We start from the raw sequence: 56,929 nt of genomic DNA, 5'->3' as shown, positions 1-56,929 counted from the left end.
ACAGGGGCTTGCGAACGCCTGGCAGCCCATCGTTGGGCAGTATCTCAATCTGATGAAGCTGTCATCGCTTGCCAGCGGGATTGGGTTTGCCGAACTCACCTACCAGGTGCGACAAATCGAAAGCTATAACGCTCATGCGCTGGAGGCGTTTAGCGTGGGAACCGTGCTCTATCTGGTGACCGGGGTCGCCATTGGGTTGATCCTCGCGCGAACAGGTCCGTCGATAAAAAAACGCACCCGCCGCCCACGGGCCGCTATCGCCAACACAGGGAGTGAGAACGTATGATTGCCGGGCTGAATGTTATTACTGATAACCTGGATTATTTACTCTGGGGCCGTCTGGCGTCCGGTGAACCCGGCGGCGTGCTTCTGACGCTGCTGATGGCGCTGGGTGCCGCCGCGCTGGCGCTACCGGGCGGTATCGGGCTGGCGTGTCTCGCCTGGCGTTTTCCGGGGGTGGTACGCAACACGCTCTTTTTGTGGGCAGAGCTTATCCGTGGTATCCCGCTTATCTTTGTTATTTTCTGGATGTGGTATCTCTTGCCACTGATCACCGGAGGGGATTTACCCGGCGCGATGACCGTCACGCTGGCGCTGGCATGGTTTAGTGCGGCAGCGGTGATGCATTCGGTGTTGTCGGGGCTGAGCGCGTTGCCCGCCGGGCAGTATGAAGCGGCACTGACCCAGGGATTTAGCACGGGACAGACGCTGTGGCGGATTTTATTGCCGCAGGTTTTACGCAATATTCTGCCGTCACTGCTGGGTATTTTTATCAGCCTGCTGAAAGACACGTCTCTGGCTTTTATTGTAAACGTGCCTGAACTGACCACGGTGACGGGGCAAGTGAACAACCGGGTGCAGATTTACCCGGCCGCCATTTTTATCTTTACCGGTGTGGTTTATTACCTGCTGTGCTGCTCTCTTGAGCAGCTCGCGAAACGCTGGCGCATTACCCGGCCAGCGCTTTAACCACGGTTTCCATGGCCTGAGTGGTCAACTCGCTACGCTTGACGCGCTGGTTCGCCAGCGCGGTACGCAGCACGCCGGCAATGACAATATGTTTTGGCTCTTGTCCTAAATCACGCATTTCAAGCACGACCTTCCCTACCACCCGGCACATCTCCTGGTACAGCGCGTCATCTTTGGTCACATTGCCCATTGCTCTCACTCCATTGCTCTAAAGACTCAGCTTAAATGATTCGTCGGCTGGATACAAAAAAGAAGCCCGGCGAGAAACTCGCCGGGCTTCATCTGTGAAATCAAATGATTAGTTGTTTACCGGAATCACAGCGCCTTTGTATTTGGTGCGGATCCAGTCCTGAATTTCTTTAGAATGCAGCACGTTCACCAGCGCCACGATATCTTTCTTCTTCTCGTCACCACGGTGCACCGTAATGATGTTGGCATATGGGTTGTTTTCACCGCTCTCTACCGCGATAGGATCGTGAACCGGATCCAGACCGGCATCAATCGCGTAGTTCGCATTGATAACCACCGCAGCGCCTTCGTCGTTGTTGTACATCTGCGGCAGCAGAGACGCTTCTACGTTAGGTGTGAATTGCAGTTTTTTCGGGTTTTCAACGATATCGCTGATGCGCGCCGTCACTTTATCGATGCCCGGCTTGAGCTTAATCACGCCCTCTTTTTCGAAGATGGAGAGAATACGGCCTTCTTCAGACACCGCATCACGCATGATGATTTTGCCGCCTTCCGGCAGATCTTTCAGGGATTTGTATTTTTTGGAGTAAATCCCGATTGGCTCGATATGGATAGCGCCCGCGCTGACAAAATCGTAATCCTTGTCGCCCGCATGATCTTTCAGCACGCTGTTCAGATAAGGAATGTGCTGGAAGTAGTTCGCATCAATGTCGTGCCCTGCCAGCGCGGTGTTTGGCAGAATGTAGTCCTGGAACGGTTTAATCTCCAGATCGATACCTTGTTTTGCCAGAATCGGTTTCGCCTGCTCCAGAATTTCGGCGTGCGGGGTGTTGGACGCGCCCACGGTCAGGGTATCCGCCCAGGAGGCGAAGCTCAGGGCACTCAGGGTTGCTGCGGCAATCAGTGTCAGTGTCTTTTTCATGATGATGGTTCCTGTGTGTTGTTGTTACCCTAAATAGTTCGAGTCACAGGAAGGCGGCAAGTGAGCGAATCCCCAGGAGCTTACCAGTGTAAGTGACTGGGGTGAACGAATGCAGCCAACGCGCCTGAGGCTCGAAATATGACGGGTATTAGCGTTTATCTAACAGTGATGTAAGGATGTCGCCGCAGAACTGGATAATGAAAACGATGATCAAAATGGTCACCGTTGCCACCAGCGTGACGTCACCGTGGTTGCGCTGGAATCCTTCCAGATAAGCCAGATTTCCCAAACCACCGGCGCCAATCACCCCCGCCATTGCGCTGTAACTCACCAGCGCGATCAGCGTCACCGTAATACCTGATACCAGTGCAGGTGATGATTCCGGCAGTAAAACCCGAAAAACTAACGTGCTCAGCCGTGCGCCCATCGAGCGCGTGGCTTCAATGACCCCTTTGTCCACTTCACGCAGGGCAATCTCTACCAGACGGGCGTAAAACGGGGCTGCCCCCACAATCAGGGCGGGCAGCGCCGCATTCGCGCCAAGAATGGTGCCGACGATGGTCTTGGTGAACGGGATCAACAAAACAATCAGGATGATGAACGGGATTGAGCGGAACACGTTCACCACAATCGAAATGACGCTGTAGACCGTCCGGTTCTGGAACAACCCGCCGCGTGCGGTCAGGAACAACGCCAGGCCCAGTACAATGCCCAGCACAAAGGTCGCAACGCCCGAAAGCGCGGTCATGTACAACGTTTCCTGGGTTGCCGCCCAGAGCTGGTCCCATTTCAGATGGGGGAACAGATTTTCAGCCATGTTTAATTACCTCGCCTTCAATATCGCTGTGCTTCAGGTCGGCGAGGATATTGTTCAGTTGTTCGTCAGATGCCACTACATGTACCCATAACTGGCCAAACACACCGTGGGCAGTTTGCGTCATTTTCCCGTGCAGAATGTTAAACGGCAGGCCGTAGCGTAACGTCAGCTCACCCACGACCGGTTTGTGCGTGCTGTGTCCGGTGAACGTCAGTCGGATCACCGTCCCTTCCAGTTCACTTGCAAGCTCGGTATTAAATGTCTCTTCTTCCGCATACTGGCTCACCTGGCGCACAAACTGTTGGGTGATCGGCTGTTGTGGATGGGTGAAGACGCTCAGCACGTCCCCTTCTTCCACCACTTTGCCGTTTTCCATCACCGCCACACGGTCACAAATTTTGCGCACCACGTGCATTTCGTGGGTGATCAACACGATGGTCAGTTTGAATCGACGGTTAATGTCCAGCAGCAGATCGAGGATCTGATCGGTAGTCTGCGGGTCGAGCGCAGACGTTGCCTCATCGCACAGCAGTACGTCAGGATTGTTCGCCAGTGCGCGCGCAATACCCACGCGCTGCTTCTGCCCACCGCTCAGCTGTGACGGATAGGCATTTTCGCGGCCTTTCAGCCCAACCAGCTCCACCAGTTCGGCCACACGCGCTTTAATGCGGGCTTTCGGCACGCCTGCGATTTGCATTGAGAAGGCGATATTCTCGTTTACCGTGCGCGACCACAGCAGGTTGAAGTGCTGGAAAACCATGCTGATTTTCAGGCGAGCCTGGCGCAGCGCCTCACCTTTGGCGGCAGAGATATCCTGCCCGTTAATGGTCACGCTGCCAGTGCTGGGTTTTTCCAGGCCGTTCAGCAGGCGGATCAGGGTGCTTTTACCTGCGCCGCTGTAGCCAATGATTCCGTAAATCTGTCCCTGTTCAACCGTCAAATTGACGTTATCAACGGCAGTGAGCGCCACCTTCCCGTTGTCAAAAATCTTCGAAATATTCCTGAGAACTATCATTCTTCTTCGTTATCCGTTACGCATATAGCGGTTTAGCAGTATGGATGTCCAAACGATAGTAATCAGCGATTATCCGCTTTTAAATGACCAAAAAGGAATTTGTTATAACCAAAAGAAATAAAAGGCGAATTTACTGGGCGGGAAGCAAATAGCTCAATTTCAGTAATGATTATCTGCCAGACGCATATATCGCGGCCCTGAGGGGGGCAATTCGCTCATTTTTACAGCATTTTATACCGATATAGCCATCCCCACTTCCAGACCACTTTACGTCTTGCTGCCTGGGCTTCTGAAATAGTCATTAATATTACTTTCCGTTCTAAAAAGCAGTTAAACGTTCTTTATCGATAAATTTTCGCCGCACTATCATCCTGTCATGACCTTCATACAGGAAAAAACCATGACGATTTATCACTCCGTCACCGAACTGATTGGCCGTACTCCGCTTATTCAGCTGCATAAGCTCAATACCGGTTCTTGCGCCTTGTTTCTGAAGCTGGAAAACCAGAACCCGGGCGGCTCTATCAAAGATCGTGTTGCGTTGTCGATGATTAACGAAGCCGAGCGCAACGGCCAGCTACGGCCCGGCGGGACGATTATTGAGGCCACCGCAGGCAATACCGGGCTTGGCCTGGCGTTAATCGCCGCGCAAAAAGGCTACTCACTGATCCTGGTCGTCCCCGACAAAATGAGCCGTGAGAAAATTTTCCACCTGCGCGCGTTGGGCGCGCAGGTGGTGCTGACGCGTTCAGACGTTAATAAAGGCCATCCGGCCTATTATCAGGATTACGCGCAGCGCCTGGCGAATGAGCTACCCGGCGCGTTTTATATCGATCAGTTTAATAATGACGCCAACCCGCTGGCCCACCGCACAACCACGGCACCGGAGTTGTATGAACAACTTGATGGCGATATCGACGCTATTGTGGTTGGCGTGGGCTCCGGCGGTACGCTTGGCGGCCTTCAGGCGTGGTTTGCTGAACATTCTCCCCACACGGAGTTTGTGCTCGCCGATCCCGCGGGTTCCGTTCTGGCCGATCAGGTCGAAACCGGGCATTACCATCATGCGGGCTCATGGCTGGTCGAGGGAATTGGCGAAGACTTTATTCCCCCGCTGGCGCATATCGAAGGCGTCAACCGCGCCTGGCGTATCACTGACCGCGAAGCGTTCACTACCGCCCGCGAGCTGCTGAAAACAGAAGGCATTCTGGCAGGCTCTTCCAGCGGCACGCTGCTGGCGGCGGCACTGAAATATTGCCAGGCGCAGACAACCCCCAAACGCGTGGTGACGTTCGCCTGTGACAGCGGGAATAAGTATCTGTCGAAAATGTTCAACGACGACTGGATGCGTCAGCAGGGGCTTATCTCTCGCCCGCAGGCAGGCGATCTCTCTGACTACATCGCCCTGCGTCATGATGAAGGCGCCACGGTAACCGCCGCCCCGGATGACACGCTCTCCACCGTGCTGGCACGGATGCGTCTGTACGACATCTCGCAACTTCCGGTTCTGGATGATGGCAAGGTCGTCGGCATCATCGATGAGTGGGATCTGCTGCGTCACATCGGCGGTGACGGTGACCGTTTCGCCCTTCCCGTCACCAGTGCCATGACGCGCCAGGTGGAGTTTCTGGATAAACGCGCCCCGGAAAGTGCGCTGAACGCGATTTTCGACCGCGGCCTGGTAGCCGTCATTAATGACAACGATCGTTTTCTGGGTCTGATTACGCGCAGCGACGTTCTTACCGCCTGGCGCAACCGCCTGCAACCATAAAGGAAGAGACAATGAAAAATTTAGCGACCCTCAGCGTACACAGCGGTGAATTTAACGACCAACACGGCGCGGTGATGCCCCCCATTTACGCCACATCGACGTTTGCGCAACCGTCACCGGGTGAACATACGGGCTACGAATATTCCCGCAGCGGGAATCCAACCCGCCACGCCCTTGAAACCGCCATTGCCGAACTGGAAAGCGGCACCCGCGGTTATGCCTTTGCCTCCGGGCTGGCAGCGATTGCCACGGTGCTGGAGCTGCTGGATAAAGACAGCCACATCGTTGCCATTGATGATGTCTACGGCGGGACGTACCGCCTGTTTGAAAATGTGCGCAAGCGCAGCACCGGATTGCAGGTCAGTTGGGTTAAGCCGGGCGACGTGGAAGCACTGGAAGCCGCTATCCGCCCCGACACGCGAATGGTGTGGGTCGAAACGCCGACGAATCCCCTGCTCAAGCTTGCCGACCTGGCTGCGATTGCGGATATTGCCCGCCGCCATCGCCTCATCAGCGTCGCCGACAACACGTTTGCTTCGCCGGTTATTCACCGCCCGCTGGAGTCGGGGTTTGATATCGTGGTGCACTCCGCAACCAAATACCTGAACGGTCATTCCGATGTGGTTGCCGGGGTGGCAGTTGTGGGCGAAAACCCGGAACTGGCCGATAAACTGGGTTACCTGCAAAATGCGGTGGGCGGTGTGCTCGATCCGTTCAGCAGTTTCCTCACGCTGCGAGGAATACGCACCCTTTCATTGCGCGTGGAGAAGCACAGTGCCAACGCCCTGGCGATTGCGCAATGGCTGGAGCAGCACCCGCAGGTAGAAAAAGTCTGGTTCCCCTGGCTTGAGTCCCATCCGCAGTATCAACTCGCGCGCAGGCAGATGGCGCTGCCCGGCGGCATGATTTCAGTGGTGGTAAAAGGCGATGCGCAACGGGCGACGGCGATTATCCGTAAGCTGAAACTGTTTACCCTGGCGGAAAGCCTGGGCGGCGTTGAAAGCCTGGTCAGCCAGCCTTACAGCATGACCCATGCCTCGATTCCGCCCGAGCAACGGCGGGCAAACGGTATTGTGCCGCAGCTGATCCGTCTTTCGGTGGGTATTGAAGATGTGCAGGATTTAATTGCCGACCTGGATCAGGCGCTAAAAATTTGAGCTAAATGCGGCAGGTGACGAGCCTGCCGCCATAAGTTGTCATTATGCCTTAACGCGTTGATAACAATCTTATGTGAATCTGCACAGATTATTTTTGAAACGCTGTTTTCATTTTCCTTTTGTCTGAAAATCAGCGTATAATGCGCGCCTAATCCCTGGTGAATGGTTTCAGCGCTTGGAATACAAAAAACAACGTACAACTTTTCCTCTCCTCCGTTGGGCTGACACTCAGGCACACTTTCTTCTGCACGCTCATTTGATGTCTCCTATCCTTAGTGCGTGTCATATACTCTTTTGCAACACAGGTTTGACTCCGCGGCGGTGCGCCCCCGGAGCGAGATTTCCATATCCTTCCCAACTTAAAGACTAAGACTGTCATGAAAAAGACGAAAATTGTTTGCACCATCGGCCCGAAAACCGAATCTGAAGAGATGCTGACCAAAATGCTGGACGCCGGCATGAACGTTATGCGTCTGAACTTCTCCCACGGTGACTATGCTGAACATGGTCAGCGTATCCAGAACTTGCGCAACGTGATGAGCAAGACCGGTAAAAAAGCAGCAATCCTGCTCGATACCAAAGGTCCTGAAATCCGTACCATCAAACTGGAAGGCGGTAACGACGTTTCTCTGAAAGCTGGCCAGACCTTCACCTTCACCACTGACAAGTCTGTTGTCGGCAACAACGAAATCGTTGCTGTGACCTATGAAGGCTTCACCAGCGATCTGTCCGTCGGTAACACCGTTCTGGTGGACGATGGTCTGATCGGTATGGAAGTTACCGCTATCGAAGGTAACAACGTTATCTGTAAAGTGCTGAACAACGGCGACCTGGGTGAAAACAAAGGCGTTAACCTGCCGGGCGTTTCCATCGCACTGCCAGCACTGGCTGAAAAAGACAAGCAAGACCTGATCTTCGGTTGCGAGCAAGGCGTTGATTTCGTTGCAGCGTCCTTTATCCGTAAACGTTCCGACGTGGTTGAAATCCGTGAGCACCTGAAAGCGCACGGCGGCGAGAAGATCCAGATCATCTCCAAAATCGAAAACCAGGAAGGCCTGAACAACTTCGACGAAATCCTCGAAGCGTCTGACGGTATCATGGTTGCTCGTGGTGACCTGGGTGTTGAAATCCCGGTTGAAGAAGTTATCTTCGCGCAGAAGATGATGATCGAGAAGTGTGTTCGCGCGCGTAAAGTGGTTATCACCGCAACGCAGATGCTGGACTCCATGATCAAAAACCCACGCCCAACCCGCGCAGAAGCAGGTGACGTGGCGAACGCCATCCTGGACGGTACTGACGCAGTCATGCTGTCTGGCGAATCCGCTAAAGGTAAATACCCGCTGGAAGCCGTAAGCATCATGGCAACCATCTGTGAACGTACCGACCGCGTGATGACCAGCCGTCTGGACTACAACAACGACAGCCGTAAACTGCGCATCACTGAAGCTGTGTGCCGCGGTGCAGTAGAAACTGCTGAGAAACTGGAAGCACCACTGATCGTAGTTGCGACCCAGGGCGGTAAATCTGCACGTGCTATCCGTAAATACTTCCCGGATGCCACCATTCTGGCGCTGACCACCAACGAAACCACTGCCCGTCAGCTGGTTCTGAGCAAAGGTGTTGTTCCTCACCTGGTGAAAGAGATCGCGTCTACAGACGATTTCTACCGTCTGGGTAAAGAAGTCGCTCTGCAACTCGTTGAACGCGGCCTGGCACAGAAAGGCGACGTTGTGGTGATGGTTTCTGGTGCTCTGGTACCAGCAGGTACAACCAACACTGCATCTGTTCACGTGCTGTAATAATTCTCGAACGAATTAATTTTTTGATAAAAGCGCCCTTCGGGGCGCTTTTTTTATTCCTGGCATTAGCCAGATTTATTCAAAAAGCAAATCGGGTTTTTCTATTTAATAGCGATTTATCTAAGATGAATCCGATGAAAAATGCCTTTTTTAACATAGCTTTTTCGACAAAAATGCCGAATTCGTTGCTTCTTTGAGCGAACGATCAAAAATAGGCGTATTCCCATCAAAAAAATATTCTCAACCTAAAAAACTTTGTGTAATACTTGTAACGCTACATGGAGATTAACTCAATCTAGAGGGTATTAATAATGAATCGTACTAAACTGGTACTGGGCGCGGTAATCCTGGGTTCTACTCTGCTGGCTGGTTGCTCCAGCAACGCTAAAATCGATCAGCTGTCTTCTGACGTTCAGACTCTGAACGCTAAAGTTGACCAGCTGAGCAACGACGTGAACGCAATGCGTTCCGACGTTCAGGCTGCTAAAGACGACGCAGCTCGCGCTAACCAGCGTCTGGACAACCAGGCTACTAAATACCGTAAGTAATAGTACCTGTTAATAAAATGGCGCACATTGTGCGCCATTTTTTTTGCCTTCACTTCTACTGTGTAACCTTCTCACCCTCGCCTTCTGACACCGCCGCAGACGCCCGACTGTTCTGCACCGATAACACCGTATTATTCGCTGACGGGCCATTGCCTGCTGACACCACGACCGGGATCCCCGCACGGCGCGCTAACGCCTTGCTGACGAGCGCTTTATCACTCCCGGGCTGAGTCACAAAAGTAGCAAAGTCGGTTGAGTGGTTAATTGGCGTTGTTTGCGGATTTTCCCCTTCTTGCTGTGCCAGAGGACGGTGGACCTCAACGTAGCGTCTGCCATCGGGCTCAACGGCGTATTTCACCGGCTCGTTGATGATTTGCACCCGCGTGCCGACGCGCGCCTGCTCAAACAGCGCCTTAATGTCCGGCGCGTTCATGCGCATACACCCGGAGCTCACCCGCAACCCTACACTGTCAGGCGCACTTGTTCCGTGAATGAGATATTCCCCATTACCCACACCTAAACGCAGTGCGAAGCGGCCTAAAGGGTTATTAGGCCCGGCGGGGACTACCGGGGGCAGTTTAATGCCCTGCGCCAGTGAGCGCGCTCTGATGCCCGGTGTCGGCGTCCAGGTTGGATTAGGGATTTTCTGACTCACACGCGTGGTCGTGACCGGGGTTTCCAGACCCAGTTGCCCAATACCCAGCGGGAAAACCTGAACGATGTTTTCGCCAGGCGGGAAGTAGTACAGCCGCAGCTCAGCCAGATTCACGACAATGCCTTCACGTGGCGTATCCGGCAGGAGCATCTGGGATGGGATTGTAATTACGGTTCCCGGCGCGGGGTTAACCGGGGCTATCGTATTATTCGTTTCAAGGATCAACTGTGCAGCAGTATTAAATCGTCGGGCAATGGCCTGAAGTTTATTGTCACCTTCCTGAATGGTGTAGGTTTGATTTTGACCAATAAGTCGGCTGCCGACAGGCGGCAACGGATAATCAACCGCCCAGGCCGAATTAAGCGCACCGAGCGAACCGAGGAGTAATAGAGTAATAATAGACGCGCGCTTCATGCTGAGATTCCTTATTCACTGGCAGAAAGCCAGAAAGCTGAAAAACCAGCGAGGCGGGAACCACCTCGCGAAACAGAATGAATGCTGTCTATTAAGTCTAGCTAATGATTGACGCTTTGGAGCGAATTGCGCGAATCATCGCTTCGAGTCCCTGAGAGCGGGATGGGGTGAGGTGTTGGGCCAGCGCCATTTTTTCAAACCAAGGGCGCACGTCAAAGGCGACAATATCCTGCGCGGACATCTGGTGATAAAGAATAAACACCACCGCGATAAGCCCCTTCACAATGGCCGCATCGCTGTCGCCCTGTAATTCAATGACGCCATCGTCGTTCTGGCGCATGACAATCCACACCTGGCTCTGGCAGCCCTGAATCGTGTTCTGCGGGTTATGCTCTTCTTCACCGAGCGGCGGCAAGCGCTGCCCCAGCTCGATAATATAGAGATATTTCTCTTCCCAGTTTGCGCAACGCCCAAAGTTACGCAGCAGTTTATCTCTGTCCGGCAAATCGGCCATCTCTTGCCTCTCCGTTATCCAAGCAGCTGGTGGATGCGTTTAAGTCCCGCCACCAGTCTGTCGACCTCTTCCATTGTGTTATACATCATCAGCGATGCCCGACACATCGCCGGCACCTGGTAAAATGCCATCAGCGGCATGGCGCAATGATGCCCGGTACGCACGGCCACGCCGTAATTATCCAGGAAGCTGCCCACGTCATAGGCATGGTGTTTACCCAGATTAAAGGCAATCACCCCTTTTCTGTTGGCCGGGCCGTATAAGACCAGATCCGGCACACTGGCCAGCTCCTGCAACGCGTAGTGCATCAGCACCTGCTCGTACTCCTGAATGGCATCAAGACCAATCGAAGAGATATATGCAATTGCCGCCCCCAGGCCGATGATCCCGCCCGTATTCGGTGTACCCGCTTCAAAGCGCCACGGCGCTCGTGCGTAGGTGGTGCCTTCCGTCAGGCTGACGGTGGCAATCATTGACCCGCCCCCTTCCCAGGGTGGCATGGCCTGCAAAATCGCGTCTTTGACATACAGCACGCCGATGCCGGTTGGCCCGTAGAGCTTATGCCCGGAAAACACGTAGAAATCGCAATCCAGTGCCTGCACGTCAATAGCGTGGTGCATCACGGCCTGCGCGCCATCAACCAGCACTTTCGCGCCGACCTGATGCGCTTTTTCGATGATCTCCGCCACCGGGTTTTCGGTACCCAGGACGTTAGAGACCTGCGTGACCGCCACCAGCCGGGTGCGTTCGTCGAGCAATACGTCGAGCTGCGCCAGCTGTAAGGTACCGTCCTCGTTCAGTGGGATCACGCGCAGCTGTGCGCCGGTGCGTTCGCAAAGCATCTGCCAGGGAACGATATTCGCGTGATGCTCCATCTGGGTGATGATGATGTTATCCCCGGCGTGAACCTGCGCGCTGCCCCAGCTATTCGCTACCAGGTTTATCCCTTCAGTGGTGCCGCGGACAAATACCAGCTCTTCCGGCGAGCGCGCATTGAGGAAAGCGGCCACCTGAGTGCGCACGTTTTCCATGCTCTGCGTCGCCTCAGCGCTGAGGGTATGAATACCGCGATGCACGGCGGCATAGCCGTGGCGGTAGAACTCCGCTTCAGCGTCAATCACCTGATTCGGTTTCTGAGCGCTGGCAGCACTGTCGAGATAAGCCAGCGGCAGACCGTTCACTTCACGGGTCAGAACCGGAAAATCTGCCCGTACTTTCTCTACGGGAAAACTCATGCTTCGCCTCCAGGCAGACGCTGACCAATACGTTCCAGCACCTGCTGTTTTAACGCGTTATCACGCAGCGCTTCCGTCAGTTCTGCCGCAAACGCGTAAATAATCATCTTCTGGGCCGCCTGTTTGTCGATCCCACGTGAGCGCAGATAGAACATCTGTTCATCGTCGATGCGGCCAACCGTGGCGCCGTGGCTGCACTTCACGTCGTCGGCGTAGATTTCAAGCTGCGGCTTGGTATCCACTTCCGCCAGGCGCCCCAGCAGCAGGTTATTGTTGGTCATCTGCCCGTCAGTTTTAATGGCGTGTTGCGCCACGTTAATCAGGCCGTTAAACACCGCGCGACCTTTATCGCTGACGATGGTTTTATGCAACTGGCGGCTGTTGCAGTAGCCTTTGTTGTGCTCAAGCCAGGTTCGGGTATCGCACACTTCCGATTTAACCGGCATTGCCAGGCTGTTAATGCGAAGCGTGATGTTTTCGCCATTCAGTTGCGTGCTGGTGTTGTGACGCAGCACCGCCCCCCCCAACAGGAAGCTGTGGCTATATGCCGCGGCATCGGCTCCCAGCAGAATATCGTTATGGGCAAAGTGGTGGCTGACCGGGTTTTCAAACGCCAGCTTGATATGGTGAAGTTGCGCATTGGCTGCCACGTTCATGGTCAGGCGCGCGCCGGTAAAGTGCGGTGCATCATTCAGGCTGACGTAGTGTTCAATGATCGTCGCTTCCGCCCCTTCGGCCAGCTCAAGATGGTGGCGGTAATGCGCGGTGTTGATCTCTTCGCCTGCCAGCCCCTGAGTGATATGCATCAGCAGCAACGGCTGCGCCGGACGCTGGTTACGCTTCACGCGGATCTGTGTGACGCTCTGCGCCAGACTTTCGGTGAGATGCAGGAACACTTCAGGCTGTACCGGTGCCGTGAGCGGCTGGCGGTCATCATTCACGGTGACCTCAAAGCCGCTGTCCTGAGTATTGTCACTCAGTTCCGGGTGGAAACGCCCGTCGACAAACACCAGACGCACCGCCTTCACGCTCAACGCCAGCAGATCGCACTGGGCCTTGCTGACATCCGCCAGCCGGGTCACAAACTGGCCGTTCAGCAATCCGTCGAGCGGAGTGTATTTCCAGTTTTCATGCTTACGCGTCGGCAATCCCAGACGCAGCATCTGTTGCAGGTGCTGTTGGGCATGTTCAGAGCGCAAGTCGCCCTGCGCTTCAAACAGGCGATGCCACTGCTGGAGTGCGTTACTGCTGTTCGGTAAGCCAGCCATAGCCCTGCTCCTCCAGTTGTTTGACCAGCGTAAAGTCGCCGGATTTCACAATGCGCCCTTGCCAGAGCACATGGACGTAATCCGGTTTAATGTAATCCAGAATGCGCTGGTAGTGAGTGACGATAATGAACGAGCGGTTGCCGTCGCGCAGGGAGTTTACGCCGTCCGCCACAATCTTAAGGGCATCGATATCCAGACCGGAGTCAGTCTCATCGAGAATGCACAGCTCCGGCTCCAGTACAGCCATTTGCAGAATGTCGTTACGCTTTTTCTCACCACCGGAGAAACCGACATTCACGGAGCGGGTCAGGAGGTCTTCCGGCATTTTTAGCAGTTTGATTTTCTCTTCCATCAGATCCTGGAAGTCAAAACGGTCGAGCGCCTCCAGCCCACGGTATTTACGCACCGCATTGAGCGCCGTTTGCAGGAAGAACTGGTTGCTGACGCCGGGGATTTCTACCGGATACTGGAAGGCCATAAAGATGCCCTCTCCCGCGCGGTCTTCCGGTGACATCTCTAGCAGATCTTTGCCGTTAAACTCGACGGTGCCGTTGGTCACTTCGTAATCTTCGCGTCCTGCCAGCGTCGCTGAAAGCGTACTTTTCCCGGAGCCGTTTGGCCCCATGATGGCGTGTACTTCTCCTGGTTTGACGTCAAAATTGAGGCCACGCAGGATCTCTTTGTCTTCCACGCTTACCTGTAAATCTTTAATACTTAACATGTGCTTTCCTTAACCGACGCTGTGTTCAAGACTAATGGCGAGGAGTTTTTGGGCTTCAACGGCAAATTCCAGCGGCAGTTCAGAGAACACATCCTTACAGAAGCCGTTAACAATCATTGAAATCGCATCTTCTTCACTGATCCCGCGTTGCAGGCAGTAGAAGAGCTGGTCTTCACCAATACGCGATGTGGTCGCTTCATGCTCCAGCTGGGCGCTGTTGTTACGGCATTCCACGTACGGGAAGGTATGCGCGCCGCTATCAGGGCCAATCAGCATTGAGTCACACTGGGTAAAGTTACGGGCGTTGGTGGCCGTAGGCATGATTTTCACCAGCCCGCGATAGCTGTTCTGGCTGTGCCCGGCGGAGATCCCTTTCGAGATGATGGTCGATTTGGTGTTTTTACCAATGTGGATCATCTTGGTGCCGGTATCCGCCTGCTGGCGTCCGCTGGTGAGCGCCACGGAATAAAACTCACCGATGGAGTTATCCCCACGCAGAATGCAGCTTGGATATTTCCAGGTGATCGCAGATCCGGTTTCCGACTGGGTCCAGGACATTTTGCTGTTTTCACCTTCGCACAGCGCGCGTTTAGTGACGAAGTTCAGGATGCCGCCGGTGTTGCCATCACCCGGGAACCAGTTTTGCACGGTGGAGTATTTCACTTCGGCGTCTTTGTGGATGATGACTTCCACCACCGCCGCGTGCAGCTGATAGCTGTCACGTACTGGGGCAGAACAGCCTTCGATGTAGCTGACGTAGCTTCCCTCATCGGCAATCAGGATCGTGCGTTCGAACTGGCCGGTTTTTTCTGCGTTTATACGGAAATACGTCGACAGCTCCATAGGGCAGCGCACCCCTTTTGGCACGTAGATAAAGGTGCCATCGGACGCCACCGCAGCGTTCAGCGCGGCAAAGAAGTTATCGTTACCCGGCACAACGGTCCCCAGGTACTTTTTCACCAGCTCCGGGTGTTCGTGAATGGCTTCGCCAAACGAGCAGAAGATGATGCCCTGCCCGGCGAGTTTTTCACGGTAGGTGGTGGCAACGGAAACGGAGTCAAAAATGGCGTCAACCGCCACTTCTTTACCTTCCCGCACCGGCACGCCCAGCTGATTAAACGCCTCTTCGACTTCTTTGCTCAGGAAGCTGTTCTCGGCACCGGTTTGCTGTACAGCCCCCGGCTGCGAGGCGCAGGTATCATCACAGCTGCCGCAGGATGGCGCAGAGTAGTAGCTGTAATCCTGATAGTTCAGCTTGTCGTAGTGCGCTTTCAGCCAGTGTGGCTCTTCCATTTCAAGCCAGGCACGGAAAGCATTCAGACGGAACTCAAGCATCCACTCCGGCTCATTACGCTTGGCCGAAATCGCGCGGATCACATCTTCATTGATGCCTTTTGCCAGTTCATCTGTTTGCAGGTGCGTGAAGAACCCCTCTTTATAGTTGAGGTGCCCGCCGCTCCAGGTGTTGACATCATCAGTTGCTTCAGTATTACGAGACATAGTACCGCCTATACCCCAAAGCTTTCGCCGCAGCCGCATTCGTTCTGGGCTTTCGGGTTATGAAATTTAAAGAGCTGGTTTAAACCTTCGCGAACGTAGTCGACTTCGGTTCCGTCGATAAAAGGCATGGCCTGTAGCGCGACGTACAGTTTCGCGCCATCGGTTTCAAAGACCAGGTCGTCTTTTGCGGGTTCCGTGACGGTATCCAGCACGTAGCCGAAGCCCGCACAGCCGGTCTGCTTGACCCCTAAGCGCACGCCGAGGAGCTCAGGCTTTTTCGCCACCAGCTCGTGAATATGTGCCGCAGCCGCTGGCGTGAGCGTTAAACCGCGCCAGGCAAAGTCGGCAGGATTGAAGGTTTCTGAATGCAATTCCATAGGTCCACCTCATGTATTGAGCCACCAGGGCATAACACCATGTTAGTGATAACGATTATCACTTCAACCCCCTGACAGCAGGGGCTTTCGGCTAAATCGCCCTTTTTGGCTACTTTTATTAAGCATAGACCCTGTGGGAGGATGCAGGCAGGATGGATTTAATTGTTCAATGCATTGATAAATAATGCATTTCGTCACGTCATCTATGACGAAGAGAAGAAAAGTAAAATATGCATCGGAAATGCCTATTTTTAAGATAGCTTTTGAGGAAAGGGGCAAAAACAAAAAAGGCCCTCAAGGCCTCTTACGATCAGTGATGAAATGACACCGCAAACCCCTGTTCACGCCAGTGATCCAGTTGTTCCTGCTGGCGAGACGTGGGTGATTTCCCCGTCCAGACGAAGATTTTCTGCCCGGGGAAAAGCTCAGGACGCGGTGAATCAATCGGCTCTGCCAGCACGTCAATATGCCAGCCCTTTTGCGATAAACGCGCAGCTTCCAGCCACAGATGGGTCCGGTCATCGCACTCCCAGCCAATCAGAAGAGCGTCTTTACCGGTTTTCTTGCGGGACTCCGCCAGACTCGCAATCGCGAATTCGATCAAAACACCGTCCAGCAGGCTCGCCATGTGGCGCACGGTATTCTGATCCTGGTTCATTCGCTGGCGGACAGGGGAGATAATATTGTCAATCAGCGCATCCATCGCGTGATCGCGGCGGAATTCACCTATTTTGGCGCGCAGTTTTGCCGGGCTGGCGTAACGCAGAACGGTCATCATCTCTTCCTGGAACGAAACCCAATTGCCCTGGGTCAGCACTTCCTTATTTTCCAGCAAGACTTTAACTTTTCCGACCGAAACGCCGCTTTTCATCAGGCGTTTGATCTCTTCAATACGCAGGATATCTTCATCGTCAAACTGACGATGTCCCCCTTCGCTGCGCTGCGGCTTCAACAATCCATAACGACGCTGCCAGGCACGCAGCGTAACGGGGTTGATACCGCATCGTTCGGCCACTTCGCCGATACTGTAATAGGCCATTAACTCCCTCACGCTCAGAACTTCCATACCTAACTACACCAACCTTATCAGATTGTACAAACCATTTGTATAACTAAGACCACATTTTACTCAGGTGAATGGGCTACTCTTCCCTTCGCCTGTGAATATATTGTTGTATAAAATTTACCATTCGTACAGTTAAGTCTGCCGCTTTGTGTACAGCTTTATCAGAATTCGAATTTTTTCTCCGGCCACGCAATAACTGGAATACCGCCATGCCGGGGGCTGGCAAAGAGATGCCCCTGGAACTGGGAAATTCCCGCAGACTCCAGCCACATCCACTCTTCTGCCTTCTCCACACCCACCGCGCAGAACTGGATCTCAAGCGTGGTACAGCATTTGATAATCGCCTGAATGATGGCCTGTCGGGGGCCACTTTTGTGCACGTTAGCGACCAGATCGCGATTTATCTTAATTCTGTCCGGCTGGAACTGAGCCAGCAGTTGTAGCCCCGCGAAACCGGCGCCAAAGTGATCGATCGTCACACTGATGCCTGCACTTTTTAGCTGCCTGACCGAATCCGAGAATTCATCAAAGCGGGAAATGGCTTCACTTTCAGTAAACTCCACCACAATTTGCTCTGGCACAAACCCATTTGCTTCAATCGCTGTGAGCAGAAAATCCACGGCGTTGGGAATGTTAACCAGCGTCATGGGCAGCAAGTTAAGGGATAATGTTTGGTCCTGTAATCCCAGCGCGCTGGCCATTGAAAGCGCCACCTGCTTGCTTTGCAGATCGGACGTATACACTTCGTCACGCGGGAGTTTGGCAAAATAGGCCTCCGGCGAGCCGCCGTCATGGGTGCGGATAAGCGCCTCCCAGGAAACGACCTGCTGCATAAACGGATCGACTATCGGCTGGAACGCAAAGCTGCAATCCGCTCCCTTGGCGATCACCTCGGGCTGCGCGGATAAGCGCGTTTCTTCGGGAACAAAATCCCATGAATCCGCAGGCGGAAGTTCAAAGTAGTTCTCTTTTTCCGTGGCATCGACAAAGGTGCGGAAAAACTGGAGTGGGCGGTCGTTATACGTCAGCTGGTAGCGAGTCGTTCCTTTGTCGAGCACCTGCTGTAGCACCTCATCCCTGTCGAACTGGCGTAAATCGAAAAGCTCCATGCCCACGTTGCCAAAGCGGCGCACAGGCCCGTGATCGCGCATCAACTCAACCACATTATGGTGACGTGGGTCGTTACAGATCTGCTCATAGATCGACGAAACGTGCTCCACTGGTCCTTCAAGCAGTTGGAAAAAATGAGTGCCGTTAAACAGCAGGATCCCCGTGACATTAGATTGCTGATTTTTACTGTTTGCAGCAGCGACCATGGCTTCCAACGCTTTCACTGGAACGTCCTCGCAGATATGACTGCGGTAAATGATGGTTGTGAGCATGCTATTCCTGGGGTTCGGGTTTTTTCCACAAAAGACGTGGGTAATGTTCATTTATAGCACATTAATTGCTTAACAAATAATTTACATCTCAACCATTTACAGCAGTTAATGAGACCTGTTTTCTCTGCTGTACAACTTACCAGTGCCTGCTCTTTTTGTACAATATATCCTGTAACATTAGCGCTTCACGAAAGACATATAACCAATTAAAAACAAAAGACTTTATGAAAAATATTAAAAAAAACACAAAAATTTGTACATTTTTCATGTACAGATTTTGAAATTGTGTATACCTTAAATGTAACGTTATTGACGACATGATTTTACAGGAGTGAGACATGCAGCAGGAAGGTTACGGCACAGATTCCGCAGCAGCGATTGCACAGTACTTTGAAAAGGCTGCGCTTCCCACCCAGCAGGAGACGCTGGGTCAGGTAGTGGTTGAAATCCTCAGCGACGGACGAAACCTTAATCGCAAATCGCTTTGTACCAAGCTGCTCAGCCGCCTCGAACGAGCCGACGGGCCGGAAGAGGAAGAACATTACCACATGCTGCTTGGTTTGCTCTTCGAACGGTAAAGTTATGAACAGCAGTGACGCAGACCGACTGATCGACACGCTTATCGGTGAAGCCGTTCTCTCTCTTCTGAAAGAGCGGGGACCAGTGACAACCGAAGGATTGCTACAGCGTCTGCGGGTGATGAAAGAACATGAAAAGGATCCCCAGCGGCGGGAGACACTTGCGAGGGTGATTGCCGAAATCGGCTCAAACAGCATCGCCCTTAGACGTCGCAGAACCGCGCAAGGACGAACGAAAAGAGAGGGACCTCTTAACAACAACAGAGACAATGTCATCCCTTTATTTGGAAATGGAAAACCGTCAGACCCCAAAAAAATACATTGACTGCAATTTAACAGCTACGGTGAGAACAAATGAGACAAAATATTCAGCTTCAACCCGAATACCATTCTGCTTTTATAGACAGTGCGCTGTCGGAATATTTCCGTCACGCAGGCGATCGTTTTGCTGAAGAGTCCGCTGTTTTTTCTACTGCAGTACGCTGTGTTCTGGCCTCCGAGGGACACCTGTCCAATAAAGCGATCATCCTCTGGCTCATTCAAACTTTGGAAGCTACACACGACGTGGTTCAGGCGGATGTGATCCGTAAGACACTGGAAATCGTGGTGGGTTACACGATGGACGATCTCTAAGGCCCCTTCACTCCCCTAACGTGTCATCGTCAAAACTGACGAACGGCCTGACGATGACACGCGCCTTTGCGCATAACACCCTGTAAAACCAGCAAAGCAAACCTGGCACGGTTCCTGCTTACCTTCGCCTACGGGACTGGGTTTTCCAGTCAACTTTGCTTCATTTCTTAACAGGTCTGTTATTGATGAAAAAAATCGCAAGCGTCTGCCCTTACTGTGGTGCAGGCTGCAAATTGAATCTCGTCGTCGAAAATAACCGAATCATCCGTGCCGAAGCCGCCGATGGCGTCACTAACCAGGGCACGCTGTGTCTGAAAGGCTTTTACGGATGGGATTTTCTCAACGATACCCGCCTGCTGACTCCCCGCTTAACACAACCCATGATTCGCTATCACAAAGGTGAAGCATTCACCCCCGTTACCTGGGAAGAAGCCATTCGCTATACCGCCCACAAACTGAAAAGCATTAAGGCGCAGTTCGGCCCCCGTTCGATTATGACCACTGGCTCTTCCAGGGGTACAGGCAATGAAACCAACTACGTAATGCAAAAATTTGCCCGGGCGGTGCTCAACACTAACAATGTGGATTGCTGCGCGCGTGTCTGCCACGGCCCCTCCGTAGCAGGCCTTCAGGAGACACTTGGCAATGGTGCCATGAGCAACTCCATCAACGACATTGAAAACTCAAAATGCCTGTTGGTCTTTGGCTATAACTGCGCTGACTCGCATCCGATCGTGGCAAGACGCGTGCTCAAAGCGCGTGAAAATGGCGCGAAAATTATTGTCTGCGATCCGCGTCGCATCGAAACCGCGCGCATTGCCGATCAGCATTTGCAGCTTAAAAACGGCAGCAATATGGCGCTGGTAAACGCCTTTGGCTATGTGCTGCTGGAAGAGGAGTTATACGACAAAAACTATGTTGCGCGCTTTACCGAAGGGCTGGATGCCTATCGCGAGGCGGTAAAAGATTACGCCCCAGAGAGTGTCGAACACCTTACCGGCATTGCCGCCAGCGACGTTCGCCAGGCGATGCGCACTTTCGCGGCAGCACCGTCGGCCACCGTCATGTGGGGGATGGGCGTTACCCAGTTCGGGCAGGCTGTTGATGTGGTTAAAGGGCTTTCCAGCCTCGCCCTACTGACCGGCAACCTGGGACGCCCGGCTGTCGGCGTCGGCCCGGTACGTGGACAGAATAATGTCCAGGGCGCCTGTGATATGGGCGTGCTGCCTAACATGTTCCCCGGTTATCAGGATGTCACCGATGTAGCGGTCCGGCAAAAATTTGCCGATGCCTGGCACATCGATATCAACGAGATGGATGCCCACGTCGGGACACGCATCACGGAAGTCCCGCACCTGGCGCTGGAAGGTAAGATCAAGGCCTATTACATCATGGGGGAAGATCCGCTCCAGACAGAGGCCGATCTTGGCCTGGTACGCCGGGGTTTCGAGGCCCTTGATTTTGTGGTGGTGCAGGACATTTTCATGACCAAAACCGCCGAAGTGGCAGATGTGTTGCTGCCTGCGACCTCCTGGGGTGAACATGGCGGCGTATTTACCTGCGCTGACAGGGGCTTCCAGCGATTCGGAAAAGCCATTGAACCCAGCGGCAACGTGAAACGCGACTGGGAAATCATCAGCCTGCTTGCCACCGAAATGGGCTACCCGATGCACTATACGTCTAACCAACAGATCTGGGATGAGATGCGCGAGCTGTGCCCACTGTTCTTTGGCGTGACCTATGAAAAAATGGGCGAGATGGGTCATGTCCAGTGGCCGTGCCCAACACTGGAACACCCGGGGACCCCTCACCTGTATAAAGACAATCAGTTCGACACGCCAACCGGCAAGGGACAACTTTTCGCTACGGCATGGCGCCGCCCAGCTGAAATTCCTGATGCGGAGTATCCCCTTGTGCTCTGCACGGTCAGGGAGGTTGGACACTACTCCTGCCGTTCAATGACCGGCAACTGTGCGGCACTGCAGAGCCTTGCCGACGAACCTGGCCGCGTGCAGTTAAATCCGGCAGATGCCAACGCGCTGAACATACGCGACGGACAACTGGTCTGGGTGCGCTCGCGCAGGGGGAAAGTGATCACCCGCGCCAGCATCAGCGAGCGCATCAATGCCGGTGCGGTCTACATGACCTATCAGTGGTGGATTGGCGCCTGTAACGAACTGACGCAGGATAATCTCGACCCGGTATCCAAAACGCCGGAAACAAAATACTGCGCAGTACAGATTGAGGCAATTGAAGACCAACGCTGGGCGGAAGATTTTGCCGCATCAGCGTATCAGTCCATGAAATCGCGATTAATCAGTGCAGTAAATGTATGACCTCCAGAGGCTCGCCTGGCGAGCCTCTTATTCACGCCATGTCCAGCCTGATGCTGGCGTAATTGTGGCACAGGTTCCCGCACTGGCAATATAATCAGATGGGCTTTTCTTAAAGGTTATCCGCCATGTCTGCTTCAGGCTCATCTCATCGAGGTTCACCCTACGCGCAAGAGCTTATTGCCCATTTACAGCCCTACTCCGTAACGCGAAAAACGGACCGTGGTGAGCAACTGGATCTTCAGGTAAACCATCAGGGCATGTGTTATCTGGTTATTGAAGGGACTATCGCTATATATCGCAGAAGCGACAATATGCTGCTTTCTACGGCGAAAGGCCCGGCCGTTTTAGGTGTCGCCAATCTCACAGATATCTTCTTTGATGACTATCTTAAAACCATCACCCCCTGCCTTATCGCCACACTGACGACTAAACAACTTAACGAGATTATCAAAGACGAAGCGCTGTGGGGGCTTATCTCAAAACACCTGATGTTTATGTATAACCGGCTCTATAACAATATCATGCCCCGCGGTGTACCAACGGCGTATGAGATGATTCGCCAGCAGCTTATGCTGTTGATGAATGAAGACGAGAATTTTCGCAGGAGCATCACAGTGGAGCGGTATATCAGGGAGAAAACCCAGCTCTCCCGCAGCGGTGTGATGCGCATTCTGGCGGATTTAAAAACCGGCGGATTTATCGAAATGGAAGATGGCAGGCTCATTAAAATCAACAAACTCCCCGCCCGATACTGAATTTCAAACACAAAAAAGGCCGCAAACGCGGCCTTTTTATCAGCAATCAATGGACATGAACGCCCAACCGCCAGGCAAAATAGATCTCTTCTTTCAGCTCGCTGGAAGAGAGCGCGAGTAAGTCAGCAAATTCCAGCTCAAGCTGTTTCAGCTTTTTCAGGTACTGTGCCGGAGACAGGTTGCTCTTATCGCGACGTAAATATTCAACTGCCAGTTGGGTTGGGTTCAATTCGGTATCCATGATGTCCTCGCTTATGTACAAAACCTGAGCAGTATAACACGTTTCACTGAACATATTTTGACCAAAGGCAAAACATCACGGATGTTTACACGCTTTACACTACCGCCGTTGTCAGACGCGATGAACAGCACAGACGGTCCTGTTCATCCAGGATATCAATCTGCCACACCTGATGACGGCTGCCTGCGTGCAATGCGCGGCAGACACCGCGCACACGTCCACTGCGAACAGAGCGAATATGGTTGGCGTTCACTTCCAGTCCCACCACTTTGTGTTCCCCTTCGGTACACAAATAGCCTGCGACTGAGCCAAGCGTTTCAGCCAGTACCACCGATGCACCGCCGTGCAGCAGGCCAAAAGGCTGATGCGTGCGGCTATCGACAGGCATGCTCGCTTCCAGCGAATCCTCACCAATATGGGTAAACTGAATATCCAGCAAACCCACCATATTCCCTTCTCCCATGGCATTGAGCGCCTGAAGCGTCACTGCTCGTTTCCAGATCATCCCATAATCTCCAGTAAAGCCTGTAATGGATGGCGTACACCGTTACCTTCAACGCGTTTCACCTGGCTGCGGCAGGAGTAACCTGTCGCCAGACAGCGGTTGCGCGGTAAACGCTGCATGGCCTGATGCCATGACAACTCGTAGATCCCAAGTGAGTTCTCATGATTTTTGACTTCATGCCCGTAGGTTCCCGCCATGCCGCAACACCCCACGCTGACGCTCTCAAGCTTCGCGCCGAAGCGGGCGAAAATAGAGGCCCACTGTCCAGGTGCCCCCGGCAATGCCGTTACCTCGGTACAGTGCCCAAACAGATACCAGGATTCACCGCTGACCTCTTTGGCCGCTGTTTTTTGCAGCGCCGCAGGCAGCCATTCGTGTACCAGCATGACGTGGAAATCCCCACGTTTATCGCCAAGCGTCTGCTTGTACTCATCGCGGTAGCAGAGCACCAGCGCCGGGTCGACGCCGACCATTGGGATCCCCAGCGTAGCAACACGGTTGAGGAAGTCCGACGTTTTTTGCGCAGTTTTCGCAAAGCGATTCAGGAAGCCTTTGATGTGCTGCGCCTTGCCGTTTGGCGAGAACGGCAGCACTACCGGCTGATAACCGATTTTTTCAGCCAGACGGAGAAAGTCGGCCACGACCTGCGCATCGTAATAGCTGGTGAACGGATCCTGCACCACCAGCACCACGTTGGCTTTTTGCTCTGCGCTTAACGCTTCAAGCTGCTCCAGAGTCATGTTCGCAGAACGATGCCCCACCAGCTGACGCTGTAATGATGGCGTCGACAGCAACGGCAGGTCCACCATGCCGATATGTTTCTCTGAGAGCTTGCGTACCAGCGGTTGATTAATAAAGAAGTTGAACGTCTTAGGCGCTCGCGCCATCAGCGGCGCATAGCTTTCCACCGTGGCGACCAGATGATCGCGAACCGGGCGCAGATAGCGCGTGTGGTAAAGCTGCAGGAAACGCGAACGGAATTCCGGAACGTCAATTTTAATAGGACATTGCGTCGAACAGGCCTTACAGGCCAGACAACCGGACATGGCTTCTTTGACTTCATGGGAGAAATCATATTCGCCTTTCCGGGCGTGCCAGCTGTTCCGCGTGCGTTCGATCAGCGTGCGCAGGCTGGCCGCTTTTTCCGGCAACTCGCTTTCCAGCTTCAGCGGATCAACACCGCGATCGGCCAGCAGACGCAGCCATTCGCGCACCAGGGTTGCACGCCCTTTTGGCGAATGAATACGGTTACTGGTGATTTTCATCGACGGGCACATCGGGCTTTTCGCGTCGAAGTTAAAGCACAGACCGTTCCCGTTACACTCCATGGCACCGCGCCAGGATGAGCGTACGGCGATAGGAATTTGCCGGTCATAAGTGCCGCGTTTCACCGCATCCACGCGCAGCATTGGCGCATCCACGCCTTCTGGCGGGCAAATCTTGCCCGGGTTGAGACGGTTATCCGGGTCAAACGCCGCTTTGACTTTACGCAGTTCCCCGAACAGTTGCTCACCGAAAAACGCCGGGCTGTATTCCGCGCGGAAGCCTTTTCCGTGCTCGCCCCACAGCAGACCGCCATATTTTGCCGTTAACGCGACGACGTCATCGGAGATCTGTTTCATCAGGATCTCCTGCTGCGGGTCGCACATATCCAGAGCCGGGCGCACGTGCAGTACCCCGGCGTCCACGTGGCCAAACATGCCATAGCTCAGCCCGTGGCTATCCAGCAACGCACGGAATTCAACAATATAGTCAGCCAGATGCTCCGGCGGTACGCAGGTGTCTTCTGCAAACGGAATGGGTTTCGCTGCACCTTTGGCATTGCCCAACAGCCCCACCGCTTTTTTACGCATCGCATAGATACGCTCAATACCGGAAAGGTCGTTACACAGCTGCCAGCCAATAACCCCGCCCTCACCTCTGGCGATAAGCTCGTCCAGACGCTGGCAGAGCATCGACACCTGGCTTTCAATCAGCTCAGCGTCATCGCCTGCAAATTCAACGATGTTCAGGCCAAGCATCTCTTTATCCGGTACATCGGTGATCAGTTCGCTCACGGAGTGCCAGACAATATCTTCCCGCGCCAGGTTAAGCACTTTGGAGTCGACGGTTTCAACCGACAGCGCCCGCGCGTCAACCATAAATGGCGCATTGCGCAGCGCAGAATCGAAAGAGTTGTATTTCACATTGACCAGGCGGCGTACCTTCGGCAGCCGGGTGATATCCAGACGCGCCTCGGTAATAAACGCCAGGGTGCCTTCCGAACCGGTCAGAATACGGGTCAGATCGAACTGGGTCAGTTCATCGTTAAACACATGACGCAGATCGTAACCCGTCAGGAAGCGATTCAGTTTGGGGAATTTATCGAGGATCAACTGGCGGTTGTCGCGACAACGTTCCAGTACGGTGCGATAGATTCGCCCGCTGGCGGTGTTATCTTTGCCCAGCGTTTCAGCCAGCGCAACGGGCATTGGCTGAGTATCAAGGATGTCGCCACCCAGCAGTACCGCGCGGACGCCCAGCACATGATCGGAGGTTTTGCCATACACCAGCGACCCCTGTCCGGACGCATCGGTGTTGATCATCCCGCCAATGGTCGCGCGGTTACTGGTAGAAAGCTCTGGCGCGAAAAAGTAGCCGTAGGGCTTTAAATACTGGTTGAGCTGATCTTTGATAACGCCCGCTTCAACACGCACCCAGCCCTCTTCAGGGTTGATTTCAATAATGCGGTTCATATAGCGGGACATATCAATGATGATGCCCTGATTAAGCGCCTGGCCGTTTGTGCCGGTGCCGCCGCCACGCGGGGTGAACACCAGGGACGTAAAACGTTCCTGCGCCGCCAGACGGGAAATTAATGCCACATCAGCCGTCGAGCGGGGAAAGACGACGGCATCGGGAAGAAGCTGGTAGATACTGTTATCGGTCGCCATCGTTAGCCTGTCGGCATAATTTGTGGCGGTATCACCTGTAAAACCCTGTTGCTCCAGTGCCTGCAAAAAATTAAGCACCAGCTGAACGACGCCAGGTGCCTGAGAAATCTGTGGGATCATTACGGTCGACCCTAATTAGAGGTGTGAAATCGTTTGCGTTGTGTCGTGAAAGTTTTATCACATTTTTTTCTTATACGCTCAGCTGAATTACATGCAGAATCTGCCTGTTAAAAATCGCTGAAATCACTAATGATTAGAGTGACGCGGTTTCATGTTCTCGCCAGCCTGGCTGGTGTTCATCTAAGGAAAGTTTTATTTATGGTCAATCTTCGTCAGCCGAGGGATGTTGCGCAAATCCTGCTGTCAGTGCTGTTTCTGGCAATCATGATTATTGCGTGTCTGTGGATTGTTCAGCCATTTGTGCTCGGCTTCGCCTGGGCCAGTACCGTAGTCGTCGCCACCTGGCCACTGCTGCTGCGTTTACAGAAACTGCTGTTTGGCCGCCGTGCGCTTGCCGTGCTGGTCATGACCTTACTGCTGTTCCTGCTGTTTATTATTCCGATTGCCTTACTGGTTAATAGCCTGGTTGATACCAGCGGCCCGGTTATTCGCGCCATCAGCAGCGGCGACATGACGCTGCCGGATCTCGCCTGGCTAAATAGCATTCCGGTTATCGGTTCAAAACTGTACAGCGGCTGGCACGGCCTGCTGGAGATGGGCGGCAGCGCATTGATGGCGAAAGTGCGTCCTTATATTGGCACTACAACCACCTGGTTTGTCGGGCAGGCCGCACACATCGGTCGCTTTATGATGCACTGTACGCTGATGCTGGCCTTCAGCGCCCTGCTGTACTGGCGTGGTGAGCAGGTCGCACTGGGTGTGCGACATTTTGCCACCCGACTGGCCGGTAAACGCGGTGATGCGGCGATCCTGCTGGCGGCTCAGGCCGTTCGCGCCGTTGCGCTGGGAGTGGTGGTGACGGCCCTGGTGCAGGCTGTTCTGGGCGGTATCGGTCTTGCGATTTCTGGTGTGCCATACGCCACTATCTTTACCGTGATCATGATAATGACCTGCCTTGCGCAACTTGGGCCATTGCTGGTGCTGATCCCTTGCATCATCTGGCTCTACTGGTCCGGGGACACCACCTGGGGCACCGTTCTGCTGGTCTGGAGCTGCGTGGTCGGTACGATGGATAACGTTATTCGCCCGATACTCATTCGCATGGGTGCGGATCTGCCGCTGATTCTGATCCTGTCTGGTGTTATTGGCGGGTTGATTGCGTTCGGCATGATTGGCCTGTTTATTGGCCCGGTGCTGCTCGCTGTCACCTGGCGATTGTTCTCTGCCTGGGTGCATGAAGTACCACCACCAGGCACCGACCCCGATGTGATCCTCAGCGAACTGGAAGATCTGGAAGAGAAGAACAAACAGTAACGGTATTGCCGGGTGGCCCTGCGCTTACCCGGCCTGATTTCCTCGCAATACTTAAACATCATTAATCATTTCACTGGTCAGACCCGCCACATTGCCTGTAACTCTGTCATTCACCTCAAAAAATCTTTACGTCTCTTTAACTATTGAGACGAATCTGATCGACGCAAAAAACCTCAATGCCTACTATTAGCTCACGGTTATAAATCAACACCTTGATTTATAAGCATGGAAATCCCCTGAGTGAAACAACGAATTGCTGTGTGTAGTCTTTGCCCATCTCCCACGATGGGCTTTTTTTTGTCCTTCTCAGACGCTCTTCGTCTCACATTGACTTAGCATCCGCCAGTCGGCAGGCAATACACGTGTCTCGCCGGTGACGTTCACCGTAACCACTTCGCGAATATCTGCCGATGACGTGCCAATCTGTAGCTCAAACTCGCCCGGCTCGACAATCCGCTTGCCGTCGCGGCGGGTAAAGTTGAACATATCGACCGGCAAGGTGAAGGTCAGCCGGGTTGTTTCCCCGGGTGAGAGCGTCACCCGCTGGAAGGCTTTCAGCTCCTGCAACGGGCGCACCTGGCTTGCCACTTTATCGCGTACATAGACCTGCACCACTTCGCTGCCGCTGCGTTCGCCGCGGTTGGTCACATCAAAACTCAGGGCTACTTCCCCTGCAATATCAATCTTATCTGATGCCAGTTTTGGGTTGCTTAAGCCAAAGTTGCTCCAGCCCAGACCAAACCCGAAGGGATAGCGCGAGCCAAAATGAAACGCAAATGGCGTGCCGCCACTTTTGAGTTTGTGGTTGTAGTAATACGGCATCGCCCCTGCGCTTTTCGGCACGCTGACCACCAGCCTGCCCTGTGGCTCTGCACGGCCGGTCAGCACGTCGGCAATCGCCCAGCCGCCTTCCTGTCCGGGTGCCCAGGCCAACATAAATGCCGCGACCTTGTCCTCCAGGCCTTGCAGGTTGTACGGCCTTCCCCCGGTCATCACTACCACCACCGGTTTACCTGTTGCGACTAGCGCTTCCAGTAACTGCTGTTGCACGCCTGGCAGGTTCAGGGAGTCCGTGTCGGAACCTTCCCCGACGGTCCCGCTCTGAAACAACCCGGCAAGATCCCCGACGCAGGCCACCACCACGTCACTCTCTTGTGCCGCGCACACAGCCTCGGGGATCAGGGCGGTACTGCGCGAAACCGGAGATTGCTGTATCGGTTTTCCGCCGCTGTCGCCCGGGAAGACCGGCGCGCCCGCCATGCGTTTTTCGATGATGTGACAACCTTTGGCATAACGAACCTGCGATGTCCCCAGGTAGTGTTCAAGCGCCGCGCGCGGTGTCGTCACCTGCGAGGTTTCGTCCACCATATCGCTGATGATTAAATGCACCGGGAAGCTATAACCACTGAGCAATGCCAGAGGATCGTCTGCCGTAGGCCCCACCACCGCCACACGCGGCTTTCCGCTGAGGGGCAGAATGCCGTTATTCTCAAGCAAGGTTAGCGAACGGGTCGCTACCTCGCGTGCCACCTGCCGGGTGGCGTTATTTTGCAGATCAATGGCGTTTTCATCAGCATAGGGGTTTTCAAACAAACCAAGACGGAATTTCTCGGTCAGTACGCGCCCCACGATCTCATCCACCTTCGCCATGGTGATAAGCCCGCGTTCAACCGCCTGTGCCAGATGGCGCGCGCAGTCATCTTTAGGCAGCTCAACGTCCAGCCCGGCATTAAAGGCCAGCGCTGCCGATTCAGCGGCGTCATGCGAAATACCGTGGTGCTGATGCAGAAGGCTCACGCCACCGTAATCGGCAACGATAATGCCGTCAAAACCCCACTGCTCGCGTAGCACCGTCGTCAGCAGGAAACTGTCACTGTGGCCTGGCTGGTTGTCGATATCGTGATACGCAGGCATCACCGACCCTGCATTAGCGAGCTTCACCGCCATTTCGAACGGCAGCAGGAAGGTATCGTTCAGTTCGCTGAACCCCAGATGCACGGGCGCATGGTTACGTGCCCCTTCGCTGAACGAGTGACCAACATAGTGTTTCAGCGTGGCCAGCAGGTCGCGTTTTTCGCCCTGTAATCCCTCCACATAGGCGCTGGCCATCACGCCTACTAACCACGGGTCTTCACCAAACGTCTCTTCGGTGCGCCCCCAGCGGACATCGCGTGAGACATCCAGAACAGGTGCCAGCCCCTGCTGACAACCCACCGAGCGGGCCTCGGCACCAATGTGCTCTGCGGCACGCCTGACGAGCGCCGGGTCCCAGCTTGAACCATAGTTCAGCGATGAGGGGAATAAGGTGGCGTCTTTACAGAGCAAGCCGACCAGACACTCTTCGTGGAACAGCGCCGGGATGCCGAGCCGCGTCTCTTCCATCATCATCCGTTGCAAGCGATTTGCCGCCCGCACGCCCGTTCTGGCGTCAACAATATGCGTCCCCAGTGGCCGGGTTATCTGTCCGACCCCCAACTTCAGCCTCTCACCCAGCGCAGCCTGTTCGCTGACGCCCGCAAACTCATCACTCAAATCCGTCCGCTCGCGATGGTTGCCGTGTTCATCGAGGATCAGCCAGTACGCGTGCATCTGCGCAAATTTCTCTTCTGAGGTCATACGGGCCAGTAAATCCGCCACGCGTTCGTGCACGGGACGACCCGCATCCTTATAGATTGCAGTCATACGTTACTCCTTGATTACATGATGAAGTGCCGGGGTGAGTGCTTCTTCGTCCGGGCGCGCCTGGCGCTTGCTGGCAAGCTCGCGGGCAATAGTGTCAACCAGTCGGCTATTGAGTTTGTAAACGGTGAGCAGCGCGACCATACCGATGAACAGCGCGCAGGGGATCAGCGTAAAGAGTGCGTTGATGGTGCTCAGCACATGCGGAGCCTGTACGGCCTGGCCCGGTGCATAGTCCACCATGCCCAGCACCCAGCCCACCACAGCTCCACCCAGCGCCAGGCCAAATTTGATGGCAAACAGCGCGGTGGAGAACACCAGCCCATCCAGACGACGGCCACTGCGATGCTCTTCGTAATCCACCACGTCAGAGAACATGGTCCATTGCAGCGGCGTGGTCAGGTTTTGAATAAAGCTGAAGATAATGTTCAGGCCGAATATCAGCCAGACCTGCGACGGCGGCAGGAAGAAAATAAGTGCGCCGAATATAACGAAAGTGATAATCGTCCACTGATAGGCCCGCACCCGGTCGAATTTACCCAATAACCGTTCAGACAATAATGCACCACTGAGGGAGGCCACCATGCCAGAAACAATAAAGGCGAAAACCAGCTCCGGGCGTAACAATACATAGTTCACGTAATACAGGGTTGCCGAGCCACGCGTAACCACTGCAGTCAGCAATAAAATATTAAATACAAACACTATCCGCCACTGACTATTTCCCGCCAGGCGTTTTAAATCGGTAATCATCGAGCCAGACGTGTCGCTGCGCGGAGAATAACGCTCGCGGGTCATCAGGAAACAGCAGAAGAATAAGATAATGCCTAATAACCCCATTAAACTCATGGCGTAGAAATAGCCTTTTTGCACATTGCCATCACCCAGTTTTGCCACCAGCGGCAGCGCAATGACCGTGACAATCAGGCCGCCGATAAAGGACAACCCAAAGCGCCAGGATTGCAGTGAATGACGTTCACGCGGGTCAAGGGTGAGCGCTCCGGGCATCGCGCAGTAGGGAACATTAATGGCCGAATAGATAAGGCTCAGGATGGTGTAAGTCACGCAGGCGTAGATGATTTTCGCCGTTGGCCCGACATCAGGAACATAGAACGTAATCAGGCAACTCACGCCAAAAGGAATGGCGAACCATAACAGCCATGGGCGGAAGCGGCCATGACGGGTTTGCGTGCGATCCACCAGCGCGCCAATACAGGGATCGACAAAGGCATCAACCACGCGCACCACTAAAAACATGGTTCCCATTATTGCTGCCGGCAGACCAAATACATCCGTATAAAAATAGGCAAGAAATAAGGTTGCGGTTTGCCAGACCAGCGCGCTGGCCATATCACCTAAACCGTAACCTATTTTATCTTTCGTACGTAAGACAGGGGAGATGTTCATTTTTATGGGCCTTTTATCAGGTTAAAACGTATTTCAACCAGTTGCGCATCGTGTAGGGTAATGCGCAGTTAAGGCTCAAGTATTAGCAACGCTTTGCGCGCTAACAATTGTCTAAATTAACAGACAAATTATGATATTTGGTTTTTTGCTTTATTTGTGACGGGGAGCATGTCGGCATGAAAATAAAAAAGGTGAGGATAAATATCCTCACCTTTTCTGCATACGGGTATTACGGCATTACTTTTTCAGTTCTGCCAGGCTCAGCCAGGTTTGCACCACGGTATCCGGGTTCAGGGAAAGGCTATCAATCCCCTCTTCCATCAGCCAGGCAGCGAAGTCTTCATGGTCGGATGGACCCTGACCACAAATCCCGACATATTTACCCTGCTTCTTCGCTGCTTTGATGGACATTGACAGCAGCGCTTTAACCGCCTCATTACGCTCATCGAACAGTTCGGAAACCACACCAGAATCGCGATCCAGACCCAGCGTCAGCTGCGTCATGTCGTTTGAGCCGATAGAGAAACCGTCGAAATACTCCAGGAACTGCTCAGCCAGCAGGGCGTTAGACGGAATTTCGCACATCATGATGAGCTTCAGTCCGTTTTCACCACGCTTCAGACCCTGACGCGCCAGTTCCTCTACTACCGCTTTGGCCTGCGCCACGGTACGGACGAACGGGATCATGATTTCAACGTTGGTCAGCCCCATGTCGTTGCGCACGCGTTTCACCGCATCGCACTCCAGCGCAAAGCAGTCACGGAAGCTGTCAGACACATAACGTCCGGCACCACGGAAGCCCAGCATCGGGTTCTCTTCTTCTGGCTCGTAACGCTCACCGCCCACCAGGTTGGCGTATTCGTTAGATTTAAAGTCAGACAAACGCACGATGACGCGTTTCGGATAGAACGCCGCACCCAGCGTCGCGATCCCTTCGGTCAGACGGCCAACGTAGAACTCTTTCGGCGAGTCGTAGCCTTTCATCATTTCGCGAATTTCGTTTTGCAGTTTCGCGTCCTGATCGTCAAACTCCAGCAGTGCACGCGGGTGCACGCCAATCATACGGTTGATGATAAATTCCAGGCGCGCCAGGCCAACCCCTTCGTTTGGCAGGCAGGCGAAGTCAAACGCCCTGTCCGGATTACCCACGTTCATCATGATCTTCAGCGGCAGGTCCGGCATGGTATCCACGCTGGAGCTTTTCACGCTGAAGTCCAGCAGCTCGGCATAGACATAACCGGTATCACCTTCCGCACAGGAGACGGTGACGTTCTCGCCATCCTTCATGCGTTCGGTCGCATCACCACAGCCAACCACCGCCGGGATACCCAGTTCACGGGCGATAATCGCCGCATGGCAGGTACGGCCACCACGGTTGGTAACAATCGCCGCAGCCTTCTTCATGATCGGTTCCCAGTCCGGGTCGGTCATGTCGGTAACGAGCACGTCACCCGGCTGAATGCGGTTCATCTCGCTGATGTCCTGAATAACTTTCACCGGGCCCGCACCAATGCGGTGACCGATGGCACGGCCTTCAGCAATCACTTTGCCCTGTGCATGAAGCGTATAACGCTCCATCACCTGACCGCGAGAACGGACGGTTTCCGGGCGCGCCTGCACGATAAACAGCTTGCCGGTGTTGCCGTCTTTGGCCCACTCGATATCCATCGGGCGGCCATAGTGTTTCTCAATCTGCACAGCCTGCTTCGCCAGCTCCTGCACTTCGGCATCGGTCAGAGAGAAGCGGTCGCGCTGTTCCTGCGGCACGTCTTCAATTTTAACCTGCTTGCCGTGCTCCTGAGTCGGGGCATAAATCATGCGGATCTTTTTCGATCCCATGGTACGGCGCACGATAGACGGACGGTTTGCCGCAAGCGTTGGTTTGTGCACGTAGAATTCGTCCGGGTTAACCGCACCCTGCACAACCATTTCACCCAGACCCCACGCAGAGGTGATAAACACCACCTGGTCGAAGCCGGATTCGGTATCAATGGAGAACATCACGCCGGATGAGCCGACATCTGAGCGCACCATGCGCTGAATGCCTGCCGAGAGCGCCACGCCACGGTGGTCATAGCCCTGATGCACGCGATACGAGATGGCGCGGTCGTTGAACAGGGAAGCAAACACGTGCTTCACCGCCACCAGCACGGCATCGTAGCCCTGCACGTTGAGGAAGGTTTCCTGCTGACCGGCGAAGGAGGCATCTGGCATATCTTCTGCGGTGGCTGAAGAGCGTACCGCAAACGAGGCCTGCGCATCATCAGAGGAAAGCTGGTCGTACGCGTCGTGAATCGCTTTTTCCAGCTCCGGCTGGAAAGGTGTGTCGATGACCCACTGGCGGATCTGTGCGCCGGCTTTGGCAAGCTCAGCAACATCATCGATATCCGTTTTATCCAGCAGTTCGTAAATGCGCTGGTTTACACCGCTTTGGTCAAGAAACAGGTCAAACGCTTCGGCGGTAGTGGCAAACCCATTCGGTACGGAGACACCCATACCGGACAGGTTGGTAATCATTTCACCCAGGGAGGCATTTTTGCCCCCAACTCTGTCTACATCATTCATGCCGAGTTGGTTATACCAAAGCACCAGCGGTGACGAGCCATTGTTGGACATCGAAACAATCCTTTTGTGATATTTGAACGGGATTAAGAAACACCTTAATGCGTATTTATCCTGGCATATTTGTTCTCGTGAAAAAAACGGTGAATCGTGTAAGCAACTTTATTTTTTATTTTTTCGGACACTTCCCCATCAATCGCTAACCCAATGATTACAATGGATTCCCACAAAAATGTTCGGTTTATATTGGTTTTTCAAAAAATGAAATCCACTTTTCATTAAAATTAAAAATACCGTTTCATTTATAATTAAGACGATTCCCTCTCTGTTGTATTTTACTTTTTTAATTTATGCTTTCAGTCAATTAGGTCCGATATTCAGGGTGAGAAAAATGGATAATGCTGTCGATCGCCACGTTTTTTATATTTCTGATGGTACGGCGATTACCGCCGAAGTGCTGGGACATGCGGTCATGTCGCAGTTCCCGGTTTCCATCAACAGCATCACGCTGCCGTTTGTGGAAAATGAGAGTCGCGCGAAAGCCGTGAAAGACCAGATTGACGCCATCTACCAGCAATCAGGCGTGCGTCCGCTGGTCTTCTATTCCATCGTGATCCCGGAAATTCGCCAGATTATTTTGCAAAGTGAAGGCTTTTGTCAGGACATCGTGCAGGCCCTGGTGGCTCCGCTGCAAGGTGAACTGAAGCTTGATCCCACGCCGATTGCCCATCGCACCCACGGTCTTAACCCCGGAAACCTGATCAAGTACGATGCCCGTATCGCGGCCATTGATTACACCCTGGCTCACGATGACGGCATCTCCCTGCGTAATCTCGATCAGGCGCAGGTGATCCTGCTTGGCGTATCACGCTGCGGCAAAACCCCGACCAGCCTCTACCTGGCCATGCAGTTCGGGATCCGGGCGGCGAACTACCCCTTTATTGCTGACGATATGGATAACCTGGTGTTACCCGCTGCGCTTAAGCCACTGCAACATAAGCTGTTTGGCCTGACGATAAACCCGGAACGCCTGGCCGCCATTCGTGAAGAGCGCCGTGAGAACAGCCGCTACGCCTCGATGCGCCAGTGCCGCATGGAAGTCTCAGAAGTTGAAGCCCTGTACCGAAAAAACCAAATCCCGTGGCTTAACAGCACCAACTATTCGGTAGAAGAAATCGCTACCAAAATCCTCGATATCATGGGACTGAATCGTCGCATGTACTAATATGCTAGTACATTAATCCAGATTAAGGTATCATCCTGCACATCATCGGGGCGGCTTCGCCCCGAACTTGAAATCAGCAGGGATTGGTTTAAGGTGATGCCCATCACTTCCCGGTAGTCTGCCGATGAAGCAAAAATTTTCTGAGATATTCCATGAACAAAACCGACGAACTCCGCACTGCGCGTATTGATAGCCTGATTACCCCGGCTGAACTGGCGGTGCGACATCCTGTTTCCGCAGGCGTTGCGGAACATGTCACGGCCTCGCGCCGTCGTATTGAAAAAATCCTGAATGGTGAAGATCGCCGTCTTCTGGTGATCATCGGCCCTTGTTCCATTCACGACCTGGATGCCGCGATGGATTACGCTAAACGACTTCAGGCGCTGCGTGAAAAACACCAGCATCGCCTGGAAATCGTGATGCGTACCTACTTTGAAAAACCCCGCACCGTTGTTGGCTGGAAAGGGCTAATTTCTGACCCTGACCTGAACGGCAGTTATCGCGTGAATCACGGTATTGAGCTGGCGCGTAAGCTGCTGTTACAGGTCAATGAACTGGGTGTGCCTACCGCGACCGAATTCCTCGATATGGTGACCGGGCAATTTATCGCCGACCTGATCAGCTGGGGCGCGATTGGCGCACGAACCACTGAAAGCCAAATCCACCGCGAAATGGCATCTGCCCTCTCCTGCCCGGTTGGATTTAAAAACGGTACCGACGGCAATACCCGCATCGCGGTTGATGCGATCCGCGCGGCCCGTGCCAGCCATATGTTCCTCTCGCCGGATAAAAATGGCCACATGACCATTTATCAGACCAGCGGGAATCCGTACGGCCATATCATTATGCGCGGTGGCAAAAAGCCGAATTACCACGCAGACGATATCGCTGCCGCCTGTGAAACGCTGGCCGAATTTGATCTGCCTGAGCACCTGGTGGTGGACTTCAGCCACGGCAATTGCCAGAAACAGCATCGCCGCCAGCTGGATGTCTGCGATGAGGTTTGTCAGCAGATCCGCAGCGGCTCAACGGCCGTGGCCGGGATCATGGCTGAAAGCTTCCTGAAAGAAGGGACGCAGAAAGTGGTGGCTGGCCAGCCTATCGTTTACGGCCAGTCGATTACCGATCCGTGCCTAAGCTGGGAAGACAGCGAGCTGCTGCTGGAGAAACTGACGGCAGCTGTAGACTCACGTTTTTGATGTTATAGCCCTTCACCCTCTCCCTGTGGGAGAGGGCCCGGGTGAGGGCACCAGACCGCACCCTTCCCCTCAAATTTGATCCCGTCACAAATTTTTCACAAAAAGGCTTGCCGTGAATTTTGACTTTGTTGATAATGATTATCATTGTTACATTGATTGTTATTTGTAAACATTATGTCACGTATGGATAACACCGCGGCAACGCCTATAAAAACACACACAGCGCCTTCCCCTTCTCCTGACGACCGTCGTATCGACAGCAAAAGTCTGCTGGGTGATGAGGGGCGGGTCATTATCGAGCATGACGGCCAGCACTACCTGCTGCGCCAGACCCATGCCGGAAAACTGATCCTGACTAAATAAATTACTCAAAAAAATACGCCAGCCACCCAGGTAATCCCCAGGCAGCCAGCGCTTTCGATTCTTAATGGAGAGTTGCTATGCCACACCTGCATTCCGCGTCTTTGCGTCCATCACTTCTGGCGCTGGCCATTGTCAGCACCTTGCCGGGCGCCGCGTTTGCTGCCGCAGATGATATTACCGTTACCGCGACCGGTAATCCCCGCAGTGCCTTTGAAGCCCCGATGATGGTGAGCGTGATTGACGCTACCGCCCCGGAAAACCAGACCGCCAGCTCCGCCGCAGACTTGCTGCGCAAAGTCCCGGGCCTGACGCTCGACGGCACCGGACGTACAAACGGCCAGGATGTCAACCTGCGCGGTTACGATCGTCGCGGTGTGTTAGTGCTGGTTGATGGTGTACGCCAGGGCACTGACACCGGGCACCTCAACAGCACCTTCCTGGATCCGGCGCTGATCAAGCGCATTGAAGTGGTTCGCGGCCCGTCTGCTCTGCTGTACGGCAGTGGTGCGCTGGGTGGCGTGATCTCCTATGACACCGCCGATGCCAAAGACCTGCTGGAGCCGGGCAAAAACAGCGGTTATCGCGTATTCGGGACTGGGGCTACAGGCGATCACAGTATCGGGATGGGGGCGAGCGCCTATGGTCGCACCGATACCCTGGATGGCTTAGTCGCCTGGTCAAGCCGCGATCGCGGGGACATTCGCCAGAGCAACGGCACGACTGCACCAAACGATGAATCCATCAGCAATATGCTGGCGAAAGGCAGCTGGAAAATCGACACCGCCCAGACGCTGAGCGGCTCTCTGCGCTATTACAACAATGCGGCGCAGGAGCCAAAAAATCCGCAAACTTCTGAAGCCAGCGATACCAGCAATCCAATGACAGACCGTTCCACCATCCAGCGGGACGCCCAGCTCGGCTACAACATTGCCCCGGAAGGCAACGACTGGCTCAATGCCGATGCAAAAGTCTACTGGTCGGAAGCGCGTATTAATGCCCAGAACGTCGATGGCTCGGGCGAATTCCGCAAGCAAACCACCAAAGGCGGCAAGGTTGAAAACCGCACCCGTCTGTTCTCTGATACTTTCGCATCACACCTGCTCACCTACGGCGGCGAATACTACCGTCAGGAGCAGAACCCGGGTGGCGTAACCACCGGTTTCCCGGAAGCGAAAATTGATTTCAGCTCCGGCTGGTTACAGGACGAAATCACCCTGCGTGACCTGCCTGTGACGATCCTCGGCGGTACGCGTTATGACAACTATCGCGGCAGCAGCGATGGCTATGACGATGTGGATGCCGACCAGTGGTCATCCCGCGCGGGGTTAACCGTCAGCCCGACCGACTGGCTGATGCTGTTCGGCTCTTACGCCCAGGCATTCCGCGCCCCGACAATGGGTGAGATGTACAACGATGCGAAGCACTTCTCCATCGGTAGTTTCTATACTAACTACTGGGTGCCAAACCCGAACCTGCGCCCGGAAACCAACGAAACCCAGGAGTACGGTTTTGGTCTGCGCTTTGACAACCTGATGCTGGCCAGCGATGCGCTGGAGTTCAAAGCCAGCTATTTCGACACCAAAGCGAAAGATTACATCTCAACCACCGTCGATTTTGCTGCCGCGACGACCATGTCCTATAACGTGCCAAACGCCAAAATCTGGGGCTGGGATGTGATGGCGAAATACTCCGCCGACCTGTTCAGCCTGGATATGGCCTATAACCGTACACGCGGCAAAGATACCGACACCGGCGAGTACATCTCCAGCATCAACCCGGATACCGTCACCAGCAAGCTGGACATTCCGGTGGCGCAAAGCGGTTTCTCGGTGGGCTGGATCGGCACATTTGTTGATCGTTCAACGCATATCAGCAGCAGCTACAGCAAACAACCAGGCTACGCGGTCAACGATTTCTACGTGAGCTATAAAGGCCAGGAGCAGCTGAAAGGGGTAACCACCACGCTGGTGCTGGGTAACGCCTTTGATAAAGAGTACTGGTCACCGCAGGGCATCCCACAGGATGGCCGTAACGGTAAGATTTTCGTGAGTTATCAGTGGTAATCCCCTCGCCCCGGCTCGCCGGGGCAACTATAAAGAAAGGAAGAGACAATGAATCACTACACACGCTGGCTTGAGCTAAAAGAAGAAAACCCGGGTAAGTACGCGCGTGACATCGCAGGCCTGATGAATATCAGTGAAGCCGAGCTGACCTTTGCACGTGTGGGGCATGATGCATGGCGGCTGCACGGAGAAATTCGCGAGATCTTAGGCGCACTGGAAACCGTAGGCGAAACCAAGTGCATCTGCCGCAACGAATATGCCGTTCACGAGCAGGTTGGCACCTTCACCAACCAGCACCTCAACGGCCACGCCGGGCTGGTGCTGAATCCGCGTGCGCTGGACTTACGTCTGTTCCTGAACCAGTGGGCGAGCGTGTTTCATATCAGCGAAACGACCGCCCGTGGTGAACGTCAGAGCATTCAGTTCTTCGACCATCAGGGCGATGCACTGCTGAAGGTGTACACCACCGACAATACTGACGTTTCTGCCTGGGGCGATGTGCTGACGCGCTTTATCTTTGCCGATAACCCGCCTCTGGCGCTGAGAGCCGCGGAACTGCCTGTTCATGCTGAAAACGCCGACGGTGCTCTCGTTGATAAAGAGTGGCGTGCCATGACCGACGTCCATCAGTTCTTTACCCTGCTGAAACGCCACAATCTGTCCCGTCAGCAGGCTTTCCGCCTGGTGGGTGACGATCTGGCGTGCAAGGTCGATAACCGCGCGCTGGCACAACTGCTGGATACCGCCCGTCAGGACGGCAACGAAATTATGGTGTTTGTCGGCAACCGCGGCTGCGTGCAGATCTTCACCGGCGTAGTGGAAAAACTGGTGCCGATGAAAGGCTGGCTGAACATCTTTAACCCGACCTTTACCCTGCATCTGCTGGAAGAGACCATCGCCGAAACCTGGGTAACCCGCAAACCTACCGCTGATGGCCATGTGACCAGCCTGGAGCTGTTTGCCGCTGACGGCACGCAAATCGCACAGCTGTACGGTCAGCGTACCGAAGGTGAACCAGAGCAAAGCCAGTGGCGCAGCCAGATTGATGCCCTGACACCAAAAGGGCTGGCCGCATGAAAAAATGGTTCGCCCTGCTCGGTGCCTTACCGCTGGTCGCGTTTGCTGCCACGCCTGAGAAAGTGGTCACGCTTGGCGGCGATGTCACTGAGATTGTCTATGCATTAGGTGCTCAGTCGTCTCTGGTCGCGCGCGACAGTACCAGCCAGTGGCCTCAGGCGGCAAACGATCTCCCGGATGTGGGGTATTTGCGCCAGCTTAATGCCGAAGGGATTTTATCCATGCGCCCGACGCTGGTGCTGGCAAGTGCGCAGGCACAACCTTCTCTTGCCTTAAAGCAGGTCGAACAAAGCCATGTGAAAGTCGTCACCGTACCCGGCAGCAATGACCTGAGCGTGATTGATGAAAAAGTCCGTGTGATTGCGCAAGCCACTCATCAGCAGGCACAGGGCGAGATCCTGCGCGGCAAGCTGCGTCAGGAATTAGCAGCACTGCCCACGACACCGCTTAACAAGCGTGTGCTGTTTATCCTCAACCACGGCGGCATGACCGCAATGGCGGCAGGACAACAGACCGGGGCCGATGCCGCCATTCGGGCCGCAGGGTTGCAGAATGCCATGCAGGGCTTCACCCGCTATCAGCCACTCTCGCAGGAAGGGGTTATCGCAAGCCAGCCCGATCTGGTTGTGATTTCTCAGGACGGTGTGAAAGCGCTCGGTGGCGAAGAGAATCTGTGGAAACTGCCAGGTCTGGCGCAAACGCCGGCTGGACGTAACAAACAGGTTCTTGCCATTGATGATATGGCGCTGCTGGGCTTCAGCGTGCGCACGCCGCAGGCCATTCAACAGTTGCGCACCAAAGCCGAGCAGTTGCCCTGATGACCCGGCGTATCACACTCTCCCTGTGTATGCTGGCCGTAGCGCTACTGGTGATGACGCTTCTGGCAACGGGTTTTGGCGCGTTGCGCCTGCCGGTGAGCCTGCTGTGGAATAACAGCGATGACGCACTTCGTCAGATCTGGCTGACCATCCGCCTGCCCCGCGTGCTGCTGGCACTGGTGATTGGTGGTTCGCTGGCGCTGGCGGGCTGTGTGATGCAGGGGCTGTTTCGTAATCCGCTTGCCGATCCGGGTCTGCTTGGGATCAGCAGCGGCGCTGCGCTGGCCGTCGCGCTGTGGGTGGTTATCCCACTTTCGCTGCCAGCCCTGGTGATGTTATATGCGCCGATGCTGGCGGCATTTCTCGGCGCGCTGGCGGCAACCGTGGTGATTTTCCTGCTAAGCCAGCAGCGGGAAAGCTCGCTGTCGCGGCTGCTGCTGGTGGGTATTGCCATCAACGCGCTGTGTGGCGCGGCGGTGGGGGTACTTTCCTGGATCAGCAACGATGCTCAGCTTCGCCAGCTCTCGTTGTGGGGAATGGGTAGCCTTGGGCAGGCCCAGTGGTCAACACTTCTGGCCGTGACCTCGCTGATGGTGCCCACGGTGTGGGTAATCTGGCGGCTTGCGACTGCGCTCAATCTGCTGCAACTGGGCGAAGAAGAGGCGCATTATCTCGGGGTCGATGTGAAGGTTGTTCAGCGTGTGTTACTGCTGTGCAGCGCGTTGCTGGTGGCGGCTGCCGTTGCCGTCAGTGGCGTTATCGGCTTTGTCGGGCTGGTGGTACCGCATCTGATGCGAATGTGGCTTGGGGCCGACCACCGGGCGGTGATCCCCGGCTCCGTACTGGCTGGCGCATTTTTACTGTTGATTGCCGATACGGTTGCGCGAACCCTGGTAGCTCCGGCGGAAATGCCGGTTGGGCTTCTGACCAGCATCCTTGGCGCCCCCTGGTTCCTGTGGCTTATTTTCCGTCGGGGAGGCCAGCATGGCTGATTGTTTTAGTGCAGAAAATCTCACCTTTCGCGTAGCACACCGCACCCTGATTAATGACGTATCCCTTTCGTTATCCCAGGGTGAACTGGTGGCGTTGATAGGCCCTAACGGTGCCGGGAAATCGACGTTATTACGCCTGCTCACGGGCTATCTCAAACCGGCGAGCGGACAATGCTTACTGGCGGGAACCCCCCTTCACGACTGGCACCCGGAAAAATTATCCCGTTGTCGGGCAGTGATGCGACAGCAGACACAGCTGGGCTTTGACTGGCCGGTAGAAGCCGTAGTAGGAATGGGCCGCGCGCCCTGGACACACCATCCTGAAGCGGCGGTTGTACGTGAAGTGATGCAGATAACGGGCTGTTTACCGCTGGCCGGACGGCAGTTCGCGGCGTTGTCCGGAGGAGAACAGCAGCGCGTGCAGCTTGCCCGCGCGCTGGCGCAGTTGTGGTGCGATGGCGAGCCAGGCGGCTGGCTGTTTCTGGACGAGCCAACCTCGGCGCTGGATCTTTACCATCAGCAGCACCTGCTGCGCCTGTTGAAAACCTTAACCGGCCGGGGAAAATTACATGTCTGTATTGTTCTGCACGATCTGAATCTTGCCGCGCTGTGGGCGGATCGGGTTGTGTTATTACATAACGGGCAGATTGTTTCCCACGGTACGCCCGAACAGGTCTTGCAGGCCGACACCCTGGCGCACTGGTATGGCGCGCAGGTTCACGTCGGCAGGCATCCGGCTCACCACGCACCGCAGGTTTTTCTCGCCCCTTAGCTTGAGCAGCTGACCTCCAGCCGCTTGCCCCAGTCCGGCGGGCGGCTGACATAATCATCATCCCTGTCAGCAAAAGGCGTGCGTAACGCCAGGTGCAACCGGTGCAGCTCCGCATATTCGCCCTGCTCTGCCTGTTCAATTGCCCGCTGCGCCAGCCAGTTGCGCAAGACCATCGCCGGATTAGCCGCATTCATTTGCGCCTGGCGGGTTGCATCATCCACATTATCGCGTTGCAAACGCGCCCGATACTGCCGATACCAGTCATCAAAGGCCTGACGGTCGATAAACTCATCGCGCAGCACAGAAGCACTACTGTGTTGCTCCGTCTGGCCCAGCATCCGGAAGGTACGGGTGTAATCGCTGCCCTCGCGGGCCATCAGCGCGAAAAGCCCGTTCAGGATGTCGTTATCGCCCTTCTCCTGGGTTATCAGCCCCAGTTTCCCGCGCATTAATTTTCCGTACTCGCGCAGCAGAACGTCCTGATAGGTATCGAGCGCATCGTTGAGGGCGTCAACATCGATAAACGGCGATAAAGATTGCGCCAGGCGCTGCAAATTCCACAGCCCGACCGCTGGCTGGTTGTCAAAGCTGTAACGCCCCTGGTAATCAGAGTGGTTACAGATATAGCCCGGCTGATAATCGTCGAGGAAGCCGTACGGGCCATAGTCAAAGGTCAGCCCCAGGATAGACATGTTATCGGTGTTCATCACACCGTGCGCAAAGCCCACGCTTTGCCAGCGGGCAATCATTGACGCGGTACGCGCCACCACATCACAGAACCAGAGTCGGTATTTATCCGCCTCGTCCTTCAATGCGGGCCAGTGGCGGCGAATAGCGTAATCGGCAAGCTGGCGGACCTTGTCCGGCTCACGTCGATAATAGAAATGTTCGAAATGGCCAAAGCGCAGGTGGCTTTGCGCAACGCGCATCAGCATCGCCCCCTGCTCCATCGTTTCTCGTGCGACAGGCGTGTCGCTGGTCACGATGGATAACGCCCGTGTGGTGGGAATACCCAGGGCGTGCATCGCTTCGGACGCCAGACATTCGCGAATGGTTGAGCGCAGCACCGCGCGGCCATCGCCCATGCGGGAATACGGGGTAAGACCCGCACCTTTCAGATGCCAGTCGAATGATTGTCCGTCGGGGAGTTGTTGTTCACCCAACAAAATGCCTCTGCCATCGCCCAACTGCCCCGCCCAGACGCCAAACTGGTGTCCGCTGTAGACCTGAGCCAGGGGGTTCATACCAGGGAGCAGCGTTTCGCCGCCCCAGACCCCAGCGCCTTCAGAGGGCCGGAATAACGCAGGCGGAACGCCCAATGCATCGGCAAGCTGGTCGTTATGCCAGATCAGCCGGGCATTTTGTAATGGGGTTGGTTTGAGCGCGGTGTAAAAGCCGGGCAACTCGTCATGCCAGTGTGCAGTAAAAGACAGGGTCATAAGTCCTCCTGCTTTTAGTGTAGAGGGTTTACCTGGACTTAAACACGGGCGAAAACAAGGGTTATCACTGAACCAGCAGAGTCACTTGTTCCGCCGTGACGGCAGGCCACAGCCCACCCTGCATCGCGCCGAACTCAAATGGCATCACGCGCTGCAATGTTCCGTGGTCGTCGATACCAGCGACAATCACCGACTGGCAGTGCGGTGTTATTTGCCAGAGGATCGCACGCATAAAAGGCTCGAATGACAGCTCGGTGACGCGTTGCTGAATAAAGTTTCTGTCGATGATCACACGTTTAAACAAACCGTCATACACAGGCTTCAGAGAAGCGGCCCCGGCACCAAAATTGGCCAGTACCAGCGGATAACGGATCGCCATCCTTGCCATCGCCAGATCGTCCTTTCCGTTATTTAAACCTGGATAGTTCTCATTAACAGTAAACTCCAGAAACGGGAAGCGTTCGATTATTGAAACAGCGTTTTCATTTGTTAATAAAAACTCAACAATTGCAGGTGTAATATTAATCCATGCAATAAGCTGATGCTGAATAAAGAACAGTTTGCAGGTCTCGAGCAGTTGCAGTTTTTCCTGAAACAGCGCGAGTTCTTCCGCTGGTGAAAGATGTGGGATAACCAGTTCAGTGGGGATTCGTACGTCTGTATCCACGCCAACAAAGTTAACCATAATTTCTAAACCTTTAAGCTCCCCGGCACTATTACGTGCAGGACAAAGTAAAAACTCAGACTGGTAAGCATTATCTAGCGTGATAATCATTGCGCTCGCCCCGCTTTAAAGATGAAAGAGGACATCCTGGAGCAATTGCTGACACAATTCCACTGTATTGATTTTAATAAGATTAATTTCATTAGTTCCGTATTAGTTTTCAGATTTATCCCTGAATCTAAAAATAATCTTATCCTGGTTACTCATTAATAGCCAGTTTTAGATAAAACAGACACATACAGACATAATTAATTCGGCATAAATTTAACTTTAATCAACATATATCTGAAACTCAGGCGCGTTTTTTTAGCCAGTACGCGCCAGGAAACTGACATGTTAAGCATTGCTAAATACGCCTGGCTTGCCAGAAGTTTTTACGCCAGTAAACATTATCGAGAGATGAACGCATCACCCCACGACTGGTTGAGGCATGAATGAACTGGTTATCCGTATCATAAATACCAACATGAAGACCGCTTTCACCTGAGCCTGTTTTGAAAAATACCAGGTCGCCAGGCAGTAAATCGTCCTTATCAATTTCAGTGCCGATTTCAGCCTGTTTACGCGTTTCACGCGGTAGCTGTAAATCAAACTTATCGCGAAACGTCATGAGCACAAAACCCGAGCAATCCACACCGCCACGGCTCATCCCACCGTAACGATACGGCGTGCCGCGCCAGTTGCTCAGCTGATCGTTAAGGCTGGCAATGACCGTAATGGAATCAGACAGTCGCGCATTAGGTGGTGGCGCACGATGGCTACTGCATCCCGCAAGAAATAACGCCGCTGCAAGGAGAAACCAGAATCGCATTTTCAGACGAATCCTCTGCTTTTATTGTTCTTTTCGTAATTTAGCGTGCAATTGTGCAACCGCGCAAGAAACGGTTACTCCTGAGCCGTAGAAATCAGCATCTTATGCCCTTCGATATCCAGCCTGCGAAAGTGCATGTTATAGGCAGTAGCCAGATGAGGAGGCGTCAGCACGCTATCCCGCGCGCCGCTGGCAATCATTTTACCCCGGGCCAGCAACCATACCCGGTGGGCATGGCGTAGCGTATGGTTCAGGTCGTGGCTGCTCATGACCACAGCGACACCCGCACGGGTGAGTGAACTCAGGATAGTGTCGAGCGCGGCCTGCTGAGCAACATCCAGGCCGCTCATTGGCTCGTCCAGCAACAGCAAGCATCCCTGAGAATTACCCGCCGGATGGATCTGAAGAATAACGGCCGCCAGACGCACACGTTGCCACTCGCCGCCAGAAAGCTGGCTGGCATTTCGCGACAGTTTGTCCTCTAACCCCAATGCCGCCGCCACCTCTTCGAGAAGCGCAGTGCGGCTTTTATCATGCAGATGCAGCGTAAGATAGTGCCAGACCGGCATAGCAAATGGCGGGACTTGCTGTTGCACTAAATAACCCCGCCGGTGCGCCAGCGACACCGGTGACCATTGGGCAAGCGAGTGACCCAACAGGGTTATCTCCCCTTGCCCGGTGGTCAGCCCCGCGATGCGCGCCAGCAGCGTGCTCTTTCCTGCGCCATTCGGCCCCACAAGATGCAGGATCTCTCCGGCATTGATGGCAGCGCTCATTGGCTCAAGGCGTCCTTTTTCAGCCACATCCGTCAGCTGCATCAGCAAGGTCATTAGTGCGCCAGCGCCTTTTTAATCGCGTCAGTCACCACGGTGTCTTCCGGCGTCATATCCGGAGAGAAACGCTGTATAACCTGCCCGTCACGCCCAATCAGGAATTTTTCAAAGTTCCACAGGATATCGTCCGGGTAGAGCGGCGCACGTCCTTTACTGGCCATACGCTCGTAGAAGCCACTGCCCTGCGGGGCAACCGCGGTCGGTGCCGCAGACACCAGTTTTTCATACAAAGGATGACGGTGCTCGCCATTGACATCAATCTTGCTGAACAGCGGGAAGGTCACACCATAGGTGGTACTGCAAAATGTTTTGATCTCTTCTTCGCTGCCCGGCTCCTGGCCCAAAAACTGATTGCAAGGGAACCCAAGCACGGTAAAGCCTTCGCTCTCCCAGTTTTTTTGCAGCGCTTCAAGCTGCTCGTACTGTGGCGTCAGGCCACATTTGGAGGCCACGTTCACCAGCAGCAAAACGTTGCCCTTGTAGCCCTCAAGCGTTGTCTTTTCGCCGTCAATGGTGGTCACTTCGGTATTCAGAATATCGTACTGCATAGCATCCCCTCAGTTTATTCCGTGGTTGGGTAGGTTTAACGTCCGGCTTTTAATAGTAGCCAGATAAATACTGGCGCGCCTAGCGTGGCGGTGACCACGCCAATCGGCAGCTCAGCGGCTGTCAGTGCAAGCCTGGCGATAATATCAGCCACCAACAGCGTTGCCGCACCGGCTATGGCCGCGCTCGGGAGTAACGTGCGGTGATCCGTGACACCACAAAGTCGTAGCATGTGCGGGATGACAAGGCCAATAAAACCTATGGCACCGGCCAGCGCTACGCTCACCCCTACCATCCAGCCAATGGCAATAATCAGCACATTGCGCCATAAATTCATCGACATACCGAGCTGGCGGGCAGAGGTTTCCCCCAGTGCAAGGATGTTCAGCGGTTGTGCCTGGCAGCACGCCCAGATTATCACAGGGATAAGCAATACCATCAGCCACCCCTGGCGCCAGTCAACGCCGCCAAACCCGCCCATCATCCAGTACATCAGCTGGCGTAAATCAAATGAGGTGGAAAAATAGACCGCCCAGGTCATGAGCGCACTGCAAATGATCCCCAGTGCAACTCCTGCCAGCAGCAACCGGCTGGTCGATAGATGACGTCTTGCGAAGCGCAGGAGTATCACGGTAATCACAAGCGCACCGATAATGGCGCTTAGACTAATGTTCCAGGCTGAAAGCTCGCCGCCCCCCAGCATGACCGCTGCAATCAGGCCCACGCCCGCCCCATTTGATACCCCCAGCAGGCCCGGCTCCGCCAGCGGGTTTTCAAACAGCGCCTGCATCATGGTGCCGCAGAGCGCCAGCGCCGCGCCAACGAGGATCACCGCCAGGGTGCGCGGCAGCCGGATTTGCCAGACAAAAAGCTGCCCGTCTGCGCCAAACCAGCTTTCCGGCCCCAGCCACCGGTCGCCCGCGCACAGACTGACGGCTGCGGCAACAAAGAGCAGCAGCACAAGTACAAGCAGGCGGAGCAGGTCGGATTGGCGCTGGCGATGAGCGAAATCAGGCATAGACATGGTTTTATCAGAATGAGATGTATTTGATTTTACGGTGGGTTTACAGGAGAGCAAAGAAAAAAGGCCGCGAATGCGACCTTTTTAGTTAGTTCATATTACTCTGCTTTGGGCGTTGCGTTTTCGACACGGCTTTTTAACTTCTGGCCGGGTCTGAAGGTCACCACGCGGCGGGCTGTAATGGGAATATCTTCCCCCGTCTTCGGGTTGCGGCCCGGACGTTGGTTTTTGTCTCGCAAATCAAAATTGCCAAAACCGGAGAGTTTTACCTGCTCGCCGTTTTCCAGAGCGCGACGGATCTCTTCGAAAAACAGCTCTACCAGCTCTTTGGCATCCCGTTTGCTAAGCCCAAGCTTATCAAACAGATATTCTGACATTTCAGCTTTTGTAAGCGCCATAGGTTCAATCCCTCAATGATGCCTGGAATCGCTCTTTTAATGCCTCTACACATTTGGCGACGGTAGCGGCAATCTCCTCTTCTTCGAGTGTACGGCTGGTATCCTGAAGGATAAGGCTGATAGCGAGGCTCTTGAAACCTTCTGCTACGCCCTTGCCGCGGTACACGTCAAATAAGTTTACGCCAACTACCTGATTTACGCCAACTTTCTTACATTCGGCCAAAATATCTGCTGCAGGCACGTTTTCAGCGACCACAACCGCGATATCACGGCGGTTCGCCGGGAAGCGTGAAACATCCTGCGCCTGAGGAATGACGCGGTCTGCAACCGGGTTCCACTCCAGCTCGAACACGATGGTACGGCCGTTCAGGTCCAGTTTGCGCTCCAGCTCAGGGTGAACAACACCAATGAAACCAACGCGTTTGCCATCTAAATAAATGGCAGCGCTCTGGCCTGGATGCAGGGCCGGGATGGATTCCGCACGGAATTCAATTTCAGATAATTTACCGGTCAGATCGAGAATCGCTTCCAGATCGCCCTTCATATCGTAGAAATCAACCGTCCCTTTTGCCAGATCCCAGTGTTCTTCATAGCGGTTGCCGCTGATGGCGCCAGCCAGCATGAGATCCTGACGGATGCCTAAATTTGCCTGATTATCTGGCACAAAGCGCAATCCACTTTCGAAAATGCGCACACGGTTTTGCTGACGATTCTGGTTGTAAACGATAGTCCCGAGCAGACCCGTCCACAGGGACAGACGCATTGCTGACATTTCGCTTGAGATTGGGCTTGGCAGGATCAGCGCTTCCTCAGCCGGGTGGATCCACTGCTGTACCTTCGGATCAACGAAGCTATAGGTGATCACTTCCTGATAGCCTTTGTCATTGAGCATGGTTTTCACACGCTTCAGGGACAGGTCGGCTTCGCGGTGAGAGCCCATGACCAGGCCTGCCTGTACCGGCGCGTCTGGAATGTTGTTGTAGCCGTAAACACGCGCCACTTCTTCCACCAAGTCTTCTTCGATTTCCATATCAAAACGCCATGATGGCGCAACGGCTTTCCACTCGTCCTGACCTTCGGTGACTTCACAGCCCAGACGACGCAGAATGTCGCTAACCTGAGTATCCGCAACGTGGTGGCCAATCAGACGATCCAGCTTGCTGCGCCGCAGGGTGATGGTTGCGCGTTTCGGCAGAGTAGCTTCGTTTGTGACATCAATAACCGGGCCCGCTTCGCCGCCACAGATATCGATCAGCAGGCGCGTTGCACGCTCCATTGCTTTGTATTGCAGTGCCGGGTCAACGCCACGCTCGTAGCGGTGAGAAGCGTCGGTATGCAGGCCATGACGGCGCGCACGGCCGGTGATAGACAGCGGGCTGAAGAAGGCGCATTCCAGCAGTACGTTTTGCGTTTCGTCATTCACACCGGAATGCTCACCACCGAAGATACCGCCCATCGCCAGCGCTTTACCATGATCAGCAATGACCAGGGTGTCGGCGTTGAGTTTTGCTTCGCTGCCGTCCAGCAGAACCAGGGTTTCACCCTCTTTCGCCATACGCACGACAATACCGCCTTCGATACGATCTTTATCGAACGCGTGCATTGGCTGGCCCAGCTCCAGCAGAACGTAGTTAGTCACGTCTACAACCGCGTCAATGGAGCGGATGCCGCAACGACGCAGCTTCTCTTTCATCCACAGCGGGGTTGGCGCTTTAACGTTAATGCCTTTCACAACACGGCCCAGGTAACGTGGACACGCATCGGCCGCTTCAACCTGAATCGGCAGAGTGTCGGCGATGGTGGCAGCCACTGGCGTGATATCTGGCACGTTCAGCTCAACCTGGTTCAGCACGGCAACATCACGCGCCACACCGATAATGCCTAAACAGTCGGCACGGTTTGGCGTCACGCTGATCTCGATGGTGTTGTCGTCGAGTTTCAGGTATTCGCGAATATCCGTACCGATTGGCGCATCCAGCGGCAGCTCAATGATGCCGTTGTGGTCGTCGGAAATACCCAACTCAGAGAAAGAGCACAGCATCCCTTCAGACGGCTCACCACGCAGTTTTGCGGCTTTGATTTTGAAATCACCCGGCAGTACCGCACCCACGGTTGCCACAGCAACTTTCAGCCCCTGACGGCAGTTTGGCGCGCCACAGACGATATCCAGCAGGCGTTCGCCGCCCACGTTCACTTTTGTTACGCGCAGTTTGTCGGCATTAGGATGCTGGCCGCATTCAACCACTTCACCCACAACCACACCGTTAAAGGCACCTGAAACCGGCTCAACGCCGTCAACTTCCAGGCCTGCCATGGTGATTTGGTTGGAAAGCGCTTCGCTATCGAGAGAGGTGTTCACCCATTCGCGTAACCACAGTTCACTGAATTTCATTGTTCTGTCCTGCCCTTATTTAAACTGTTTGAGGAAACGCAGATCGTTTTCGAAGAATGCGCGCAAATCGGTTACGCCGTAGCGCAGCATGGTCAGACGCTCCATGCCCATACCGAAGGCAAAGCCAGAGTACACTTCAGGATCAATGCCGACATTACGCAGAACATTTGGGTGCACCATGCCGCAGCCCAGCACTTCCAGCCATTTGCCATTTTTACCCATCACGTCAACTTCCGCAGAAGGTTCGGTGAACGGGAAGTAGGAAGGACGGAAACGAACCTGCAAATCTTCTTCAAAGAAGTTATTCAGGAAGTCGTGCAGCGTCCCTTTCAGGTTGGTAAAGCTGATGTTTTTATCAACGATCAGGCCTTCCATCTGGTGGAACATTGGGGTGTGCGTCTGGTCGTAATCGTTACGATAAACACGGCCTGGCGCGATGATGCGAATTGGCGGCTCTTGATCTTTCATGGTACGGATCTGCACGCCAGAAGTCTGGGTACGCAGCAGACGCGTAGCATCGAACCAGAAAGTGTCGTGGTCAGCACGTGCCGGATGATGGCCTGGAATGTTCAGCGCATCGAAGTTGTGATAGTCATCTTCGATTTCCGGGCCAGTCGCCACGGTAAAGCCGAGCTCACCGAAGAAACTTTCAATACGGTCAATAGTACGGGTAACCGGGTGCAGACCGCCGTTCTCAATACGACGACCAGGCAGGGAAACATCGATGGTTTCTTCAGCCAGACGCGCGTTCAGTGCCGCATTTTCCAGCGCGGATTTACGCGCATTCAGCGCCTGCTGTACCTGCTCTTTGGCTTCGTTAATCACCGCACCCGCTGCCGGACGCTCTTCTGCTGGCAACTCACGCAGGGTAGTCATTTGAAGGGTCAGGTGCCCTTTCTTACCCAGATATTCGACGCGGACGTTGTCTAACGCGGCAACATCTGAGGCCTGGTTAATGGCGGCCGTTGCACTGGCAACCAGCTCTGCGAGATGTGACATGGTTTTCCTCATTATGTCGGTGCAGACACCGATTTGGTGGACTTAATCTCTCGAATTTAGACACAAAAAAAGCCTCCATCAGGAGGCTTATTCGGCGCTGTTTTTCGTTTCATCTTTCACGCGCTAGCCTCCTGATATCAGGTGCTAAAGTAAAAGAAGAAGCGGAAAATAGCAGCATTCATGCTTGCGTTACCTTATAGGTTTAGAGCCGTTAAGACCTTATTGAAAAGCCTGGACGGGTAAAAGTCAATGTTCTGATAAGGTTAAAACAAAAGAGGGAGCAAAGCCCCCTCTTCCAACTGGCTTACGCCAGTGCTGCTTTCGCTTTTTCGACCAGAGCGGTGAACGCTACTTTGTCGAATACTGCGATGTCAGCCAGGATCTTACGGTCGATTTCAACAGAGGCTTTTTTCAGGCCGTTGATGAATTTGCTGTAAGAAATACCGTTCTGACGTGCTGCTGCGTTGATACGTGCAATCCACAGTTGACGGAACTGACGCTTACGTTGACGACGGTCACGGTAAGCATACTGACCAGCCTTGATAACAGCCTGGAAGGCAACGCGGTATACGCGTGAACGCGCACCGTAGTAGCCTTTAGCTTGTTTCAGAATTTTTTTGTGACGTGCACGAGCAATTACACCACGTTTTACGCGAGCCATGTGAGCTCTCCTGTATCTATATTCTTAGTAAAAAAAATTAAACGTTAACGGCTTATGCGTACGGCAGGCACGCGATAACCAGACCCAGATCGCCTTTAGACACGAGGCCTTTTGGACGCAGGTGACGTTTACGTTTAGTAGATTTTTTGGTCAGAATATGACGCAGGTTTGCGTGCTTACGCTTAAATCCACCACCACCGGTTTTTTTGAAGCGCTTAGCAGCACCGCGTACGGTCTTAATTTTTGGCATCTTAATAACTTCCACTTCGCATTGTTAAATAAACGAAACATAGGCGAGCAAAACCTATGAGGCCCGAAGGCTCCACAGATTTTGCTGCTTGAAGGCCTTACTGTTTCTTCTTAGGAGCGAGCACCATGATCATCTGGCGGCCTTCGATCTTCGTAGGGAAGGATTCGACTACTGCCAGTTCACTCAGATCGTCACGGACGCGGTTAAGCACTTCCATACCAATCTGTTGGTGGGCCATCTCACGACCGCGGAAACGCAGTGTGATCTTGGCCTTATCGCCATCTTCCAGAAAGCGAATCAGGCTGCGGAGTTTTACCTGATAATCGCCATCGTCGGTACCAGGACGGAATTTAATTTCCTTAACCTGGATAACTTTTTGCTTCTTCTTCTGTTCCTTAGAAGACTTACTCTTTTCATAAAGGAACTTGCCGTAGTCCATGATACGACAAACTGGCGGTTCGGCGTTAGGGCTGATTTCAACTAAATCTACTCCAGCTTCTTCAGCCTTTTCGATCGCTTCTCTCAGACTCACAATTCCCAGTGGCTCACCTTCCAGATCTGTTAAGCGAACTTCCTGGGCGCGAATCTCGCCATTGATACGATTCGGACGTGCCGTTTGAACTCGTTTTCCGCCTTTAATACCTTATTCCTCCAGTTGTTGAAGACTGCGGCTGCGAATCTCTTGTTGCAGCTTCTCAATCACTTCACTTACGTCCAGGCTCCCCAGGTCTTTACCACGGCGGGTGCGAACGGCAACTTTGCCTGCTTCCACCTCTTTATCACCACAGACCAACATATACGGGACACGACGTAAAGTGTGCTCGCGGATTTTAAAGCCAATCTTCTCATTTCTCAAGTCCGCTTTTACGCGAATGCCCGCATTTTGTAGTTTCTGCGTCAATTCTTTAACGTATTCAGACTGAGAATCGGTAATGTTCATCACGACTACCTGCACTGGCGCCAGCCAGGTTGGGAAGAAGCCGGCGAACTCTTCGGTCAGGATGCCGATGAAGCGCTCCAGAGAACCGAGAATTGCACGGTGAATCATTACAGGTACCTGACGTTCGTTGTCTTCGCCAACATAAGAGGCGCTTAAACGCTGCGGCAGGGAGAAGTCCAGCTGTACAGTACCGCACTGCCATGCGCGATCGAGGCAGTCATACAGGGTAAATTCAATTTTCGGGCCGTAGAAGGCACCTTCGCCAAGCTGGTATTCGAACGGAATACCGTTCTCTTCCAGCGCAACGGCCAGATCCGCTTCAGCACGATCCCAGGTCTCGTCGCTGCCGATACGTTTTTCAGGGCGAGTTGAGAGTTTGACCACGATCTTCTCGAAGCCAAAAGTGCTGTACATATCGTAGACCATACGAATACAGGCGTTAACTTCGTCACGTACCTGATCTTCAGTACAGAAGATATGCGCATCATCCTGAGTGAAGCCACGAACACGCATCAGACCGTGCAGCGCACCTGATGGCTCGTTACGGTGGCAGCTACCGAACTCCGCCATACGCAGCGGCAGGTCGCGGTAGGATTTCAGACCCTGGTTGAAGATCTGAACGTGACCCGGGCAGTTCATTGGCTTGATGCAGTATTCACGGTTCTCAGAAGAGGTGGTGAACATCGCATCTTTGTAGTTGTCCCAGTGGCCGGTTTTTTCCCACAGCACACGGTCCATCATGAACGGGCCTTTGACTTCCTGATACTGGTACTCTTTCAGCTTGGAGCGCACGAAAGTTTCCAGTTCACGGAAGATAGTCCAGCCATCGTTATGCCAGAACACCATACCCGGCGCTTCTTCCTGCATATGGTACAGGTCAAGTTGCTTACCGATTTTACGGTGGTCGCGTTTTGCGGCTTCTTCCAGGCGTTGCAGGTAGGCGCTCAGGGCTTTCTTATCTGCCCATGCGGTACCATAAATGCGCTGCAACATCTTGTTGTTGCTGTCGCCACGCCAGTAAGCGCCTGCAATCTTCATCAGTTTGAAGTGATGACAGAAACGCATGTTCGGCACGTGCGGCCCACGGCACATGTCGATGTATTCTTCGTGATGGTACAAGCCTGGCTTGTCATCATGAGAGATGTTCTCATCAAGAATAGAGACTTTATAGCTCTCGCCGCGCTTCACGAAGGTTTCACGCGCTTCGTGCCAGCTGACTTTCTTCTTAATGACGTCGTAGTTGGATTCAGCGAGCTCGTGCATACGTTTTTCGAGCGCGTCGATATCTTCCTGGGTCAGGGTGTGGTCAAGGTCAACGTCATAGTAGAAGCCGTTGTCGATAACCGGGCCAATCGCCATTTTGGTGTTTGGCCACAGCTGCTTGATTGCATGACCTAACAGGTGCGCACAGGAGTGACGAATGATCTCCAGACCTTCTTCATCTTTCGCTGTGATGATTGACAGTTTCGCATCGTTTTCAATCAGATCGGACGCATCAACCAGCTCGCCATTTACACGGCCAGCAATGGTCGCTTTTGCGAGTCCAGGACCGATGTCCAAGGCCACATCCATTGGGCTAACAGCGTGGTCGTATTGGCGTTGGCTGCCATCAGGAAGAGTAATTACAGGCATTTTATATCCTTATTTGCAGTGATGCCCCACACATAAGAGCATATACAAAGAAAATAATCGTGATTTAACAGTAGATTACGAGGCCATCTGACCAACAATCGTCAAATTGGTTCGTTATCATGCACCTGCCGAATTCAGACAAATGCGGATTTACGTCAGGTCTTGCAATGTTAACACTAACAAAAGGGAGAATGCACCCTCTGTGGCAGACAGAAGTACCTGGTACTTTCGCATGAGTTTGCAGGGGTTCGCTTCCTGGCGCTCGCATTCCAGTCGTGCTGAGCTATTCTTGAACAGGTCCTTAAACCTTAAGGGGCACAACATGAACGTATCCAGTAGAACCGTAGTGATATTGAATATACTTTCAGCCACCGGTTTATTGTTGATTCTCGCCGAAAGATTCCACTGGTTCTGAACCGCACCACTATGATGTGGCATAACCTAACCCCGGATAATGCGCATTTCACCGCTCTCTTTGGTACACTGGCATTATCAACAGACAAGGATTAGGTTATGCCAACAAAACGATTTGCCGTAAAACACTGGAAAATGGTGCTGGTGTTAATTGCTATCTGCGGAGCGATGTTACTGTTGCGCTGGGCGGCAATGATCTGGGGCTAAAACGTCATGGAATTAGACAGGCGAAATGCCTTTACCGAATAATACATTTCGGTGAAGGTTTTTTTGCGAATACGAAATACAGGTAATGAATAAACTTTAATTATCTTTACATCATTTTAAACCGCAAAAAACCGGTACATCACAATCCGGTTTTTGACGGGTTGAGTTATTGGTTTAGTTTCAATAACAACGCGACAAGAAACGTATCAGGACCACTCACCTGCAACCAGTTTATGCACATCAAATGCGTCATTCATTGATTGACCGGTAGATTGTGAGCCCGGGGCAATGTTAGAGCCTGCTTCAACGTCAGACGCTTTAGCAATGCCGACATGGGTATTGGTGTTACTGGCAGGTGAAGTCACTTCATCAGCAGCGAATACGCCAAAGGAGAGTGCAGAAAGCACCATTGCTGCTGCGGCAGTTTTGATTTTTTTCATAATGATTGTTCTCTTACTGAATTAATGCAGAACGACTTAAGGCGAAATTTTGCCTGTGTTATGAGTGTAGACCTGGATCACACTTTTGCCTAGTCAATTTATTTATCAATTCGTGTCAAATAAACTGAATGTAATACGAAGAGAGTGAATATGGAGAAAATATGGAGATATCTGCCGAATAAATATTTTAAAACACTGTTCAATATAAAATAGCACAGTTCGCAAAAATAAAAAAACGGGCCGATAATATTTCGGCCCGTGGTAATTACATTTTGTAGCCCAGTGAAATCGTGGTTCTGCGGTCGGTGTGATCCGGTGCAGTATCTGGAGG

The 56,929-nt window shown here is 53.7% G+C and carries 58 protein-coding genes, 1 other RNA gene and 1 other annotated feature (2 of these 60 running past the window's edge); of the genes, 24 read left to right on the top strand and 35 right to left on the bottom strand.

Annotated features, from left to right (window positions below; all coding sequences use genetic code 11):
* A protein-coding gene (locus tag M987_RS15000; RefSeq protein WP_014069947.1) for an amino acid ABC transporter permease crosses the window boundary here: on the top strand, positions 1-286 show its 3' portion. Its footprint begins 491 nt before the window's first position; the window shows 286 of its 777 coding nt (coding positions 492-777); the start codon falls outside the window, past its left edge; the stop codon is at positions 284-286.
* Positions 283-969, top strand: a complete 687-nt coding sequence (locus tag M987_RS14995; protein WP_014069946.1) for an amino acid ABC transporter permease — start codon at positions 283-285, stop codon at positions 967-969. The genes M987_RS15000 and M987_RS14995 overlap by 4 nt, the downstream gene beginning before the upstream one ends.
* Here M987_RS14995 and fumD read toward each other — a convergent pair.
* From fumD to M987_RS14975, 4 genes are all read right to left on the bottom strand, one after another.
* Positions 950-1,159 (bottom strand): fumarate hydratase FumD, encoded by a 210-nt coding sequence (fumD, locus tag M987_RS14990; RefSeq protein ID WP_014069945.1) that lies wholly within the window; start codon positions 1,157-1,159, stop codon positions 950-952. The genes M987_RS14995 and fumD overlap by 20 nt on opposite strands.
* Before the next feature lie 108 nt (positions 1,160-1,267).
* Positions 1,268-2,080 (bottom strand): MetQ/NlpA family ABC transporter substrate-binding protein, encoded by an 813-nt coding sequence (locus M987_RS14985; protein WP_003857677.1) that lies wholly within the window; start codon positions 2,078-2,080, stop codon positions 1,268-1,270.
* A gap of 148 nt (positions 2,081-2,228) precedes the next feature.
* Positions 2,229-2,897, bottom strand: a complete 669-nt coding sequence (locus M987_RS14980) for a methionine ABC transporter permease (protein WP_014069944.1) — start codon at positions 2,895-2,897, stop codon at positions 2,229-2,231.
* Complete coding sequence (locus tag M987_RS14975; RefSeq protein WP_014069943.1) at positions 2,890-3,912, bottom strand: methionine ABC transporter ATP-binding protein; 1,023 nt, start codon at positions 3,910-3,912, stop codon at positions 2,890-2,892. Before M987_RS14975 ends, M987_RS14980 begins: the two co-directional genes overlap by 8 nt.
* A gap of 400 nt (positions 3,913-4,312) precedes the next feature.
* On the opposite strand from M987_RS14975, the gene M987_RS14970 reads away from it, so the two are divergent.
* The 5 genes from M987_RS14970 to lpp all read left to right on the top strand — a co-directional run bounded on the left by M987_RS14970 (position 4,313) and on the right by lpp (position 9,187).
* A complete protein-coding gene (locus M987_RS14970; RefSeq protein ID WP_014069942.1) occupies positions 4,313-5,683 on the top strand; it encodes a pyridoxal-phosphate dependent enzyme in 1,371 nt (456 codons plus the stop codon).
* Positions 5,684-5,694: 11 nt separating this feature from the next.
* Positions 5,695-6,840, top strand: a complete 1,146-nt coding sequence (locus M987_RS14965) for a trans-sulfuration enzyme family protein (RefSeq protein ID WP_014069941.1) — start codon at positions 5,695-5,697, stop codon at positions 6,838-6,840.
* Positions 6,841-7,015: 175 nt separating this feature from the next.
* Positions 7,016-7,210, top strand: a complete 195-nt coding sequence (gene ynhH / locus M987_RS25285) for a protein YnhH (protein WP_420798209.1) — start codon at positions 7,016-7,018, stop codon at positions 7,208-7,210.
* Positions 7,211-7,217: 7 nt separating this feature from the next.
* The gene (pykF, locus tag M987_RS14960; RefSeq protein WP_014069939.1) at positions 7,218-8,639 is read left to right on the top strand and encodes a pyruvate kinase PykF; all 1,422 of its coding nucleotides are present in this window, start codon (positions 7,218-7,220) and stop codon (positions 8,637-8,639) included.
* Positions 8,640-8,950: 311 nt separating this feature from the next.
* Entirely contained in the window at positions 8,951-9,187 is a 237-nt protein-coding gene (gene lpp / locus M987_RS14955; protein WP_001082307.1) for a murein lipoprotein Lpp, read from the top strand.
* A 55-nt stretch (positions 9,188-9,242) separates the two neighbouring features.
* Here the strand turns inward: lpp and ldtE are convergent, their stop codons facing one another.
* From ldtE to M987_RS14910, 9 genes are all read right to left on the bottom strand, one after another.
* On the bottom strand, positions 9,243-10,256 hold the full coding sequence (gene ldtE / locus M987_RS14950; protein WP_014069938.1) for a L,D-transpeptidase LdtE: 1,014 nt from the start codon (positions 10,254-10,256) through the stop codon (positions 9,243-9,245).
* A 97-nt stretch (positions 10,257-10,353) separates the two neighbouring features.
* A complete protein-coding gene (gene sufE, locus M987_RS14945; RefSeq protein ID WP_014069937.1) occupies positions 10,354-10,770 on the bottom strand; it encodes a cysteine desulfuration protein SufE in 417 nt (138 codons plus the stop codon).
* A 14-nt stretch (positions 10,771-10,784) separates the two neighbouring features.
* Positions 10,785-12,005 carry a cysteine desulfurase SufS gene (gene sufS, locus M987_RS14940; protein WP_014069936.1) on the bottom strand — a complete coding sequence of 407 codons (1,221 nt, stop codon included), beginning with the start codon at positions 12,003-12,005 and terminating at the stop codon, positions 10,785-10,787.
* The gene (sufD, locus tag M987_RS14935) at positions 12,002-13,273 is read right to left on the bottom strand and encodes a Fe-S cluster assembly protein SufD (protein WP_014069935.1); all 1,272 of its coding nucleotides are present in this window, start codon (positions 13,271-13,273) and stop codon (positions 12,002-12,004) included. The genes sufS and sufD overlap by 4 nt, the downstream gene beginning before the upstream one ends.
* Entirely contained in the window at positions 13,248-13,994 is a 747-nt protein-coding gene (sufC, locus tag M987_RS14930) for a Fe-S cluster assembly ATPase SufC (protein ID WP_014069934.1), read from the bottom strand. Before sufC ends, sufD begins: the two co-directional genes overlap by 26 nt.
* 9 nt (positions 13,995-14,003) lie before the next feature.
* Positions 14,004-15,494, bottom strand: coding sequence for a Fe-S cluster assembly protein SufB (sufB, locus tag M987_RS14925; protein WP_014069933.1), 1,491 nt, complete (start codon positions 15,492-15,494; stop codon positions 14,004-14,006).
* An 8-nt stretch (positions 15,495-15,502) separates the two neighbouring features.
* Positions 15,503-15,871: a Fe-S cluster assembly scaffold SufA gene (gene sufA / locus M987_RS14920; protein ID WP_014069932.1), complete on the bottom strand. Its 369-nt coding sequence runs from the start codon at positions 15,869-15,871 to the stop codon at positions 15,503-15,505.
* Between the two features lie 310 nt (positions 15,872-16,181).
* Complete coding sequence (locus M987_RS14915; RefSeq protein WP_014069931.1) at positions 16,182-16,910, bottom strand: MerR family transcriptional regulator; 729 nt, start codon at positions 16,908-16,910, stop codon at positions 16,182-16,184.
* 188 nt (positions 16,911-17,098) lie between these two features.
* Entirely contained in the window at positions 17,099-18,319 is a 1,221-nt protein-coding gene (locus tag M987_RS14910) for a diguanylate phosphodiesterase (RefSeq protein WP_014069930.1), read from the bottom strand.
* Positions 18,320-18,657: 338 nt separating this feature from the next.
* Between M987_RS14910 and ycgZ the strand changes: the two genes are divergently transcribed.
* From ycgZ to M987_RS14885, 5 genes are all read left to right on the top strand, one after another.
* Entirely contained in the window at positions 18,658-18,897 is a 240-nt protein-coding gene (gene ycgZ, locus M987_RS14905) for a regulatory protein YcgZ (protein WP_014069929.1), read from the top strand.
* Positions 18,898-18,901: 4 nt separating this feature from the next.
* On the top strand, positions 18,902-19,222 hold the full coding sequence (locus tag M987_RS14900; protein WP_014069928.1) for a hypothetical protein: 321 nt from the start codon (positions 18,902-18,904) through the stop codon (positions 19,220-19,222).
* Positions 19,223-19,251: 29 nt separating this feature from the next.
* Positions 19,252-19,530: a biofilm/acid-resistance regulator YmgB/AriR gene (locus M987_RS14895; protein WP_014069927.1), complete on the top strand. Its 279-nt coding sequence runs from the start codon at positions 19,252-19,254 to the stop codon at positions 19,528-19,530.
* 185 nt (positions 19,531-19,715) lie between these two features.
* Positions 19,716-21,866 (top strand): formate dehydrogenase subunit alpha, encoded by a 2,151-nt coding sequence (gene fdhF / locus M987_RS14890; RefSeq protein WP_014069926.1) that lies wholly within the window; start codon positions 19,716-19,718, stop codon positions 21,864-21,866.
* Between the two features lie 125 nt (positions 21,867-21,991).
* Positions 21,992-22,621, top strand: a complete 630-nt coding sequence (locus tag M987_RS14885) for a helix-turn-helix domain-containing protein (protein ID WP_014069925.1) — start codon at positions 21,992-21,994, stop codon at positions 22,619-22,621.
* Between the two features lie 46 nt (positions 22,622-22,667).
* On the opposite strand, the gene M987_RS14880 is transcribed toward M987_RS14885, so the two are convergent.
* The 3 genes from M987_RS14880 to ydiJ all read right to left on the bottom strand — a co-directional run bounded on the left by M987_RS14880 (position 22,668) and on the right by ydiJ (position 26,420).
* Positions 22,668-22,862, bottom strand: coding sequence for a YdiH family protein (locus M987_RS14880; RefSeq protein WP_014069924.1), 195 nt, complete (start codon positions 22,860-22,862; stop codon positions 22,668-22,670).
* Between the two features lie 94 nt (positions 22,863-22,956).
* Positions 22,957-23,367 carry a 1,4-dihydroxy-2-naphthoyl-CoA hydrolase gene (gene menI / locus M987_RS14875; RefSeq protein WP_014069923.1) on the bottom strand — a complete coding sequence of 137 codons (411 nt, stop codon included), beginning with the start codon at positions 23,365-23,367 and terminating at the stop codon, positions 22,957-22,959.
* The gene (ydiJ, locus tag M987_RS24505; protein WP_014069922.1) at positions 23,364-26,420 is read right to left on the bottom strand and encodes a D-2-hydroxyglutarate dehydrogenase YdiJ; all 3,057 of its coding nucleotides are present in this window, start codon (positions 26,418-26,420) and stop codon (positions 23,364-23,366) included. The genes menI and ydiJ overlap by 4 nt, the downstream gene beginning before the upstream one ends.
* 198 nt (positions 26,421-26,618) lie before the next feature.
* Between ydiJ and ydiK the strand changes: the two genes are divergently transcribed.
* Together ydiK and rprA are read left to right on the top strand one after the other, a co-directional pair.
* On the top strand, positions 26,619-27,734 hold the full coding sequence (gene ydiK / locus M987_RS14865) for an AI-2E family transporter YdiK (RefSeq protein WP_014069921.1): 1,116 nt from the start codon (positions 26,619-26,621) through the stop codon (positions 27,732-27,734).
* Between the two features lie 193 nt (positions 27,735-27,927).
* An RNA gene (gene rprA, locus M987_RS14860) (antisense sRNA RprA) lies at positions 27,928-28,035 on the top strand.
* 5 nt (positions 28,036-28,040) lie between these two features.
* Here the strand turns inward: rprA and M987_RS14855 are convergent.
* From M987_RS14855 to ppsA, 3 genes are all read right to left on the bottom strand, one after another.
* Entirely contained in the window at positions 28,041-30,416 is a 2,376-nt protein-coding gene (locus M987_RS14855; RefSeq protein ID WP_014069920.1) for a glycoside hydrolase family 3 N-terminal domain-containing protein, read from the bottom strand.
* A 3-nt stretch (positions 30,417-30,419) separates the two neighbouring features.
* Positions 30,420-31,820 (bottom strand): MFS transporter, encoded by a 1,401-nt coding sequence (locus tag M987_RS14850; RefSeq protein WP_014069919.1) that lies wholly within the window; start codon positions 31,818-31,820, stop codon positions 30,420-30,422.
* A gap of 237 nt (positions 31,821-32,057) precedes the next feature.
* A complete protein-coding gene (gene ppsA / locus M987_RS14845) occupies positions 32,058-34,436 on the bottom strand; it encodes a phosphoenolpyruvate synthase (protein WP_014069918.1) in 2,379 nt (792 codons plus the stop codon).
* Positions 34,437-34,773: 337 nt separating this feature from the next.
* Between ppsA and ppsR the strand changes: the two genes are divergently transcribed.
* From ppsR to M987_RS14805, 8 genes are all read left to right on the top strand, one after another.
* Complete coding sequence (gene ppsR, locus M987_RS14840) at positions 34,774-35,607, top strand: posphoenolpyruvate synthetase regulatory kinase/phosphorylase PpsR (RefSeq protein ID WP_014069917.1); 834 nt, start codon at positions 34,774-34,776, stop codon at positions 35,605-35,607.
* A 152-nt stretch (positions 35,608-35,759) separates the two neighbouring features.
* On the top strand, positions 35,760-36,806 hold the full coding sequence (gene aroH / locus M987_RS14835) for a 3-deoxy-7-phosphoheptulonate synthase AroH (protein WP_014069916.1): 1,047 nt from the start codon (positions 35,760-35,762) through the stop codon (positions 36,804-36,806).
* A 174-nt stretch (positions 36,807-36,980) separates the two neighbouring features.
* The gene (gene hemP / locus M987_RS14830) at positions 36,981-37,169 is read left to right on the top strand and encodes a hemin uptake protein HemP (protein WP_014069915.1); all 189 of its coding nucleotides are present in this window, start codon (positions 36,981-36,983) and stop codon (positions 37,167-37,169) included.
* A 77-nt stretch (positions 37,170-37,246) separates the two neighbouring features.
* Positions 37,247-39,232 (top strand): TonB-dependent hemoglobin/transferrin/lactoferrin family receptor, encoded by a 1,986-nt coding sequence (locus tag M987_RS14825; protein ID WP_014069914.1) that lies wholly within the window; start codon positions 37,247-37,249, stop codon positions 39,230-39,232.
* 48 nt (positions 39,233-39,280) lie between these two features.
* Positions 39,281-40,309: a hematinate-forming heme oxygenase ChuS gene (gene chuS, locus M987_RS14820; protein ID WP_014069913.1), complete on the top strand. Its 1,029-nt coding sequence runs from the start codon at positions 39,281-39,283 to the stop codon at positions 40,307-40,309.
* A complete protein-coding gene (locus M987_RS14815; RefSeq protein ID WP_014069912.1) occupies positions 40,306-41,127 on the top strand; it encodes a heme/hemin ABC transporter substrate-binding protein in 822 nt (273 codons plus the stop codon). Before chuS ends, M987_RS14815 begins: the two co-directional genes overlap by 4 nt.
* A complete protein-coding gene (locus M987_RS14810) occupies positions 41,127-42,119 on the top strand; it encodes a FecCD family ABC transporter permease (RefSeq protein ID WP_014069911.1) in 993 nt (330 codons plus the stop codon). The genes M987_RS14815 and M987_RS14810 overlap by 1 nt, the downstream gene beginning before the upstream one ends.
* Positions 42,112-42,891: a heme ABC transporter ATP-binding protein gene (locus M987_RS14805; protein WP_014069910.1), complete on the top strand. Its 780-nt coding sequence runs from the start codon at positions 42,112-42,114 to the stop codon at positions 42,889-42,891. Before M987_RS14810 ends, M987_RS14805 begins: the two co-directional genes overlap by 8 nt.
* Here M987_RS14805 and selO read toward each other — a convergent pair.
* From selO to thrS, 14 genes are all read right to left on the bottom strand, one after another.
* A complete protein-coding gene (gene selO / locus M987_RS14800; protein WP_014069909.1) occupies positions 42,888-44,330 on the bottom strand; it encodes a protein adenylyltransferase SelO in 1,443 nt (480 codons plus the stop codon). The genes M987_RS14805 and selO overlap by 4 nt on opposite strands.
* Positions 44,331-44,394: 64 nt before the next feature.
* On the bottom strand, positions 44,395-45,105 hold the full coding sequence (locus M987_RS14795) for an EAL domain-containing protein (protein WP_014069908.1): 711 nt from the start codon (positions 45,103-45,105) through the stop codon (positions 44,395-44,397).
* Between the two features lie 295 nt (positions 45,106-45,400).
* On the bottom strand, positions 45,401-45,865 hold the full coding sequence (locus M987_RS14790; protein ID WP_014069907.1) for a C40 family peptidase: 465 nt from the start codon (positions 45,863-45,865) through the stop codon (positions 45,401-45,403).
* 74 nt (positions 45,866-45,939) lie between these two features.
* Positions 45,940-46,695: a vitamin B12 ABC transporter ATP-binding protein BtuD gene (gene btuD, locus M987_RS14785; protein ID WP_014069906.1), complete on the bottom strand. Its 756-nt coding sequence runs from the start codon at positions 46,693-46,695 to the stop codon at positions 45,940-45,942.
* On the bottom strand, positions 46,695-47,246 hold the full coding sequence (locus M987_RS14780; protein WP_014069905.1) for a glutathione peroxidase: 552 nt from the start codon (positions 47,244-47,246) through the stop codon (positions 46,695-46,697). Before M987_RS14780 ends, btuD begins: the two co-directional genes overlap by 1 nt.
* Before the next feature lie 35 nt (positions 47,247-47,281).
* Positions 47,282-48,262: a vitamin B12 ABC transporter permease BtuC gene (gene btuC, locus M987_RS14775; RefSeq protein ID WP_041162219.1), complete on the bottom strand. Its 981-nt coding sequence runs from the start codon at positions 48,260-48,262 to the stop codon at positions 47,282-47,284.
* Between the two features lie 101 nt (positions 48,263-48,363).
* Positions 48,364-48,663: an integration host factor subunit alpha gene (gene ihfA, locus M987_RS14770; protein WP_003857805.1), complete on the bottom strand. Its 300-nt coding sequence runs from the start codon at positions 48,661-48,663 to the stop codon at positions 48,364-48,366.
* Positions 48,664-48,667: 4 nt separating this feature from the next.
* Positions 48,668-51,055: a phenylalanine--tRNA ligase subunit beta gene (gene pheT / locus M987_RS14765; protein WP_014069903.1), complete on the bottom strand. Its 2,388-nt coding sequence runs from the start codon at positions 51,053-51,055 to the stop codon at positions 48,668-48,670.
* 15 nt (positions 51,056-51,070) lie between these two features.
* On the bottom strand, positions 51,071-52,054 hold the full coding sequence (gene pheS, locus M987_RS14760; protein ID WP_014069902.1) for a phenylalanine--tRNA ligase subunit alpha: 984 nt from the start codon (positions 52,052-52,054) through the stop codon (positions 51,071-51,073).
* Positions 52,055-52,116: 62 nt separating this feature from the next.
* Positions 52,117-52,241, bottom strand: a sequence feature (Phe leader region).
* Positions 52,192-52,236, bottom strand: coding sequence for a pheST operon leader peptide PheM (gene pheM, locus M987_RS24700; RefSeq protein ID WP_001386830.1), 45 nt, complete (start codon positions 52,234-52,236; stop codon positions 52,192-52,194). Its footprint overlaps the feature before it by 45 nt.
* A 117-nt stretch (positions 52,242-52,358) precedes the next feature.
* Complete coding sequence (gene rplT / locus M987_RS14755; protein WP_000124850.1) at positions 52,359-52,715, bottom strand: 50S ribosomal protein L20; 357 nt, start codon at positions 52,713-52,715, stop codon at positions 52,359-52,361.
* Between the two features lie 52 nt (positions 52,716-52,767).
* On the bottom strand, positions 52,768-52,965 hold the full coding sequence (gene rpmI, locus M987_RS14750) for a 50S ribosomal protein L35 (protein ID WP_003030583.1): 198 nt from the start codon (positions 52,963-52,965) through the stop codon (positions 52,768-52,770).
* A gap of 97 nt (positions 52,966-53,062) precedes the next feature.
* Entirely contained in the window at positions 53,063-53,605 is a 543-nt protein-coding gene (gene infC / locus M987_RS14745) for a translation initiation factor IF-3 (RefSeq protein ID WP_014069901.1), read from the bottom strand.
* A gap of 3 nt (positions 53,606-53,608) precedes the next feature.
* Positions 53,609-55,537 carry a threonine--tRNA ligase gene (gene thrS, locus M987_RS14740; RefSeq protein ID WP_014069900.1) on the bottom strand — a complete coding sequence of 643 codons (1,929 nt, stop codon included), beginning with the start codon at positions 55,535-55,537 and terminating at the stop codon, positions 53,609-53,611.
* A 142-nt stretch (positions 55,538-55,679) separates the two neighbouring features.
* On the opposite strand from thrS, the gene yncL reads away from it, so the two are divergent.
* Positions 55,680-55,952 (top strand): stress response membrane protein YncL, encoded by a 273-nt coding sequence (yncL, locus tag M987_RS25210; RefSeq protein ID WP_080562831.1) that lies wholly within the window; start codon positions 55,680-55,682, stop codon positions 55,950-55,952.
* A gap of 98 nt (positions 55,953-56,050) precedes the next feature.
* Positions 56,051-56,158 (top strand): small membrane protein YniD, encoded by a 108-nt coding sequence (yniD, locus tag M987_RS24690; protein WP_008500658.1) that lies wholly within the window; start codon positions 56,051-56,053, stop codon positions 56,156-56,158.
* A 206-nt stretch (positions 56,159-56,364) separates the two neighbouring features.
* Here the strand turns inward: yniD and M987_RS14730 are convergent, their stop codons facing one another.
* On the bottom strand, positions 56,365-56,598 hold the full coding sequence (locus M987_RS14730; protein WP_014069899.1) for a YdgH/BhsA/McbA family protein: 234 nt from the start codon (positions 56,596-56,598) through the stop codon (positions 56,365-56,367).
* A gap of 265 nt (positions 56,599-56,863) precedes the next feature.
* Positions 56,864-56,929, bottom strand: partial view of a DUF481 domain-containing protein gene (locus M987_RS14725; RefSeq protein ID WP_014069898.1) — the 3' end only. It continues 693 nt past the right edge of the window; the window shows 66 of its 759 coding nt (coding positions 694-759); its start codon lies off the right edge, out of view; it ends in the stop codon at positions 56,864-56,866.

It is taken from the genome of Enterobacter soli ATCC BAA-2102, from assembly GCF_001654845.1.
GTDB classification, from domain to species: Bacteria; Pseudomonadota; Gammaproteobacteria; order Enterobacterales; family Enterobacteriaceae; genus Enterobacter; species Enterobacter soli.
This window is presented reverse-complemented; position numbering and strand designations above follow the sequence as displayed.

Coding starts and splice junctions, on each gene's coding strand:
- ldtE (WP_014069938.1), bottom strand. CDS start 10,256: ATGAAGCGCGCGTCTATTATTACTCTATTACTCCTCGGTTCGCTCGGT.
- pheS (WP_014069902.1), bottom strand. CDS start 52,054: ATGTCACATCTCGCAGAGCTGGTTGCCAGTGCAACGGCCGCCATTAAC.
- M987_RS14985 (WP_003857677.1), bottom strand. CDS start 2,080: ATGAAAAAGACACTGACACTGATTGCCGCAGCAACCCTGAGTGCCCTG.
- sufD (WP_014069935.1), bottom strand. CDS start 13,273: ATGGCTGGCTTACCGAACAGCAGTAACGCACTCCAGCAGTGGCATCGC.
- sufC (WP_014069934.1), bottom strand. CDS start 13,994: ATGTTAAGTATTAAAGATTTACAGGTAAGCGTGGAAGACAAAGAGATC.
- M987_RS14810 (WP_014069911.1), top strand. CDS start 41,127: ATGACCCGGCGTATCACACTCTCCCTGTGTATGCTGGCCGTAGCGCTA.
- M987_RS14815 (WP_014069912.1), top strand. CDS start 40,306: ATGAAAAAATGGTTCGCCCTGCTCGGTGCCTTACCGCTGGTCGCGTTT.
- hemP (WP_014069915.1), top strand. CDS start 36,981: ATGTCACGTATGGATAACACCGCGGCAACGCCTATAAAAACACACACA.
- ppsR (WP_014069917.1), top strand. CDS start 34,774: ATGGATAATGCTGTCGATCGCCACGTTTTTTATATTTCTGATGGTACG.
- chuS (WP_014069913.1), top strand. CDS start 39,281: ATGAATCACTACACACGCTGGCTTGAGCTAAAAGAAGAAAACCCGGGT.
- yncL (WP_080562831.1), top strand. CDS start 55,680: ATGCGGATTTACGTCAGGTCTTGCAATGTTAACACTAACAAAAGGGAG.
- M987_RS14900 (WP_014069928.1), top strand. CDS start 18,902: ATGAACAGCAGTGACGCAGACCGACTGATCGACACGCTTATCGGTGAA.
- lpp (WP_001082307.1), top strand. CDS start 8,951: ATGAATCGTACTAAACTGGTACTGGGCGCGGTAATCCTGGGTTCTACT.
- yniD (WP_008500658.1), top strand. CDS start 56,051: ATGCCAACAAAACGATTTGCCGTAAAACACTGGAAAATGGTGCTGGTG.
- M987_RS14895 (WP_014069927.1), top strand. CDS start 19,252: ATGAGACAAAATATTCAGCTTCAACCCGAATACCATTCTGCTTTTATA.
- M987_RS14790 (WP_014069907.1), bottom strand. CDS start 45,865: ATGCGATTCTGGTTTCTCCTTGCAGCGGCGTTATTTCTTGCGGGATGC.
- sufA (WP_014069932.1), bottom strand. CDS start 15,871: ATGGAATTGCATTCAGAAACCTTCAATCCTGCCGACTTTGCCTGGCGC.
- M987_RS14965 (WP_014069941.1), top strand. CDS start 5,695: ATGAAAAATTTAGCGACCCTCAGCGTACACAGCGGTGAATTTAACGAC.
- fdhF (WP_014069926.1), top strand. CDS start 19,716: ATGAAAAAAATCGCAAGCGTCTGCCCTTACTGTGGTGCAGGCTGCAAA.
- M987_RS14855 (WP_014069920.1), bottom strand. CDS start 30,416: ATGACTGCAATCTATAAGGATGCGGGTCGTCCCGTGCACGAACGCGTG.
- M987_RS14910 (WP_014069930.1), bottom strand. CDS start 18,319: ATGCTCACAACCATCATTTACCGCAGTCATATCTGCGAGGACGTTCCA.
- M987_RS14885 (WP_014069925.1), top strand. CDS start 21,992: ATGTCTGCTTCAGGCTCATCTCATCGAGGTTCACCCTACGCGCAAGAG.
- M987_RS14880 (WP_014069924.1), bottom strand. CDS start 22,862: ATGGATACCGAATTGAACCCAACCCAACTGGCAGTTGAATATTTACGT.
- menI (WP_014069923.1), bottom strand. CDS start 23,367: ATGATCTGGAAACGAGCAGTGACGCTTCAGGCGCTCAATGCCATGGGA.
- M987_RS14995 (WP_014069946.1), top strand. CDS start 283: ATGATTGCCGGGCTGAATGTTATTACTGATAACCTGGATTATTTACTC.
- M987_RS14780 (WP_014069905.1), bottom strand. CDS start 47,246: ATGCAGTACGATATTCTGAATACCGAAGTGACCACCATTGACGGCGAA.
- M987_RS14915 (WP_014069931.1), bottom strand. CDS start 16,910: ATGGCCTATTACAGTATCGGCGAAGTGGCCGAACGATGCGGTATCAAC.
- pykF (WP_014069939.1), top strand. CDS start 7,218: ATGAAAAAGACGAAAATTGTTTGCACCATCGGCCCGAAAACCGAATCT.
- aroH (WP_014069916.1), top strand. CDS start 35,760: ATGAACAAAACCGACGAACTCCGCACTGCGCGTATTGATAGCCTGATT.
- sufB (WP_014069933.1), bottom strand. CDS start 15,494: ATGTCTCGTAATACTGAAGCAACTGATGATGTCAACACCTGGAGCGGC.
- btuD (WP_014069906.1), bottom strand. CDS start 46,695: ATGACCTTGCTGATGCAGCTGACGGATGTGGCTGAAAAAGGACGCCTT.
- pheT (WP_014069903.1), bottom strand. CDS start 51,055: ATGAAATTCAGTGAACTGTGGTTACGCGAATGGGTGAACACCTCTCTC.
- sufE (WP_014069937.1), bottom strand. CDS start 10,770: ATGGCCGATTTGCCGGACAGAGATAAACTGCTGCGTAACTTTGGGCGT.
- M987_RS14825 (WP_014069914.1), top strand. CDS start 37,247: ATGCCACACCTGCATTCCGCGTCTTTGCGTCCATCACTTCTGGCGCTG.
- M987_RS14805 (WP_014069910.1), top strand. CDS start 42,112: ATGGCTGATTGTTTTAGTGCAGAAAATCTCACCTTTCGCGTAGCACAC.
- ihfA (WP_003857805.1), bottom strand. CDS start 48,663: ATGGCGCTTACAAAAGCTGAAATGTCAGAATATCTGTTTGATAAGCTT.
- ydiJ (WP_014069922.1), bottom strand. CDS start 26,420: ATGATCCCACAGATTTCTCAGGCACCTGGCGTCGTTCAGCTGGTGCTT.
- btuC (WP_041162219.1), bottom strand. CDS start 48,262: ATGCCTGATTTCGCTCATCGCCAGCGCCAATCCGACCTGCTCCGCCTG.
- fumD (WP_014069945.1), bottom strand. CDS start 1,159: ATGGGCAATGTGACCAAAGATGACGCGCTGTACCAGGAGATGTGCCGG.
- M987_RS14850 (WP_014069919.1), bottom strand. CDS start 31,820: ATGAACATCTCCCCTGTCTTACGTACGAAAGATAAAATAGGTTACGGT.
- M987_RS14730 (WP_014069899.1), bottom strand. CDS start 56,598: ATGAAAAAAATCAAAACTGCCGCAGCAGCAATGGTGCTTTCTGCACTC.
- rplT (WP_000124850.1), bottom strand. CDS start 52,715: ATGGCTCGCGTAAAACGTGGTGTAATTGCTCGTGCACGTCACAAAAAA.
- rpmI (WP_003030583.1), bottom strand. CDS start 52,965: ATGCCAAAAATTAAGACCGTACGCGGTGCTGCTAAGCGCTTCAAAAAA.
- M987_RS14980 (WP_014069944.1), bottom strand. CDS start 2,897: ATGGCTGAAAATCTGTTCCCCCATCTGAAATGGGACCAGCTCTGGGCG.
- ppsA (WP_014069918.1), bottom strand. CDS start 34,436: ATGTCCAACAATGGCTCGTCACCGCTGGTGCTTTGGTATAACCAACTC.
- sufS (WP_014069936.1), bottom strand. CDS start 12,005: ATGAGTTTTCCCGTAGAGAAAGTACGGGCAGATTTTCCGGTTCTGACC.
- M987_RS14975 (WP_014069943.1), bottom strand. CDS start 3,912: ATGATAGTTCTCAGGAATATTTCGAAGATTTTTGACAACGGGAAGGTG.
- selO (WP_014069909.1), bottom strand. CDS start 44,330: ATGACCCTGTCTTTTACTGCACACTGGCATGACGAGTTGCCCGGCTTT.
- ycgZ (WP_014069929.1), top strand. CDS start 18,658: ATGCAGCAGGAAGGTTACGGCACAGATTCCGCAGCAGCGATTGCACAG.
- thrS (WP_014069900.1), bottom strand. CDS start 55,537: ATGCCTGTAATTACTCTTCCTGATGGCAGCCAACGCCAATACGACCAC.
- ydiK (WP_014069921.1), top strand. CDS start 26,619: ATGGTCAATCTTCGTCAGCCGAGGGATGTTGCGCAAATCCTGCTGTCA.
- M987_RS14795 (WP_014069908.1), bottom strand. CDS start 45,105: ATGATTATCACGCTAGATAATGCTTACCAGTCTGAGTTTTTACTTTGT.
- M987_RS14970 (WP_014069942.1), top strand. CDS start 4,313: ATGACGATTTATCACTCCGTCACCGAACTGATTGGCCGTACTCCGCTT.